Origin of the sequence: Stutzerimonas degradans, from assembly GCF_024448505.1 — a bacterium.
GTDB lineage: Bacteria > Pseudomonadota > Gammaproteobacteria > Pseudomonadales > Pseudomonadaceae > Stutzerimonas > Stutzerimonas degradans.
Window position 1 is genome coordinate 161,032 of record NZ_JAMOHV010000003.1, and the last position, 56,611, is coordinate 217,642.

The window sequence follows — 56,611 nt, forward strand, 5'->3', positions numbered from 1 at the left end:
GCGGCTCGGCCTGGACCGACGGCGCACGGCGGTTATGCGACGATAGCATTGACCGGCGCGTCGGTTCGAGCGCTCTCCGAGGTGCGCGGCGAGGTCTACTCGGTGCGCAACGGCTGCAGTTTGGCGGCCGCCTGCGGGTTCTGGATGACGGGCTGGGCGGTGCTGGCGACCAGATCCAGCGCCAGGCTGCTCGCGGTCGCCAGGATCGAGGCCAGGGCAAGGCCCCAGGCAAGGGGGTGGATGACTTTGTTCATGCGGGCCTCCGTTACTGCAGGAGTGGCGGACACGCCGTCCGCCACGGCATGACTCTTTCTTCAGCGGGCTTCGGCGCCACGAAAGAGAATGTTGTTTTCCAGGTGGATGTGCTGCATCAGATCGCCGCGCAGCTCTTCCAGCCCGCGGTACAGCGCACGCCAGGTGTTGCAGGCGTTGACCGGCGGGGTGATGTCGTTGGTCAGCGCGGACAGTCGCGCCAGTGCGTCGCCATGCTGGTCGTGCTCGTAGCGCATCACCGAGATCGGGCCGTCGGTCTGCGGGGTCTTGATGCCGCGCTGCAGCATCGGGAAGAGGATCTGTTCTTCCTTGAGCATGTGGCTTTCCAGCTCCTGCTGTAGCGTCCACAGCATCTCGGCCAGCCCGTTCGGGCAGTCCGGCTTGGCACCGTGCACGTGTTCGACGCGGCTGGCCAGGCGGATCAGTTCTGGCAGCTGCTCGCGGTGGCGTTCGTGGAAACGCTCGAGAATGTGTTCGATCAGCTCGTTGGTCGGGGCGCTGCGCCAGTCCGGCTCGCCATCGGCCGAGGCGCCGAGCGCCGTCAGTTCGGCTGCGATCTGCGCGGCGTCGAGGCCGCGGCTGGTGGCGGCTTCATGCAGCGGGACGTTGCCGCCGCAGCAGAAGTCCAGGCGGTACTGATGGAACACGCGGGTGGCGCCGGGGATGGAACAGGCCAGATTGCCAAGGGTTTGATCGGTCAACGCAACAGTCATGATCGAATATCCGGTTGGTGGAAAGTTGTCTGCACGGTCGCAAGCGCTGTGCCAGGTCGGAACCGGCGAATTCTCGGGGTTTGGCAATTCGGGCTGGTTAAATCGACCATTCGCCGTTAGGGTTATAAAAACCTTGAGGGTCCGAAAAACCATGATGGAAGAAGCGCTTCTCGCCGACCTGGTCACCGAACTGCCCAACGCGGTGCGTCTGCAACGGCTGGTGCACACGCTGCATCAGCGGTTTCGCTGCGGCGCCGTGGTGTTGCTGCGCCTGGACGACGACAGCCTGCGGCCGATGGCAGCGGTCGGGCTGGTGCAGGAGGCGCTCGGCCGGCGCTTCATCGTCGCCCAGCATCCGCGGCTGGCGGCCATCCTCTCGCAGCGCGAGCCGACCTGGTTCGAGCCGGACAGCCGACTGCCCGATCCCTACGACGGCCTGCTCGACGAGCGCGTCGGCGAACCGCTGCCGGTGCACGACTGCATGGGCGTCAGCCTCTACGTCGAAGGCAAGCTGTGGGGCGCGCTGACGCTCGATGCGCTGCATGCCGGCACCTTCGACGATGACGCGCGCCGCGACCTGCAGCGCTATGCGCTGGTGATCGAGGCGGCGGTGCGCATCACCCGTCTGGAGCACGAGAATCGCGGCCTGCGTCTGGCACGCACGGATACGCTGGAGGCGCGGCTGATTCAGGATGACGGCGAAATCCTCGGCCACAGCGCGGTGATCCGCGATCTGCTGCGCGAGCTGCAGGTAGTCGCCGATTCCGAGCTGCCGGTGCTGCTGCTCGGCGAAACCGGTGTCGGCAAGGAGCTGTTCGCTCGCTGGTTGCACCGCCACTCGCGGCGGCGCAACAAGCCGCTGGTGCACGTCAACTGCGCGGCGCTGCCCGAGTCGCTGGCCGAGAGCGAGCTGTTCGGCCACGTCAAAGGTGCGTTCTCCGGCGCCACCACCGACCGCCCGGGGCGGTTCGACGCGGCCAATGGTGGCACGCTGCTGCTCGACGAGGTCGGCGAGCTGCCACTGACGGTACAGGCCAAGCTGCTGCGTGCGCTGCAGAACGGCGAGATCCAGCGCCTGGGGGCGGATCAGCCGCGGCGGGTGGACGTGCGCATCATCGCCGCGACCAACCGCAACCTGCGCGACAGCGTACGCGACGGGCATTTCCGCGCCGATCTCTACCATCGCCTGTCGGTCTACCCGGCACCGATCCCACCACTGCGCGAGCGCGGCAACGACGTGCTGATCCTTGCCGGGCACTTCCTCGAACTCAATCGCGCTCGCCTGGGGCTGCGCAGTGTGCGCCTGTCGCCGACCGCCGAGCGCGCGCTGCTCGGTTACGACTGGCCGGGTAATGTGCGTGAGTTGGAGCACGTAATCAGCCGCGCCGCGCTGCGTCTGCTCAGTCGCGGCGGCTCGCGCAGCGAGATTCTCACCCTGGAGGCGGACATGCTGGCGCTGGACAGTCGTCCCGAGGGCCCTGCCGCGGTGGTGGTCGAGCCGCTGCAGGTGGGAGAGCGAATCCTGCCGCTGCGCGAGACGGTGGATGCCAGCCAGCGCCTGGCGATCGTCCGGGCGCTCGAGGCCAGCGGCGAAAACTGGGCGCAGGCCGCTCGGCTGCTGGATGTCGATCCGAGCAACCTGCACAAGCTGGCGCGCCGGCTCAAGCTCAAGTAGCGCGACGGTCGTCGGCCGGGCGGAGACGCTGGGGCGACGGCATGGTCTACCCTCATTGCGCACCCGCCGAGGAGACCCGTCATGGCGCTGAACCAGGAAGAATTCGACGGCTTGCTGAGCCAGGCGCTGGCTCATGCCGAGCTGGCCGCCCGCGAAAACGAACCGCTGCACTATCGCGAAGCCTTTGTTGCCACGCTCAAGGCCATGCGTCTGCTGGGCGAAGAGTCCGGCGCCTGGCGGCAGATGGTCGCCCGCGCCACCGAGGAATTCGAGGGCGACGAGGGCGTCTGAGCCGCTGTCCGCCGGGTTTTCGCCAAGCCGCGCGCGGCGCTCGTGGCGCCGGCGGCCCCCGGGTCGATCTTGACGCCCATCAATGCTGGCCCCCGGTCAGCTGCCTAGACTGCCGGCTGTTTTTGCTCCGTTCAGCCCGAACGATCGCTGTACCTCGGGGTGCAGCGCGCATTATCCGAACGTCTAGGAGTTGCCATGCACCTGGTCTGCCCGGCAGGAAGCCTGCCCGCGCTCAAGGCCGCCGTCCAGCAGGGCGCCGATGCCATCTATGTCGGTTTTCGCGACGACACCAACGCCCGTCACTTCGCCGGACTCAACCTCGACGAGAAGCAGCTCGACAAGGGTCTGCAGCTGATCCGCGAGAAGGGCCGCCAGCTGTACGTGGCCGTCAACACCTATGCGCAACCCGAAGGCTGGGAGCGCTGGCAGCGCTCGGTGGATCAGGCCGCCGACCTCGGGGTCGATGCGTTGATTGCCGCCGACCCCGGCGTGCTCGGCTACGCCAGCAAACGTCACCCCCAGCTCAAGCTGCACCTCTCGGTACAGGGCTCGGCGACCAACGCCGCATCGCTGGGGTTCTACCAGGAACGCTACGGCATCAGCCGTGCGGTGCTGCCGCGCGTGCTCTCGCTCAAGCAGGTCAAGCAGGTCGCCGCCAGCAGCCCGGTGCCGATCGAGGTATTCGCCTTCGGCAGCCTGTGCATCATGGCCGAGGGCCGCTGCCACCTGTCGTCCTATCTCACCGGCGAGTCGCCGAACCTTTGCGGCGTCTGCTCGCCGGCCAAGGCTGTGCGCTGGAGCGAGGAGCCCGAAGGGCTGACCTCGCGCCTGAACAACGTGCTCATTGATCGCTACGCCGAGGGCGAATCGGCCGGCTATCCGACGCTGTGCAAGGGCCGCTTCATGGTCAATGGCCAGCGTTTCCACGCGCTCGAAGAGCCGACCAGTCTGAACACCCTCGACCTGATTCCCGAACTGGCCGCCATCGGCGTCACCGCGATGAAGATCGAAGGCCGCCAGCGCAGCCCGGCCTATGTCGAGCAGGTCACCCGCGTCTGGCGCGCCGCGCTGGACAGCTACCTCAAGGCCCCGCAGCGCTACAGCGTGCAGCCGGCCTGGCGCGAGGCGCTCGACGGGCTGTCCGAGGGCTCGCAAACCACCCTGGGTGCCTACCACCGGGCCTGGCAATGAACGAGGACGCCACCATGAAACTTTCCCTGGGCCCTATCCTGTTCTACTGGGACCGTCAGCAGACCCTGGACTTCTACGCCAACATGGCCAGCCAGCCGCTGGACGTGATCTACATGGGCGAGACGGTCTGCTCCAAGCGCCGCGCGATGATGCTCGACGACTGGCTGGGGCTGGCGCGCGATCTGGCCGAGGTCACCTCGGCGCAACTGGTGCTGTCCGGCCTGACGCTGGTCGAGGCGGCCTCCGAACTCTCCAGCCTGCGGCGCCTGTGCGACAACGGCCAGCTGCTGGTCGAGGCCAACGACATGGGCGCGGTGCAGCTGCTGGCCGAGCGCAAGCTGCCGTTCGTCGGCGGTCCGGCGCTGAACCTGTACAACGGCCATGCGCTGGCCGAGCTGGTCAACAGTGGCATGCAGCGCTGGGTGCCGCCGGTGGAAGCCTCCGGCGCGCTGATCAAGAGCGCCCGCGCGCAGCTGCAGGGACTGGGCGTCACGCTGCCGGAGATCGAGATCTTCGCCTACGGCCACCTGCCGCTGGCCTATTCGGCGCGCTGCTTCACCGCCCGCGCCGAGAACCGACCGAAGGATGATTGCCAGTTCTGCTGCCAGAACTATCCCGAGGGCATCCCGCTGCTCAGTCAGGAAGGAGAGGCGCTGTTCACCATCAACGGCATCCAGACCATGTCCGCCTCGGTCAGCAACCTGCTGGCCGACTACGAAGGACTGGTCGACAGCGGTGCCGACCTGCTGCGTCTGAGTCCGCGTGCCGCGGGCATGGAAGAGGTGATCGCCGCGTTCGACGCCGTGCGCAAGGGTGCATTGCCGCCGCTGGCGGTGGACGGTTGCAATGGTTATTGGCATGGCCAGCCGGGCATGCTGCGTGCCGAGGAGGCCGGTTTATGCTGAACCCGCGTGCCCATCTGGTGAACCTCGGCGGGCGTCTGCTGCCGCTGGCGGCCAAGACGCCATTCCTGCTGCAGCGCCTGGCGCTGGAGCGCAGTCTCAATCAGATCTTCGCCGAGGCGCTGGCCGACGGCGCCTTCGAGGTGCTGGAAGGTCACTGGATGAAGCTCGAGGTCATCGACCTCGAACTGGCCTGGTGCCTGACCTGCGAGCGGGAAAAGCTGCGCATCGCCGCGCAGGCGCCGGTGGAGGTGAGCATCCGCGGCAACTGGCGCGAATTTCTCCTGCTGGCCAGCCGTCAGGAAGACCCGGACACGCTGTTCTTCCGTCGTCGGCTGATCATCGAAGGAGATACCGAACTGGGCCTGGCGATCAAGAACCTGATCGACAGCCTCGATCCCGATACGCTGCCGTCTTGGTTGTGGAAGATGCTGCAAGGCGCCGGCGAGGAAGTGGCGCGCGCGGGCAAGGCGCAGCCGGCGTAACAGGTCAGTTGCTCTGAGGGGGGCGACAAGGCGGGGCATGCCCCGCCTTTTTTATGCGTACTTCGCAGCGTCGCTACGCTTGCGCGCAGGCGGAGCGTCGCGCTTCAGCAGACCCGCAGGCGGCGCGGCTGCATGCGGTCGCTGGCGATGATGTCCTTCATGTCCTCGAACAACGCGTCGGCTTCTTCCGCGCTGCAGTCCTCGCGATAGCGCTTGCGCAGGCCGTAGCTGCTGAGGGTGATGTGCACGTCGGGCGTGACGCCATGCTGGGCCAGGCACGCGCGTGCGCAGTGCAGCGGGCAGCCGTCGATGGCAAGGATCGGCCGGCCGGAATGCGCCTTGCGCACCAGCGCCTCGACGCGACCGCCGACGCCGGCAATGCAGGACATTTCCGCCAGCCCGGCGCGATCGAGACGTACGGCGAGGGTATTGGCCATCTGTGCCACGTTGGAGCAGCCCGAGCAGGAATACACCAAAGGTTGAATGCTGGACTTGGTCATGAGCTCCTCCCGCTGCGTGAAACCGAAAGGCAGTATCGCGCCCGACCCCGGGCGCGGCCTTGATGATGATCAAGATGCCTGAGGCGATCCGCCGCAGGCCTACTCGTCGTAGGCGGTCAGCGCGCGGCTGTCGAGAATCTCGATACGGCGGCGTTGCACGGCGATGGTTCCGGACTCGACCAGCCGATGCAGGATGCGCGAAAAGGTTTCCGGCTGGATGCCCAGCTTGGAGGCGATCAGCCGCTTGGGCACGTCGAGTGTGATCACGCCGCTGTCGTCGCTCTGCGCCTGGGCGAGAAAGCGCGCCACGCGGCGGCTGGCGTTGGCCAGCGTGAGGGTGTCGATCTCGCCCATGCGCTGGTGCAGGCGCACGCTAAGCGTGGCGAGGATTTCCAGGCAGATCGCCGGGTGCTCCTCAAGCATGCGGCGGTACTGGGGGCCGTTCAGGCTGGCGACCAGGCTGGTCTTGAGCGCCGTGGCGCTGACCGGATACAGCGGGGTGCCGCGAAACAGCAGCGCCTCGGCAAACGACTCGCCCGGACGCATCACCTCGACCAGTTTCTCCTGACCGTCGCAGATCACCCGGTGCAGCTTGATCTGCCCGCTGAACAGGAAATAGAAGCGGTCGGCCTTGTCGCCCTGATGGAATAGCGAAGCACCTGCGGGCAGGCGCTTGAGGTTGGCCGTGGCGCAGATTTCCTGCATGGCGGCTTCCGGCAGGCGACTGAACAGGTGATGACGGCGCAGCCCGGCGATGAGCGACGGTTCTGTAAGCATGGCTCCTCCCCCGGCACCGGGCCGGGATGGTTCGAGGCTGCATCCTAGAAGGTGGCTGCCCGGATTTTCCTTGACCGCGGACAAGTTGGGGCGTCGTCGCAGGTCGCCCACCACCTCCCGTCGATGTTTTGCCCGACTTGATGATGGTCAATTCGCCATAACCGTTTAGTCCGTAGATTTCCATCATCTTGTGTTTAAGTGCGTATTGAATATCTACATATAGTATTCGGAGGCGAAATGGACGAGCGGGTTGAGGGCGCGGTGTCAAGGATGTTGCGCAAGCGCGATGGACGGCGGGTCGCATTCGAACTGGACAAGATCAGCCGCGCCATCGCTGCGGCGGGTGAGGCCACTGGCGAATTCGGCGATGCGGCGGCGCTGACCCTGGCCGACACCGTGCAGCGGCAGCTTGCCGGGCTGGACGAGGTCGATGTCGAACAGGTGCAGGATCGCGTCGAACATGCGCTGATGCGCGCGGGTTACTTCGACACCGCGCGCGCCTACATCGTCTACCGCGAGCGCCACGGGCGCCTGCGCCGCGACCGCAAGGCCATCGTCGATGTCGCCTCGTCGATGAACGAGTACCTCTCGCGCGAGGACTGGCGCGTGCGTGCCAACGCCAACCAGGGCTATTCGCTGGGCGGGCTGATCCTCAACGTGTCCGGCAAGGTGACCGCCAACTACTGGCTGGACGAGGTCTACAGCCCGGAAATCGGCCGCGCCCACCGCGACGGCGATCTGCACATCCATGACCTGGACATGCTCGCCGGCTACTGCGCCGGCTGGTCGCTGCGCACGCTGCTCAACGAGGGCTTCAACGGCATTCCCGGGCGTGTCGAGGCGGGGCCGCCGAAGCACCTGTCCAGTGCGCTGGGACAGATGGTCAACTTCCTCGGCACGCTGCAGAACGAGTGGGCCGGTGCCCAGGCGTTCAGCAGCTTCGATACCTACCTCGCGCCCTTCGTGCGCAAGGACAATCTCGGTTATGACGAGGTGCGCCAGGCGATTCAGGAGTTCATCTACAACCTCAACGTGCCGTCGCGCTGGGGCACGCAGACGCCGTTCACCAACCTGACCTTCGACTGGGTCTGCCCCGAGGACCTGCGTGAGCAGATTCCCTATATCGGCGGCGAGGAAATGCCCTTCGCCTACGGCGAGCTGCAGGCCGAGATGGAGCTGATCAATCGGGCCTATATCGAGGTGATGCAGGCCGGTGATGGCCTCGGCCGGGTGTTCACCTTCCCGATCCCGACCTACAACATCACCCACGATTTCCCGTGGGACAGCGAGAACGCCGAGCGCCTGTTCGAGATGACCGCACGCTACGGCCTGCCGTACTTCCAGAACTTCCTCAATTCCGATATGCAGCCCAACCAGGTGCGCTCGATGTGCTGCCGCCTGCAGCTGGACGTGCGTGAGCTGCTCAAGCGCGGCGGCGGTCTGTTCGGTTCGGCCGAGCAGACCGGCTCGCTCGGCGTGGTGACCATCAACTGCGCGCGCCTGGGCTATCTGCATGCCGGTGACAAGGCGGCGTTGCTCGAGCATCTGGATGCCCTGCTGGAAATGGCGCGGCAGAGCCTGGAGGTCAAGCGCAAGGTGATCCAGCACCACATGGATGCCGGGCTCTACCCGTACACCAAGCGCTACCTCGGCACGTTGCGCAATCACTTCTCCACCATCGGCGTGAACGGCCTGCACGAGATGGTGCGCAACTTCACCGATGACAGCGAGGGCATGCACACGCCGGCCGGCCGCGCGCTGGCGGTGGAGCTGCTCGACCATGTCCGCGCGCGGCTGGTGCAGTTCCAGGAAGACACCGGCCACCTCTACAACCTCGAAGCGACACCTGCCGAGGGCACCACCTACCGCTTCGCCAAGGAAGACCGCAAGCGTTTCCCGGACATCCTTCAGGCCGGCTCGGCCGAGGCGCCGTACTACACCAACTCCTCGCAGCTGCCGGTGGGCTTCACCGACGATCCCTTCGAGGCGCTGGCGCTGCAGGACGAGCTGCAGACCAAGTACACCGGCGGCACCGTGCTGCACCTGTACATGGCCGAGCAGATTTCCTCCACCGAGGCCTGCAAGAAGCTGGTGCGCAACGCGCTGTCGCGTTTCCGCCTGCCATACCTGACGGTGACGCCGACGTTCTCGATCTGCCCGGTGCACGGCTACCTGGCCGGCGAACACGAGTTCTGCCCCAAGTGCGACGAGGCCCTGCTGCACAAGCAGCGCGCCGAAGCGGCGTTGCCCGCCTGAGCTGCGACCCCATGCCCCGCAGCTCCGCGCGGTGCGGCGCTGCATACTCACACCCCAGCAAGTAAGGAGAAGCACCATGAGCCAAGCCAGCCAACTGCCCCAGGAACAGCGCCAGCGTTGTGAAGTCTGGACCCGCGTGATGGGCTACCACCGCCCGGTTGCGGCGTTCAACCCGGGCAAGCAGTCCGAACACCGCGAGCGCCTGCATTTCACCGAAGCGGCGGCGCGGTGACCGCAGCGCTGCGGGTCGGGGGCCTCGTGCCCCTGACCACTCTGGATTTCCCCGATCACCTGGCCTGCGTGCTGTTCTGCCAGGGTTGCGGCTGGCGCTGCCGTTACTGCCACAACCCGCAGCTGATCCCCGCCTGCGGCAGCGAGGAAAAGTCCTGGGCAGAGATTCTCGATTTCCTCGAGCAGCGCATCGGCCTGCTCGAGGCGGTGGTGTTCAGCGGTGGCGAACCGACGCTGCAGACCGCGCTGCCGGACGCCATCGCGCAGGTGCGGGCGCTGGGTTACAAGGTCGGCCTGCACAGTGCCGGGATCAAGCCGAAGCTGTTCCGTCAGGTGCTGCCGCTGGTGGACTGGGTCGGCTTCGACATCAAGGCGCTGCCCGAGCAGAGCACGCTGATCACCGGCGTCGAGGGCAGCGGCAAGGCCAACTGGAAGAGCCTCGACCATCTGCTGGAAAGTGGCGTCGAGCACGAGTGCCGGACCACCGTGCACTGGAACCTATTCGATGCCGGGCTGCTCTGGGACATGGCCCAGCGCCTGCGCGCCCGCGGTGTCGAGCGCTTCGTGGTGCAGTGCGTGCGCACCGCGCGCATGCTCGACGCCAGCCTGGCCGACAGCACGGCGCCGTATGACCTGCAGCGTCTCTGGGAGCGCCTGGACCGGCTGTTCCCCTCGTTCGTGGTGCGCGGCTGAGCGCACCGACTCAATCCAGCGGCAGCTCCGTGGTGCGCTTCACCTCGCTCATGGCGATGTGCGAGTGCGCCTCCTGCACATGCGGGCGCTGCAGCAGCTGGTCGCGCAGGAAGCGCTCGTAGCTGTCGATGTCCCGGGCCACCACCTTGAGCAGGTAGTCCGATTCGCCGGCCATGGTGTAGCACTCCAGCACCTCGGGATAACCGACCACCGCCTGCTCGAACTCGTCCAGGTTGCTGCGCCCGTGCGCCGAGAGCTTGATGTTGACGAACACCGTCATGTTCAGCCCGAGCTTCTTCGGGTTGAGCAGGGCGACCTTGCGCTCGATCAGCCCTTCCTCCTGCATGCGGTTGATCCGGCGCCAGCAGGGCGATTGCGACAGCTCGACCTTTTCGGCGATTTCCGCAGCGGACAGATCGGCGTTGTGCTGCAGCAGCAGGAGAATCTTGCGGTCGATGGGGCTGAGTGGAGAGGGCTGCATGGTTGTTCCTGTTTTATTGTTGTTCGCGAAATGATCATGCACGGCACGGCCGTTCCAACGCAAAAGTAGAAAGAAAATCTCTGTTCGTCGCGGCCAGACTGTACGCACGTGCAGGCAGGGCGATCCCCTGTCCGAGCAAAAGGCGGGTGGCAACATCGTGACCACCCTGACTCCGATAACAACAAACAGGAGCGCCCCATGTCACTGGCCGAGATCCGTCTGGATGACAAGTACCGGCTCGCAACCGGTCATCTGTACCTCACCGGCACCCAGGCGCTGACCCGCCTGCCGATGTTGCAGCATCAGCGCGACCAGGCCCGTGGCCTGAACACCGGCGGCTTCATCTCCGGCTACCGCGGCTCGCCACTCGGCGGGCTGGACAAGAGCCTGTGGGATGCCCGCGACTATCTCAAGCAACACGCCATCCACTTCCAGCCGGGCGTCAACGAAGAGTTGGCCGCCACCGCCGTGTGGGGCAGCCAGCAGACCAACCTGTTCCCCGGCGCCAAGTACGACGGCGTGTTCGCCATGTGGTACGGCAAGGGCCCGGGTGTCGACCGCGCCGGCGATGTGTTCAAGCACGCCAACGCGGCCGGTGTTTCGCCGCATGGCGGCGTGCTGCTGCTCGCCGGTGACGACCACGGTTGCAAATCCTCGACGCTGCCGCACCAGAGCGAGCACGCCTTCATCGCCGCCTCGATCCCGGTGCTCAACCCGGCGAACGTCCAGGAAATCCTCGACTACGGCATCATCGGCTGGGAGCTGTCGCGCTACTCCGGCTGCTGGGTGGCCCTGAAGACCATCGCCGAGAACGTCGACTCCTCCGCCGTGGTGGAAGTCGACCCGCTGCGCGTGCAGACGCGCATCCCGGAAGACTTCCAGCTGCCCGAAGACGGCGTGCACATCCGCTGGCCGGACCCGCCGCTGGCGCAGGAAAAACGCCTCAACCTTTACAAGATCTACGCCGCGCGCGCCTTCGCCCGCGCCAACAACCTCAACCGGGTGATGCTCGATTCGCCCAACCCGCGCCTCGGCATCATCACGACCGGCAAGTCCTATCTCGACGTGCGCCAGGCGCTGGACGACCTCGGCCTGGACGAAGCGCTGTGCGCCTCGGTCGGCTTGCGCGTGCTCAAGGTCGGCATGAGCTGGCCGCTGGAGCCGGTCTCGGTGCACGAGTTCGCCCAGGGGCTGGACGAGATCCTGGTGGTCGAGGAGAAGCGCAGCATCATCGAGGACCAGCTCACCGGGCAGCTCTACAACTGGCCGGTGGACAAGCGCCCGCGGGTGGTCGGCGAATTCGACGAACAGGGCAATTCGCTGCTGCCGAACCTCTCCGAACTGACTCCGGCGATGATCGCCCGCGTCATCGCCAAGCGCCTCGCGCCGATCTACACCAGCGACAGCATCCAGACCCGCCTGGCCTTCCTCGATGCCAAGGAAAAGGCCCTGGCCGCGCGCAGCTACACCACCGTGCGCACCCCGCACTACTGCTCTGGCTGCCCGCACAACACCTCGACCAAGGTGCCGGAGGGCAGCCGCGCCTCGGCCGGTATCGGCTGTCACTACATGGTGCAGTGGATGGACCGGCGCACCGAAACCTTCACCCAGATGGGCGGCGAGGGCGTCAACTGGATCGGCCAGGCGCCGTTCACCGACACCCCGCACATGTTCCAGAACCTCGGCGACGGCACCTACTTCCACTCCGGTAGCCTGGCGATCCGCGCGGCCGTGGCGGCGGGGGTCAACGTCACCTACAAGGTGCTCTACAACGACGCCGTGGCGATGACCGGCGGACAGCCGATCGACGGCGAACTACGCGTTGACCAGCTCAGCCGGCAGATCGCCGACGAAGGCGTCAAACGCATCGCCCTGGTCAGCGACGAGCCGGACAAGTACCCGAGCCGCGCCGGCTTCGCGCCGATCACCACCTTCCATCACCGCCGCGAACTGGACGCCGTGCAGCGCGAGCTGCGCGAGTTCAAGGGCGTCTCGGTGATCATCTACGACCAGACCTGCGCCACCGAGAAGCGCCGTCGGCGCAAGCGCGGCAAGCTGGAAGACCCGGCCAAGCGCGTGTTCATCAACCCCGCCGTGTGCGAGGGCTGCGGCGACTGCGGCGAGAAATCCAACTGCCTGTCGGTGCTGCCGCTGGAGACCGAGCTGGGACGCAAGCGCGAGATCGACCAGAACGCCTGCAACAAGGACTACTCCTGCGTCGAAGGCTTCTGCCCGAGCTTCGTCACCGTGCACGGCGGCGGGCTGCGCAAGCCCGAAGCGGTCGCTCATGGCCTTGAAGCCTCCGAGTTGCCCGAGCCGCAGCATCCCCCGCTGCAGCGCCCGTGGAACGTGCTGATTCCTGGCGTAGGCGGCAGCGGCGTGACCACCCTCGGCGCGCTGCTGGGCATGGCTGCGCACCTGGAAGGCAAGGGCTGCACGGTGCTCGACCAAGCCGGCCTGGCGCAGAAGTTCGGCCCGGTGACCACCCACGTGCGCATTGCGGCCAAACAGAGCGACATCTACGCCGTGCGCATCGCCGCCGGCGAGGCCGACCTGCTGCTCGGCTGCGATCTGGTGGTGGCGGCCGGCGACGAGTCGCTGACCCGTCTCAACGAGCTGAACAGCAACGCCGTGGTGAACAGCCACGAAGCGGCCACCGCCGAGTTCACCCGCAACCCGGATGCCCAGGTGCCCGGCGCAGCCATGCGCCAGGCGATCAGCGATGCGGTCGGCGCCGACAAGACCCACTTCATCGACGCCACCCGCCTGGCCACGCGGCTGTTGGGCGACAGCATCGCCACCAACCTGTTCCTGCTCGGCTTCGCCTATCAGCAGGGTCTGCTGCCGATCTCCGCCGAGGCCATCGAGAAGGCCATCGAGCTCAACGGTGTGTCGGCCAAGCTCAACCTGCAGGCGTTCCGCTGGGGTCGCCGTGCGGTGCTCGAGCGCGACGCGGTGGAGCAGCTGGCGCGCCCGGCCGAGCTGGCCGAACCGGTGTGCAAGACGCTGGAAGAGATCGTCGACTGGCGCGTGGACTTCCTCACCCAGTACCAGAACGCCGGCCTGGCGCGGCGCTATCGCCAACTGGTGGAGCGCGTACGCGACGCCGACACCGCGGATGATCTGGCGCTGTCCAAGGCAGTCGCGCGTTACTACTTCAAGCTGCTGGCCTACAAGGACGAGTACGAAGTGGCGCGCCTCTACAGCGAGCCGGAGTTCCGCCAGCAACTGGCGGCGCAGTTCGAGGGCGACTACAAGCTGCAGTTCCATCTCGCCCCGGCCTGGCTGGCCAAGCGTGACCCCGTGACCGGCGAGCCGCGCAAACGCGAGTTCGGCCCGTGGATGCTCGATGTGTTCGGTGTGCTGGCCAAGCTGCGCTTCCTGCGTGGCACGCCGCTCGATCCGTTCGGCTATGGCCATGATCGCCGCGTCGAGCGCCAGCTGATCGTCGACTACGAGAAGACCGTGGCCGACCTGCTGGCCCAGCTCAAGCCGACCAACTACCGCACCGCCGTGGCCATCGCCGCGCTGCCGGAACAGATCCGCGGCTACGGCCCGGTGAAGGAGCGTGCCCTGGCCAAGGTCCACCAGCAGGAAAAACTGCTGCGCGAGCAATTGGCCAAAGGCGACGAAGTGCAGAGCGTGCGGCTGTTCCAGCCGGCGGCGTGAGCGGCGCAGCATCCGCCCGGAATGTTTTGCCCAGAGCCCCGCGCCGGCGGGGCCGCAACCTGACAACAACCACGAGGTAACGCCATGTCCGTCTTCGCTCACCCCGACTTCGACCGCCATGAACAGGTGGTCTTCTGCCATGACCAGGCATCGGGTCTGAAAGCCATCATCGCCATTCACAACACCCGCTTGGGCCCAGCGCTGGGCGGTTGCCGGATGTTCCCCTACGCCAACGACGACGACGCCCTGCGCGACGTGCTGCGCCTGTCGCGCGGGATGACGCTGAAATCCTCGCTGGCCGGGCTCAAGCTCGGCGGCGGCAAGGCGGTGATCATCGGCGACCCGCACACTGGCAAGAGCCAGGCGCTGCTGCACGCCATGGGTGATTTCATCGAGAGCCTCGGCGGCCGCTACATCACCGCCGCCGACTCCGGCACCGGCGATGCCGAGATGCAGGCCTTTGCCCAGCGCACCCGCCACGTGATGGGCGCGACGCCGCGCACCCTGCTCGATGGCAGCATCGCCAGCGGCGACCCGTCGCCGTCCACGGCGCTCGGCGTGTTCGTCGGCCTCAAGGCCGCGGTGCGTCATCGCCTCGGTCGCGACGACCTGACCGGGCTGAAGGTGGCGATCCAGGGCGTCGGCCATGTCGGCCTGGGCCTCGGCCGACACCTCAAGGCGGCCGGCGCCGAGCTGTGGGTGGCGGACATCTTCGACGCCAACGTGCAGCAGGCCATGGAGGAACTGGGCGCCAACGTGGTGCGCCCGCAGGACATCTACGGCCTGGACGTCGACGTGTTCGCGCCCTGCGCCATGGGCGGCATCCTCAACGAGCAGACCCTGGAGGTGCTGCGCGCCCCAGTGATCGCCGGGGCCGCCAACAACCAGCTGGCCACGCCGGAAATCGGCGCCGAACTGCAGCGGCGCGAGCAGCTGTACGCGCCTGACTACGCGATCAACGCTGGCGGCATCATCGACGTCTACTACCAGCGCATCGGCGGCAGCGCCGCGCAGAGCGATGCCCACGTGCGCGCCATCGGCGACACCCTGCAGCAGATCTTCACCCGTGCCGCCGCCAGCGGCGAGCCGACCTCGGTGATCGCCGACCGCCTGGCGCTGGAACGCCTGCAGGCCGGTGGCGACGCGCAGCCCGAGGCGCTTCAGCGCCAGGCATCGTGACCCGCGCCGGCCGTTCGGCCGGCATCTCTCGAGCCGCGCCGGTGCCATACGCACCGGCCGCGCGCTCCGTTCGTTCCGACCTGACAAAAACAACAAGCAGGAATCCGCAATGACCGATAAAAGCAGCCTCGCCGCCGGCAGCCTCGCCGGCGCGCTCGCTCGTCCGCAATCCAGCGCCGCCCGCGGCCTCTGGTCCTCGCGCTGGGTGTTCTTCCTCGCCGCCACCGGCTCGGCGGTGGGCCTGGGCAATATCTGGAAATTCCCCTACATCACCGGCGAGAACGGCGGCGGCGCCTTCGTGCTGGTGTACCTAGCCTGCATCCTCACCATCGGCATCCCGCTGTTGATGGCCGAGGTGATGATCGGCCGCGCCGGCCGGCAGAACCCGGCAGGCTCGGTGGCACGGCTGGCCGCCCTGGCCGGCGCCAGTGCGCACTGGCGCAAGGTCGGCTGGCTCGGCGCATTCACCGGTTTTCTGATCCTGAGTTTCTATGTGGTGATCGCCGGCTGGGCGCTGGCCTATGTGCCGGCGACGCTCGGCGGCGCGTTCAGCGGCGCCGATGCCGCGGCCAGCACGGCGCAGTTCGATGCGCTGCTGGCCGATCCGCTGCGGCTGGTGCTGTACGGCTCGGCGGTGTTGGCGGTGACCATGCTGATCGTCGGTCTGGGCGTGCGCGACGGCCTGGAGCGGGCATTGCGTTTCATGATGCCGGGGCTGTTCCTGCTGCTGCTGGGCATGGTCGGCTATGCGGCAATCGCCGGCGACTTCGCCCGCGGCGCCGCGTTTCTCTTCGTACCGGACTTCTCCAAGCTGAGCGCCGAGGGCTTCCTGCTCGCCCTCGGCCATGCGTTCTTCACCCTCAGCCTCGGTTGCGGCGCGATGATGGCCTACGGCTCGTACCTGCCCAAGGGCGTGTCGATCGCCAAGACCTCGCTGCTGGTCGCGCTGGCCGACACCACGGTGGCACTGCTCGCCGGGTTGGCGATCTTCCCGCTGGTGTTCGCCAACGGCCTGGAGCCGGGGGCGGGGCCGGGGCTGATCTTCGTCACGCTGCCGATCGCCTTCGGCCAGATGCCGCTGGGCCAGGTATTCGGCGGGCTGTTCTTCGTGATGCTGGTACTGGCGGCGGTGACCTCGACGATCTCGCTCAGCGAGCCGGGCATCGCCTGGCTCAACGAGCGCTTCGGCGTCAGCCGGACTCGCGCGGTGCTGCTGACCGGCGCGGTGCTGTGGCTGATGAGCCTGGCCAGCGTGTTCTCGTTCAACCACTGGGCCGATTATCAGCTATTCGGTCACACCTTCTTCGACAGCATGGACTACCTCACCGCCAACTGGCTGATGCCGCTGGGTGGCTTGGGCACGGTGCTGTTCACCGGCTGGGTACTGCAGAAGGAAGCGGTGCGCGAGGCTATCGGCATCGCCCAGCCGGGCTGGTTCAACGCCTGGTGGAACCTGCTGCGTTACGGCACGCCGGTGGCGATCACGCTGGTGTTCCTCAACCTGATCGGCGTGCTCTGAACGCGTGGACCAGGCCGCGCGGTGGCGCATCCGAACGCCCGCAGTGCTTTTCCACCGTGCGGCAGCCTGTCGCAGGCGGTTGTCAGCTTTTCGTTACGCCTGGCAAGCCGGGTAGCCGCGCCGGAGCGCGGTTGGCGCGGTGTAAGGAAAAGCTGACAGCGCTGCCGGCATGCGGCTCGCCCAGGCGGCCGCAGCCCGCTTGTTTCGCCGCCTGCGCTGGTTTGTCATGACCTCAGCCATGCGTGCAGGAGTCTGCGGACTTCAGCGAATCGATAACAAGAAACAGGAGGCGCAATGAACGCCGTTAACAAGATCGAGCAACACAATCCCATCGGTACCGACGGCTTCGAGTTCGTCGAATTCACCGCGCCGAATGCCGAAGGTATCGAGCAACTGCGCACGCTGTTCACCCAGATGGGCTTCACCGAAACCGCCAAGCACCGCTCCAAGGAGGTCTGGCTGTTCCAGCAGCACGACATCAACATCGTGCTCAACGGCAGCCCGACCGGGCACGTGCGCGAGTTCGGCGAGAAGCACGGCCCGAGCGCCTGCGCCATGGCCTTCCGGGTGAAGAACGCCGCGCAGGCCGCCGCCTACGTCGAATCCCAGGGCGCCAAGCTGGTCGGCAGCCACGCCAACTTCGGCGAGCTGAACATCCCCTGTGTCGAGGGCATCGGCGGTTCGCTGCTGTATCTGGTCGACCGCTACGGTGACAAGAGCATCTACGACGTCGATTTCGAGTACATCGAAGGGCGCACGCCGAACGACAACGCCGTCGGCCTGATGTGCATCGACCACCTGACCCACAACGTAAAGCGCGGGCAGATGGATGTCTGGTCCGGCTTCTACGAGCGCATCGCCAACTTCCGCGAGATTCGCTACTTCGACATCGAGGGTAAGCTCACCGGGCTGTTCTCCCGCGCCATGACCGCGCCCTGCGGCAAGATCCGCATCCCGATCAACGAGTCGGCCGACGACAAGTCGCAGATCGAGGAATTCATCCGCGAGTACCACGGCGAGGGCATCCAGCACATCGCGCTCTCCACCGACGACATCTACGCCACCGTGCGCCAGCTGCGTGCCAACGGCGTGGATTTCATGACCACCCCGAACACCTACTACGAGAAGGTCGACACCCGCGTCGCCGGCCACGGCGAGCCGCTCGACCAGCTGCGTGAGCTGAATATCCTGATCGATGGTGCACCGGGCGATGACGGCATCCTGCTGCAGATCTTCACCAACACGGTGATCGGCCCGATCTTCTTCGAGATCATCCAGCGCAAGGGCAACCAGGGCTTCGGCGAAGGCAACTTCAAGGCGCTGTTCGAATCCATCGAGGAAGACCAGCTGCGCCGCGGCGTGATCGGCGAGTGAGGCGCAGGGTAGATGGCGGATGCCCATCCACCGTCTCTTCATCGAACCGCACCTCGGAACCGGAGCCCTCATGCTGACCCTCTATTCCTACTGGCGCTCCAGCGCCGCCTACCGTGTGCGCATCGCGCTCAACCTCAAGGGCCTGGCGTATCGCCAGGTGCCGGTGCATCTGGTGCAGGACGGCGGACAGCAGCGCGCCGCCGACTACCGCGCGCTCAATCCGCAGCAGCTGGTGCCGCTGCTGGTGGACGAGGTCAACGGCGGCGCGCGCATCGCGCAGTCGCTGGCGATTCTGGAATACCTCGAGGAGGTGTTTCCGGTGCCGGCGATCCTGCCGGGCGATCCGCTGGAACGGGCGCAGGTGCGCGCGCTGGCGCTGCACATCGCCTGCGAGATCCATCCGCTGAACAACCTGCGCGTGCTGCAGTACCTCAGCGGCGAACTCGGCGTGGACGATGCGGCGAAGGACGCCTGGTATCGCCACTGGGTCGCTACGGGCCTCGCGGCGGTGGAGCAGGGGCTGGACGTGTTCGCCGGGCGCTTCTCGCTCGGCGACCGCCCCGGTTATCTGGAGGCCTGCCTGGTGCCGCAGGTGTATAACGCACGCCGCTTTGCCTGTGATCTCGCACCGTTCCCGCGCATCCGTCAGCTGGCCGAGCGTTGCGAAGCGCTTGAGTCCTTCCGCAGCGCCGCTCCGGAGGTGCAGCCCGACGCCCAATGATCCGTGGTGCCTTGCATGCCGTCGCGCCTCGGTGCGGCGGTCCGAATTCCGTCACGATAAAAACAAACAGGTGACGCATGACCCGTGAAAAACCGAAGAACCTCTGGCTGTCGCGCTGGGGTTTCATCCTCGCTGCAACCGGCTCCGCCGTGGGCCTGGGCAACATCTGGAAATTCCCCTACATCACCGGCGAGTACGGTGGCGGCGCCTTCGTGCTGATGTACCTGGCGTGCATCCTGGCCATCGGCATTCCGGTGATGATGACCGAGATCGCCCTCGGCCGGCGCGGGCGCGGCAGCCCGATCGACGCCATCGGCCGCGTGGTGCGCGAGAACGACGGCAACCCGGCGTGGAAGCTGGTCGGCGGCATGGCGATGCTCGCCGGCTTCCTGATCCTGTGCTTCTACGTGGTGGTGGCCGGCTGGGCGTTTTCCTACACCTGGAAGATGCTCGACGGCTCGCTCGCCGCGCCCAGCGTGGAAGCGCTCGGCCAGGTGTTCGAGGCGCACAACGCCGATCCGTGGGCGCTCGGCGGCTGGAGCCTGCTGGTGGCGCTGCTGACGTTGTGGATCGTCGGCAAGGGCGTGCAGGCCGGCGTCGAGCGGGCGTTCCGCTGGATGATGCCGGGGCTGGCGGTGATGCTCATCGTGCTGGTGGGCTATTCGTTCACCAACGGCAGCTTCGCCGAGGGCTTTGCCTTCCTGTTCAGCTTCGATGCCTCGAAGATCACCGGCGAGGCGCTGCTGGCGGCGCTGGGCCATGCATTCTTCACCCTCAGCCTGGCCTCCGGGGCGATTCTCACCTACGGCTCCTACATCCCGGACGGCCAGTCCATCGCCCGCACCACCGTCATCGTCGCCATCGCCGACACCAGCGTGGCGCTGCTGGCGGGCCTGGCGATCTTCCCGGTGATCTTCGCCAACGGCATGGACCCGAGCGCCGGCCCCGGGCTGATTTTCATGAGCCTGCCGCTGGCCTTCCAGCAGATGCCGTTCGGCACCGCGTTCGGGGTGCTGTTCTTCGCCATGGTCTCGGTGGCGGCGCTGACGTCGGCGATCTCGATGATCGAGGCGGTGGTGGCCTATCTCAACGAGAAGCACGGCATCAGCCGCGCCCGCGCCGCCGCCAGCTCCGGCGCCGTGCTGATCGCGATCAGCCTGCTGGCGATGCTGTCGTTCAACCTCGGCGCCGAGTGGAAACTGTTCGGCATGACGCTGTTCGACGGGCTGGACTACATCACCTCGCGCTGGATGATGCCGCTGGGCGGAATCTGCATGGTGGTGCTGGCCGGCTACTGCTTGCGCTCGGAGATCATGCGCGACGAGTTGGGCCTGTCGCCGGCCGGACATGCGTTGTGGCTGTTCATGGTGCGTTACGTCAGCCCGGTGATGATCCTCATGGTGTTTCTGCATGCCCTCGGCTGGCTGGGCTTCGACCCGCTGGCGCGCTGGTACTGGATCGTCGGCGCCATCGCGCTGCTGAGCCTGCTCGGCGAAGGCCTGCGCCCACGGGTGATGCCGGCCCTGGCCGGACGCTGAGCCGAGCGGTTCGCACGCTGGCGCGGTGCTGGCGTGCGGACCGGGCGGTCACGGGCCTCGCCGCTGCGTTCAAGTTTGCTGACGGACGGCCGAGAAACTGGCTGAGATCAAGGATTTTCACATTCCGCAGGATGCGCCCAGTCAGTCAATCGGACGTCCCTCAAAATGCCCAGTCGCCTCAAGTTCAGCCACAAGATTCTGCTGGCCGCATCGCTGGTGGTGATCGCGACCTTTGCGCTGTTCACCCTCTACAACGACTACCTGCAGCGCAACGCCATCCGCGCCAATCTCGAGAGCTACCTCGATGAGATGGGCAAGATCACCGCGAACAACATCCAGAACTGGCTTTCCGGCCGCATTCTGCTGGTGGAAGGCGCGGCCGAATCGGTCGCCGCCGACAACAGCAGCGAGCGCGTGGCCAGGCTGTTCGAGCAGCGTGCGCTGACCTCGACGTTCGCCTTCACCTACCTCGGTGGCCAGGACGGCAGCTTCCTGCTGCGTCCCTACGATGAAATGCCGGCCGACTTCGATCCGCGCACCCGGCCCTGGTACAAGGACGCCGTGGCTGCCGGCGGCTCGACGCTGACCGAACCCTATGTCGATGCCGCCAGCGGGCAGCTGATCCTGTCCATCGCCACCCCGGCCAAGAGCGGCGCGCAGACCCTTGGCGTGGTCGGTGGCGATCTGGAGCTCAAGGCGCTGGTGGAGATCATCAACGCGCTGGATTTCAACGGCATGGGCTATGCCTTCCTGGTCAGCGGCGATGGCAAGGTGCTGGTCCACCCCAACCAGCAGATGGTGATGAAGACGCTGCGCGACGTTTACCCGCAGAACACGCCGTCGCTCGACAGCCGCTACGTCGAGGCCGAACTCAATGGCTCGCCGCGCGTGCTCGGCTTCAGCCCGGTGAAGGGGCTGCCGTCGGTGAAGTGGTACGTCGGCATCTCGCTGGATCGCGACAAGGCCTACGCCAGCCTCAGCAGTTTCCGCACCACCGCGCTGATCGCGACCGTCGCGGCGGTGGCCTTCATCCTGCTGCTGCTGGGCCTGCTGATCCGTGTGCTGATGCGTCCGCTGACCGACATGGGGCGGGCGATGGCCAACATCGCCGAAGGTGAGGGCGACCTGACCCGCCGCCTCGACGCGCAGTCCAATGATGAGTTCGGTGAGCTGGCCGGCGCCTTCAACCGCTTCGTCGAGCGCATCCATGGCTCGATCCGCGAAGTGTCCTCGGCGACGCAGGCGGTGCATGAAGTGGCGCAGCGCGTGCTCGACGCTTCCAACGCCTCGATGTCCAACTCCGACGAACAATCCAGCCGCACCAACAGCGTCGCCGCGGCAATCAACGAGCTGGGGGCCGCCGCGCAGGAGATCGCCCGCAACGCCGCCGACGCCTCGCAGCACGCCAGCAACGCGCGGCATCAGGCCGATGACGGGCGCCAGGTGGTCGAGCAGAACATCGCCGCGATGCGCCAGCTGTCCGACAAGATCAGCGCCTCCTGCGCGCAGATCGAGACGCTCAACGCCAAGACTGTCGACATCGGCCACATCCTTGAAGTGATCAAGGGCATCTCCGAGCAGACCAACCTGCTGGCGCTGAACGCTGCCATCGAGGCCGCGCGTGCCGGCGATGCCGGGCGCGGATTCGCCGTGGTCGCCGATGAGGTGCGCAACCTGGCGCACCGCACGCAGAGTTCGGCGCAGGAAATCCAGCAGATGATCGAGGAGCTGCAGGTCGGCGCCGGCGCCTCGGTGCAGACCATGACCGAAAGCCAGCGGCAGAGCGAAACCAGCGTGTCGATTGCCGACCGAGCCGGCGAGCGCCTTGGCGAGGTGACCCAGCGCATCGGCGAGATCGACGGCATGAACCAGTCGGTGGCCACCGCCACCGAGGAGCAGACCGCGGTGATCGAGTCGCTGAACATGGACATCACCGAGATCAACACGCTGAATCAGCAGGGCGTGGAGAACCTGCAGTCGACCCTGCAGGCCTGTGGCGATCTGGAGCGGCAGGCCACCCGCCTCAAGCAGCTGGTCGGCAGCTTCCGCATCTGATTCCGGCGGGTTCACCAAGGGCGCTGCGGCGCCCTTTTTCTTGCGTGTGAACGGACAACGGAGCATCGCGCGGCGATTGGCAGTCACAACTGCTCACCCCGCGCATCCTTCAGGAGGCTCCATGAAAGTGCTCATCGTGCTCACATCCCACGACCGGCTGGGCGACACCGGCAAGCCCACCGGCTTCTGGCTCGAGGAATTCGCCGCACCGTACTTCGTGCTGCGCGACGCCGGCGCCGTCATCACGCTGGCCTCGCCCAAAGGCGGGCAGCCGCCGCTGGACCCCAAGAGCGACGAAGCGGAGGCGCAGACCGACGCTACCCGGCGCTTCAAGGCGGATGCCGAGGCGCAGCGCGCGCTGGCCAGCACCGTGCCGCTGGCACAGGTCTCGGCGGCGGATTTCGATGCGCTGTTCTTTCCCGGCGGCCACGGCCCGCTCTGGGACCTGGTGCGTGACCGCCACGCTATCGAACTGATCGAGACCTTTGCACGCAGCGGCAAACCGGTCGCGGCGGTCTGCCATGCGCCGGCGGTGCTGACCGAAGTGCGCGGTGCGGATGGCGAGTTCCTGATCAAGGGACGCGGCGTCACCGGCTTCACCAACGGTGAGGAAGCGGCGGTGGAGCTGACCGAGGTGGTGCCCTTCCTGCTGGAAGACCGGCTCAAGGCGCGCGGCGGCAACTACAGCAAGGGGCCGGACTGGGCGCCCTACGTGGTGGTCGACGGCCAGCTGGTGACCGGGCAGAACCCGGCATCCTCGGAGGCCGCGGCGGCGGCGCTGCTGGAGCTGCTGCGCGCCGGCTGATTCAGCGCGGCAGCTCGGGCCAGGCCAGGCTTTCGGCGCTGGCGCAGGCGCCGAACAGCGGCTTGCTGAACAGGTAGCCCTGCATCAGCTCGATACCCTGGTCGGTCAGGCACAGGCATTCGTCGAGGGTCTCGATGCCCTCGGCGATCAGGCGGATGTCCAGCTCGCGGCAGATCTCCGTCACCCCGCGCACGATGGCCTGCCGCGAGCGGCTGCTGTCGATTCCGCGGATCAGGTCCATGTCCAGCTTGATCAGGTCGGGCTGGAAGTCGGCCAGCAGGTTGAGCCCGGCGAAGCCGGCGCCGAAATCGTCGATGGCGGTCATGAAGCCGATGCGCTGGTATTCGCGCAGCACCTCGGCCAGCCACTTGCCGTCGTCGATCTCCTCGCCTTCCACCGTCTCGAAGATGATCCGCTCGATGGGGAAGCCATACTGCTGCGCCGCCTCCAGCGTGGAGCGGATGCACAGCTCCGGGCGGTAGATGGCGTTGGGCATGAAGTTGATCGACAGCCGTGTCTGCATGTCCAGCGCCGCCGCGGTGCGGATCGCTTCGACCCGGCAGGCCTGATCGAAGCGGTAGCGGTTGTCCTCGGTAACCTTGGCCAGCACGCTCGGCGCTGGCTCGCCGGCCGGGCCGCGGACCAGCGCCTCGTGGGCGAACAGCTGGCGCTCGCGCAGGTTGACGATCGGCTGGTAGGCATAGGCGAAGCTGAAATCCAGCGCCTGGCCGTTGCGGCAGCCTTCGCAGGCGGCCTTGGCGAGCGGGGACTCGCAGTCGGTGGAGCGGCGATACATCGAACGTCCTCGGATTCGCCGCCCGCGGCGGACAGCCGCGAGCACAGGCGCGATGTGCTGCTATCGGTCGCCGCGGGACTTTCTTGACTGCTGCACGTCGGCTCGCCGGGTTGCGCTCACTTCCCGGCCCCGGCCGCCCACTCCAGCGCCTGCACGCTGCTGTAGTGCGCGTTGCTGCCGTGGTTGGCGCCCTGGTTGATGCGCAGCTCGACCTGCATGCCGGGCATCGTACCCAGACGTTCGGCGAAGTCGCGGGCATTGTCGACCATGCGCCGCTCGGCCATGTGGCGCTGGCGCGGGTCGTCCAGCGGGTCGCCGGCGGCCGGCTGTTCGGCGCTGCCGACGGTGATCAGCAGGCGGCTGTGCGCCGGATGCTGCCGCAGTTGGCGCTCGAAGCGGGCCAGGCTGCGCTCGACGTAGCCCTGATACCACCAGATCGACGGACTCGCAGCGACGTAGCGGCTGAACGCCTGCGGCCGGTTCAGCTGCGTGTAGAGGGTGAACAGCCCGCCATAAGAGTGACCGAACAGCGTTTGCTGCTCGGGATCGACTCGATAGCGCGAGGCGATCAGCGGCTTGAGCTCGCTTTCCAGGAAGTCCAGGAATCGCTCGGCGCCGCCGGATGGCGGCGCTTCGCGACCGGGCAGGCGCTGGCGGTCCTCGGCGTGCGGCGTGTAGTCCTCGGCGCGAGCCTTGAAGTCGTAGAGCGCGTCGCCCGGATAACCCACGCCGACCACCAGCACGCTGTTGCGCAGCGTCGGCTCGGGGCGCGCTTCCAGCGCCCGGGCCTGCAGCGCCAGCGCCGGGAACAGCGCATTGCCGTCGAGCACGTAGAGCACTGGAAAGCCACCGGGTGGCGCCGGCTGCGTCGGCCGGGAGAGGAAGATCTGGTAGTCGCGCCCGGTGTGGCGCGAATGCAGCACGCGCTGCTCGGTCTGCGGCAGCGTCACGGGCAGCCAGGCGGACGCCGCTGGCGTAGCCGCCTGGGTCGGCACGCTCAGCAGCGTGAGCGTGGCCAGGGCGAGGCGCTTCATGCGTGAGTCAGCGGCAGCGCGCCGTCCTGCCAGTGCACCTTGAGCGCTTCCTCGCCGGAGAAGCGTTCGAGGTGGTCGGCTATGACCAGACTCAGGCGCTTCTGCGCCTCGCCGGCCTCGGACTGGCAGTCGATCAGCAGACGGTCGGCTTCGGCGAGCATGCGGCAGCTGCCGAAGGGGAACTGCACGCGGGCGCGGGTTTCGTCGAGTTCGACCTCGCCCTTGTGGGCGAAGTGCTTGAACAGCCGGGTCATGTTGCGCGCGGCGCGCGGGGTGAGTACGACGGCATGGAACTGGGGCACGGGTAATCTCCTTGCAGGGTGGGCCGGCCCGCAGGCCGGCAGTGGGGTGGCTCAGAATTCGTAGCGCGCGCCGACGACGAAATTGCGCGACGGGCCGTAGAAGTTGAAGGTGCCGACGCTGCCGACCCGCGAGTAGTACTTGCGGTCGAGCAGGTTGTTGGCGTCGAAGGTGGCGGTCAGCTTGTCGGTGAGCGGGTAGGACAGCTTGGCGTCGACCACCGCGTAACCCGGCGCGCTCAGTCGCGGGCTGCCGGCGCGTTCGATGCTGAAGTCGCTCATGGCGCTGATGCCGGCGCCGAGGCCGAGGCCGCGCAACGGGCCGCCGGGCAGCGTGTACTTGCTCCACAGCGAGGCCTGGTGGCGCGGCATCAGCGCGAACAGCGCGTTCTCGTCGCCGGCCAGGTTCTCGCTCTTCATGTAGGTGTAGCCGGCCAGCAGCTCCCAGTCGGGCGTCAGGTAGCCGCTGACTTCCAGTTCGCCGCCGCGGATGCGGGTCTTGCCGGTGGCTTCGTAGACGCCGTTGAGCGGCACGCCGAAGTCGTCGATAGCGCCGGTGGCGCGGTTCTCGTCGGTGAGCTGGAAGGCGCTCAGGCGCGCATTCAGATCGCCGCCGTAGTAGCTGCCCTTGATGCCGACCTCGTACTGCTCACCTTCGCGTGGCTCGATGATGCGCCCACCGGCGTCGGCCTCGGTCTGCGGCTTGAACACCTGCGAGTAGCTGGCGTACAGCGAGTGCTGCGCATCGAGGTCGAACACCAGCCCACCGTAGGGCGTGACATGGCCGCTTTCGCGCACATCATGCGCGGCCGTGCTGTTTTCGCCGGTGTAGCTGCTGACGCGGGCGCCGCCGATCAGCGCCAGGCGCTCGAACGGACGGAATGTCAGCTTGGCGTACAGCCCGGCCTCGCGCTCGTCGGTTTCGGTGGGCGTGCCGAAGGTGACGCTCGGCCGCGGCTTGTCGCTCGGGTGGTAGCTGTCGACGTCGATCACGCCGAGGTTGCCGCGCGCATCGGCGTAGTCGGTCTCGTAGCGCTTGAAGTCGGTACCGACGACGAATTCGCTGACCTGGCCGAGCAGGGCGAACGGCTGGCTGTAGTTGGCGTCCACCGCGAGGGTGTCCTGCTCTAGGTCGCGCGCGGTGTAGGCCAGGTTGGTCACGCCGGTGCTGGCGTTGCGTCCGGTGAAGGCATACAGGTAGTCGGTGGCGCGCTTGGAGCCGCGCACGGCAATGCGCCCGTAGCCGCCGTTGTCGAAGCGGTGGGTCAGCTCGGCGATGGCATCGGTGCTGCGGCCGTCGAAGTCGCCCCAGTCGGCGCCCAGGTAGGTCGAGCGGCTGAAGTGCTGCAGACTGCCGTCGGTGGCGGCGGGGTAGCCGTTGTGCGGGACGATGTCCTTGGTCTGGTGGATCAACCCGAAGGACATCACCGTGGCGTCGCTGAGGTCGACGTCGAGCGCGCCGTAGAAGCTCTCGCTGGTGTTGGCGTTGTAGTCGACCTCGCCGTTGGTATCGGCGCGCGAGGCGACCAGGCGCCCGCGCACGCGCCCGTCCGCATCGAGCGGGCCGGAAAAGTCAGCTTCCTGGTAGTTCTGGTCCCAGCTGCCGTAGCGGCCGGTGAGGCTGCCCTGGAATTCGCGGGTCGGGCGCTTGCGCACCATGTTGACGATGCCGCCCATCTCGCTGGTGCTGCTGAACAGGCCCGACGGTCCACGCATGATCTCGACCCGGTCGAATGGCGACAGCGAGGGCAGCGTGCCGTTGATGCTGGCCATCGGCGCGGGCAGGCCGTCGATGTTGAATTCGTCGTACTCGTAGCCGCGCGCGTAAATCGACGAGCGCCCGCTGTCGTTGGTCAGAGTGCGCAGGCCGGCGGTGTACTTGGCGAGGTCGTCGAGGTTCACGAACTGGCGGTCGCGGATGTAATCGCTGGTGTAGACGGTGATCGACTGCGGAATGTCGCGCAGCTCGGCGGGCGTCTTGGTGCCCACGGTGGCGGCCGGCACGGTGTAGCCGCCACTCTGCTCGGAGGGCGCCATGTCGTACAGGCGATTGCCCTCGACGGTGATGCTCTCCAGCTCGACTGCCTGCTGCGGGGTGACGCTCTGCGCCAAGGCATTCAGCGGGAACGGTGCGAGCAGCCCGAGCAGCAGCCAGCGGCGGGAAAAAGGGGAACGGCGGGTGGTGCGATCCATGTTGCGGCTCCTGTCGCAAGCGGCGGGGCAGGTTGGCGACTGTCCCACGATTGCACAAATGATAACGATTTGCATCCGAGAATGACGGCGCGTAGTCTGCCACCACGGCCTGGGCCGAACCTTTGCGCGAGCGAACATTTGCTTTGCGATCCGTCTTCCGGGGATTTGCGCCATGCAGCAACCTGATCACCTCATCCGTCGCGGCGAGCTGCCGGCAGCCAGCCAGCCGGGGCTGCGCCTGGCGCGCCCGGAGGACGACCGCCTGTTCTTCGGCAGGGTGGGCTGGGTGCAGCTGCGCGAGGGGCTGTCGCTGCACTGGTCGGATTACCAGGAGCTGCAGGATTTCGTCGCCGAGAATCCGGTGCAGCCGCGCCTGTCGTTCGTGCTGTTCCTCGACGGCCAGAGCGAGGTGAACTACGGCGACCTGGCGCTCACCTTCGGCCAGACAGATCGCCGCCAGCGTCCGCAAGGCGTGGCGCTGGCGATGACCGAGCCGGTGCTGTTCCGTCGCCAGGCCCGGCGCGGTCGGCATATCCGCAAACTGGTGGTGAGTCTGGCGCCGGAATGGTTCGACCACGCCGGCGCCGAGGCCGGCAGCGCGGTGCGGCGCTTTATGCAGAGCCATCTGACGCCGCGTGTGTGGCAGCCATCGGCACGGCTGCTGACGCTGGCCGAACAGATGCTCAGCCCGACGGGCTACGACCCGCTGCTCGAACGGCTGTATCTGGAAAGCCGCGCGCTGGATATCGCATGCGAGGCGCTCGGCAGCCTCGGTGAGGCGGCGCCTGAGGCGGGGCTGCGTCCGCAGGAAGGATTACGCCTGCAGCGGTTGCAGGAGTTGCTCGACAGCGGCGCGGCAGATGCCTGGACGCTCGAGCGCATCGCCCGCGAGATGGGCGTCAACGCAGGCACCCTGCAGCGCCAGTTCCGCAGCTCGCGCGGCATGACGATCTTCGAGTACCAGCGCGCCCGCCGTCTGCTGCAGGCCCGGCAGGCGCTGGAGCGCGAAGGGATCAGCGTGAACGAGGCCGCCTGGCGCGCCGGCTACAACAGCCCGGCGAACTTCGCCACGGCATTCAAGCGCCAGTTCGGCATCAGCCCGCGGCAGGTGCGCGGGCGCCTGTGACGGCCGCGGCCTGACAGGCTGGCTAGTCGACCACGCTGGCGAAGGCGCGGGCCAGCTCATCCAGTCGCTCGGCATCCAGCCCGGCGACGCTGGCGCGGCCGCTTTCGACCAGATACACCGAATGCTCGGCGCGTAGCCGGCGCACCTGGGCAGCGGTCAGGCCGGTGTAGGAGAACATCCCGCGCTGCTCGGCGATATGCGCGAAGCGCTCGGCCAGCCCGTACGGCGTCAGCGCCTCCACCAGACCCTGGCGCAGGCTGGCGATGCGCTGGCGCATGCCTTCCACTTCGTCCTGCCAGATCTGCCGCAGCGCGTCGTCGGCGAGAATAGTCGTCACCACCGCGGCGCCGTGCGCTGGCGGCGTGGACCACAGCCCGCGGGCCAGCGCGGCGAGCTGGCTGCGCACATCCAGCAGTTGCTCGTGACCGGCGGCGATGACGATCAGCGCGCCGGTGCGCTCGCGGTAGAGGCCGAAGTTCTTCGAGCAGGAGCTGGTGATCAGCACTTCCGGCAGCGTTTCGGCGAACAGCCGCACCGCCCAGGCATCTTCCTCCAGCCCTTCGCCGAAGCCCTGGTAGGCGAAGTCGAAGAGCGGCAGCAGTTCGCGGCTGCGGACGATCTCCAGCACACGCAGCCAGTCGTCGTGGCTCAGGTCGAAGCCGCTCGGGTTGTGACAGCAGGCGTGCAGCAGCACGACGTCGCCTGCTGGGATGCGCTCCAGCGCGGCGAACAGGCCGTCGCGATCCAGGCGGTTGTCGGCGCCGACGTAGGGATAGTGCTGCAGCGGCACGCCGGCGGCAGCGAACAGCGTCTGGTGGATCGGCCAGGTCGGGTCGCTCAGCCATAGCGTGCGCCCCGGCAGGCAGCGGGCGATGAATTCGCCAGCCAGGCGCAGCGCGCCGGTGCCGCCGGGTGCCTGGGTGCAACCGGCTCGATCCTCGGCGAGCGCCACGGCGCGCGGGCTGAGCACCAGACGCATCAGCAAGGCGCCGAACTGCGCATCGCCGTGGCCGCCGATGTAGCTCTTGGTCTTCTCGCTGTCGACCAGCCGCTGCTCGGCCAGCTTCACCGCGCGGGGAATGGGCGTCTGTCCGTGCGCGTCCTTGTAGACGCCGACGCCGAGGTCCAGCTTGGCCGGGTTGGCGTCGGCGCGAAACGCATCCAGCAGGCCGAGGATCGGATCGCCGGGGACGCGGGGTATCTGGCCGAAATGCATCACTTGCGCCCCTCGGCAGTGGCGGCGAGCTGGTCGGTGCGCGCGGCCATGATGAAGTCGTTGCGGTGCAGGCCGCGCATCTCGTGGCTCCACCAGGTCACGGTGACCTTGCCCCATTCGGTGAGCAGGGCCGGATGGTGGCCGACTTCCTCGGCAATGGCGCCGACCGCGTTGGTGAACGCCAGGGCGTGACGGAAATTGCGGAACAGGAACACGCGCTCCAGCTCCATGTGGTCGCCGCGCACCTCGATGTTCCAGTCGGGAATTTCGCGGATCAGCTCGGCCAGTTCTTCATCGGATACCTTCGGCGCATCGGCGCGGCAGGCTTCACATTGGGCTTGGGCGAGAGCGGTCATGGTGTCGGTCCCTTCTGTCTGTTGGGTGAAAGTCGTTGGCAAAGCCTAGGTGAATACAAAGCGTAGGGTGGACAACGCTGCGGGCTTGTCCACGCGTTGGGTTCGTCCGCCACTCCGTCGAAAGATCTCGTCGCGGTTGGGAGATAAGCCTTGCGGCGTCATTCAACCAGCGGAGTCGTGACCGAACCGGCGCGTGGAAAACGCTCTGCGGTTTTCCACCCTACGCCGCCTTGGGCGGAAACTTCGGCTGGTGCAGGCCCAGGCGCATGGCCTGGTGAACCAGCGTCATGATGTCCTGGTGGGCCAGCTCGAACAGCCGGTGCAGGTCCGGCAGCACGAAGTACAGCGGCTGCAGGATGTCGATGCGATAAGGCGTGCGCATCGCCTCAAGCGGGTCGAACGGCTGGTGCTCGGGCGCGGCGGACAGGCTGTAGAGCGTTTCCTTCGGCGAGGAAAGAATGCCGCCGCCATAGATGCGCCGGCCTTCGGGCGTGTCCACCAGGCCGAACTCGATGGTCATCCAGTACAGCCGCGCAAGGTAGACGCGCTCCTCCTTGCTCGCCGCCAGGCCCAGCTGGCCATAGGTGTGGGTGAACTCGGCGAACCACGGGTTGGTCAGCAGCGGACAGTGGCCGAAGATTTCGTGGAAGATGTCCGGCTCCTGCAGGTAGTCCAGTTCCTCCGGCGTGCGAATGAAGGTGGCAACCGGGAAGCGCTTGCTCGCCAGCAGCTCGAAGAAGGTCTGGAACGGGATCAGCGCCGGCACGCGAGCGACCTGCCAGCCGGTGGTGGCCTGCAGCACGCGGTTGATTTCGCTGAGCTGCGGAATGCGCTCGCGGGGCAGGTCGAGTTGCTCGATGCCGGCCAGGTATTCCGGGCAGGCGCGCCCGTCGAGCAGCTTCAGCTGGCGTTCGATCAGGGTCTGCCAGACGGCGTGCTCGGCGTCCGGGTAGTGGATGTGGCCGTGCGCGTCCGGTTCGCGGGCGACATAGGGCGTGGTGTTCATCGGACCTCCTGAGCGGGTGGCCGCCTGAGTCTTGTTGTTATGGATGCCTCATCTGAACGTGCCGGCGCGGGCGTTGGGTAGTAGGCGTGCGAAGGCCGAGCGCACTTCGCTTGCGGCTGGATGTAAAGAAAGTCTTACGAATCCGCCCGGCGGCGTGGTGATCGCCTTGTATGCGGCTGCGTTCGTCAAATAATCTTGACGATAATCAAGCCTGGCTTGCGAATAACTCGCCGCATAACAACAAAAGGGCCGCGTATGCGTATCCGAATCCTTTGCCAGAACCGCGTCGGCATCCTGCGCGACATGCTCAACCTGCTCGTCGATTACGGCATCAACGTGGCGCGCGGTGAGGTCGGGGGCGAGCAGGGCAATGCCATCTACCTGCACTGCCCGAACCTGATGAACCTGCAGTTGCAGGCCCTGCGGCCGAAGATCGAGGCGTTGCCCGGCGTGTTCGAGCTGCGCAAGGTCAGCCTGATGCCCAGCGAGCGGCATTCGCTGGAACTCAACGCGCTGCTCGGCGCACTGGACTTTCCGGTGCTCTCGGTCGACATGAGCGGCGCCATCGTCGCGGCGAATCGCTGCGCGGCGCAGCTGCTCGGCGTGCGGGTGGACGAGGTGCCGGGGCTGAGCCTGTCGCGCTATGCCGAGGATTTCGATCTGCCCGAGTTGGTGCGGGCGAACAAGGCGCGCATCAATGGCCTGCGGGTACAGGTCAAGGGACAGGTGTTCCTCGCCGACATCGCGCCGCTGCAGTCGCAGCACGACGACAGCGAGGCACTGGCCGGCGCGGTGCTGACGCTGCACCGCGCCGATCAGGTCGGCGAGCGCATCTACAACGTGCGCAAGCAGGAGCTGCGCGGCTTCGACAGCATCTTCCAGAGCTCGAAGATGATGGCCGCGGTGGTGCGCGAGGCCCGGCGCATGGCGCCGCTGGACGCACCGCTGCTGATCGAGGGCGAAACCGGCACCGGCAAGGAGCTGCTGGCGCGCGCCTGTCACCTGTCCAGCCCGCGGGGGCAGGCGCCGTTCATGGCGCTCAATTGCGCCGGCTTGCCGGAGTCGATGGCCGAGACCGAGCTGTTCGGCTACGGCCCTGGCGCCTTCGAGGGCGCGCGCCCGGAAGGCAAGCTGGGGCTGCTGGAACTTACCGCCGGCGGCACGCTGTTTCTCGACGGCGTCGGCGAGATGAGTGCGCGCTTGCAGGCCAAGTTGCTGCGCTTTCTGCAGGACGGCGGCTTTCGCCGGGTCGGCAGCGACGAGGAGGTCTATCTGGATGTGCGGGTGATCTGCGCAACGCAGGTCGATCTGTCCGAGCTGTGCGCCAAGGGTGAGTTTCGCCAGGACCTGTACCACCGGCTCAACGTGCTGTCGCTGCACATTCCGCCGCTGCGCGAGTGTCTCGACGGCCTGGAGCCGCTGGCGCTGCACTTCATCGACCAGGCCAGCCGGCAGATCGGCTGTCGGTTGCCGACACTGTCGGCCGCCGCGCTGGCGCGCCTGGGCGGCTATCACTGGCCGGGCAACGTGCGCCAACTGGAGAACACGCTGTTTCAGGCGGTCTCCCTCTGCGACGACGAGCGCATCGAGCCCGAACACATCCGCCTGCCGGCCTACGGTGCAGCGCAGCCGCTGGGCGACTTCGCCCTGGACGGCGATCTGGCAAGCATCGTCGGGCGCTTCGAGAAGGCGGTGCTGGAAAGCCTCTATCAGCAGCATCCCAGCAGCCGGCTGCTGGGCAAGCGGCTGGGCGTATCGCACACCACCATTGCCAACAAGCTGCGCGAGTACGGCATTGGTCGAGAGGACTGAGGCCCGCGCGGGGCAAACGCCGCGCTGGGGATTGCTGCAGCGTTAGCAATTCAAGTGCGCAGGATGCGTCTGGGCGCTTGTCTCATCGCGTGCCCGTAAAGTGACTGACTGGTCAATTTTCTTTCGCTGCCTTTCTGTGTGCAATGGCGTGACCGGGTTCGCGAAACCGGCGCCGACCAAGTCGCTTGCGCTTGTCTGCCGCAGCCGCTTGCCGAAGACTCGCCGCGGCCTGCGCCGCGACTGGTTGTCGTGGCGCAGGCAGTACCACACGCCAATAAAGACCGGTCGGCAGCCCTGGTTGCCACGAACCGGCCATTCGCCCGAATGGATCGCGCCGCCTGGCCGCGCCATTGCACTTATCCGATCAACGACGCGACCGGCGCTCACGAGGCACCGTCGTCGCGCAGCCGTTTCTGGGAGCTTTCGATGTTCAAGTCTTGTGTCACCGCGCTGGTCGCGACGCTGTCTCTGCTGGGGCTGTCGGCCGCCAGCGCCGCGGAGCCGATCGTCATCAAGTTCGCCCACGTGGTGGCGGACGATACGCCCAAGGGCAAGGGAGCGCTGCTGTTCAAGCAGCTGGTCGAGCAACGTCTGGCCGGTCAGGTGAAGGTCGAGGTCTACGCCAATTCCAGTCTCGTGGGCGATGCCGACGAGATGCAGGCACTGCTGGACAACCGGGTGCAGCTGCTGGCGCCCTCGCTGTCGAAGTTCGAGAAATACACACGCAAGCTGCAGGTGTTCGATCTGCCGTTCCTGTTCGATGACGAGGCAGCGGTCAAGCGTTTCCAGAGCCGCGAAAAGAGCCGCGAGCTGCTGCGCTCGATGGCCGGCAGCGGTATCTATGGGCTGGCCTACTGGAACAACGGTCTCAAGCAGCTTTCCGCCACCCAGGCGTTGCGCCTGCCGAGCGACGCCAGCGGCCTGGCGTTCCGCGTGCAGCCGTCGGCGGTACTGGAGGCGCAGTTCGCCGCCGTGGGCGCCAAGTCGGTGCGCCTGCCGTTCGCCGACGTGTTCAAGTCGCTGCAGAGCGGCGTGGTGCAGGGGGCGGAGAATCCCTGGTCGAACATCGCCAGTCAGAACATGCACAGCGTGCAGCCATACATCACCGAAACCAATCACGGTGTGCTCGCCTACATGCTGGTCACCAATGCCGAGTTCTGGCGCAGCATTCCGTTCGCGACGCGCTCGGAGCTGGAGAACATCATCGTCGAGGTGACCGCGGTGGTGAACGAGGAAGCGGAAGCGCTGAACCGCCGCGATCGCGAGCGCGTTCTCGCCAGCGGCAGCAGCAAGCTGATCAGCCTGTCGCCGGAGCAGCGCCAGGCCTGGCGCGAGAAGATGCAGCCGGTGTGGCAGGCCTACGAGGCAGACATCGGTGCCGACGTGATCCGTGCGGCGCTGACCGTCAACCGGCGCTGAGCGCGTTTCATTCCAACGGCTTGCCGGCGTAACAGGTCGGCGAGCTGGGATCGGCGCGGCGTTCCAGTTCCTCTTCCAGCCATTCGGCGAGCACCCGCGCGTTGTTCTCGCGTTCGTCCCGCGCGGCGTAAACCAGTGTGAGCGTGCCACCCGCGGCACGCTCCAACAGCGGCCACCAATGCTCGGGATGCGCCGCGAGTTCCTGCCGGTAGCGCTGGCGGAACGTGGCGAAATCCAGCAGCCCTCCTTTGAACTCGCGTCGCAGCGCCGTGGTGGGCGCCAGCTGCGGCAGCCAGCCATCGAGTGGCAAATCTTCCTTGCGGCAGTTACGCGGCCAGAGTCGATCGACCAGCACGCGCTGACCATCCTCGTCGGCCGCTGGCAGATAGGCGCGTTTGCACTGGATCATCGGCAGACTCCTTCTTTTCGGCATCGGGTGGTAAAGACCGAGCGTCTTACTGGGTATTAAGTACCTCGATGAATTGTTATTTAGACCCTGATGTCGCAGGTAATATTCACCACCTAAAATGTTAAGTCTTTGATTTTATAAGGCTATAAAAGCGGCACGCTTCGTGAAGTGTTCTTGGGGTGCGACATCTCACAAACGTCAAAGGAGCATCCCCATGAAAAAGTTGATCGTAGCAGCAGCCAGCGCCGCCATTCTGATCTCGGCAACCGTTCACGCCGACGAGATTCTGGAAGTCCATCCCGATCACGCGGTCGGTGGTGGTTTCGGTGGGCTCAGTGGCTTCATGGTCGGCGCGGTAGGCGGGCCGATAGGCGCGCTGGTTGGTGGCGGGCTGGGCTGGCTACTGGGTAGCGGTGTGCAGGACGCCGCCGGGCTGGAGCAGACGCTGTACGTGGTGCGCAAGGACGATGGCAGCATCGACCGTATCCGCAGCTCCGACGGCAGTTTTCTGGAGGGCCAGCATATCCGCCGCGACGGCGCCGAGATCACCGCGATGCGCCCTTGAGCGGTAGTGCGACGGGACTGTCGTCAGCCGGTCGATATGCCCGCAGCGCTTGGCCTCCCGGGTAACGCTGAGGGATGATCGTGCGCCTGTCTTGTCCGAGGAGCCTGCGATGACCTATTCCGTGCTGCATGTTGTGCACCTGCTGGCAGCGATCTTTTTCATCGGCACGCTGTTCGTCGAAGTGGCGATTCTTGCCAGGATTCGTCCGCAGCTCGGCGAGTCGGTCGCGCAGCAGCTGGATAGAGCGGTCGGCGCGCGCTCGCGGGTGGTGCTGCACTGGGTCGTGTTGTTCGTCTACGGCGCCGGCATCGGCCTGGCCTGGTTTCACCGCCAGGCGCTGGCCGAGCCGTTTGCCGGCAGCTTCGGGATGCTGCTGAGCCTGAAGATCCTGCTGGCCGTCGGCGTGTTCTTCACCTTCGGCCTGGTGGCGATCCTGCTGCGCAGCGGGCGGATGACGCCGGCGCGCTACAGCGCCATCCATTGGGCGATCTTCCTGCAGATGGTCGGCATCGTGGTGCTGGCCAAGGCGATGTTCTACGTCCACTGGTAGTCGCGTCGGTGTGCGGGCCTAGCAGGTTCGCCGCCGCTGATGATGATTTCCGTCAAGACCGATGCCGCTTGTCGCGACGCTGATTGCGCCCGATTCAGCCGCTGCAGGCTCATTGCGTTCGTCGTTGCCCCGGCTAAGGTGGCTGCATCGCACTCGATCAGCAGGGGTACCGCATGAACTTCGCCTACAGCCCGCGCGTGGAGGCGCTGCGTCAGCAGCTCCGCGCCTTCATGGATCAGTACATCGTGCCGCGCATCGGTGCCTGGCATGCCGAAGTGGCGGCGGGTCGGTATCCGGTATCGTTCATGGACGATCTCAAGGCGCTGGCGCGTGCCGAAGGGCTATGGAACCTGTTCCTGCCGTCACTGCACGAAGACGAACCGGGCACTGCGCTGAGCAACCTGGAGTACGCACCGCTGGCTGAGATCATGGGGCGCGTGCACTGGGCCTCCGAGGTGTTCAACTGCAACGCGCCGGACACCGGCAACATGGAACTGCTGCACCTGTTTGCCACGCCCGAGCAGCGTGAACGCTGGCTTCTGCCGCTACTCGAGGGGCAGATCCGCTCGGCCTTCGCCATGACCGAGCCGGACGTACCGTCGTCCGACGCCACCAATATCCAGACGCTGATCCGCCGTGACGGCGACGATTACGTGATCAATGGTCGCAAGTGGTTCATCACCAACGCCTCGCACCCGGACTGCCGGTTGCTGATCGTGATGGGCAAGACCGATCCCGCCGCCGAGCCCCACCACCAGCAGAGCATGATCCTCGTGCCGTTCGACACCCCCGGCGTGGAGCTGGTGCGCAACATTCCGGTGATGAACCACATCGCCCCGGAAGGCCATAGCGAGCTGCTGCTGAGGAATGTGCGAGTGCCGGCAAGCAATCTGCTCGGGCGCGAGGGCGACGGTTTCATGATGGCTCAGGCCCGCCTCGGACCGGGACGCATCCATCACTGCATGCGCTCGATCGGCCAGGCGGAGCTGGCGCTGGAGCTGATGGTCGAGCGTTGCCAGGAGCGCAAGGCGTTCGGCAAGTATCTGCAGCAGTATTCCAATGTCGCCGACTGGATCGCCGAGTCGCGCATCGAGATCGAGCAGGCGCGTCTGCTGGTGCTCAAGACGGCGTGGATGATCGATGAAGTCGGCGCGAAGGCGGCACGCCGGGAAATCGCGATGATCAAGGCGCTGGTGCCGCGCATGCATACCCGCGTGGTGGATCGCGCGATCCAGGTCTACGGTGCGATGGGGCTGACGCCGGATACGCCGCTGGCCGATATGTGGACGGGTGGCCGCGCGCTGCGCTTCGCCGATGGCCCAGATCAGGTACATCTGCGCAGTGTGGCGAAGATGGAGCTCAAGGCCAGCGAGGCCAATCGTGGTGCCACGGCCGCGTACCTCACCCCGGGGCGGCATCACTGAGCGGAGCCGGACATACGGCCTTCCGGCGGTTAACCCGTCCGTCACGCGAGCGGATTAATCTGCACGACCATCACCCGGTAGCACTTAGAGCGATAAGGCGTACCCTGAAATTCATCCGGATGGTCAGATGTCCGCCTGTCGAGGCACTTGTTGACATGGCTCAATGGAATCCGTGATGGCCTGCCCAGGCTTGATTGCAATCAAGGGGCGGAGATGCTTGACTCCCCTACTATGCGCGGCACATCCCGCCGTGGAAGTAAGGTAACTCTATGAAACCCCATTGCTTTTCTTTTCGCAGCCTGCTGCGCTCATGGGGGAACGGCCTCGTAGTGCTCCTTGCCGTGGCTCTCTGTGCCGTTCAGGCGCAGGCCAAGGACTACGCCGTTGAGCAACAGCGAATCGAGCAGTTTTTCCCGAAAGCTACCCACATCTCCGAGCCTGAAGGCGAGTATCAGGTGCGAACGCTCGCCGACGGTGTGGGCACCGTCTATGGCTACGCCTACCAGAGCATCAACGTCACCCAGATCCCTGCCTACTCCGGCAAGCCAATCAACATGCAGGTGCTGCTCGATCCGCAGGGCGTGATCGTCGACGCCTACGTGCTCGAGCACCACGAGCCGATCCTGCTGATCGGTATTCCCGAGCAGAAACTGCACGACTTCGACCTGAAGTACGCCGGCATCAAGGCCGACCAGCGCGTGGTAGTGGGGCGTTCCAGCGATAAGAACGCGGTGACGGTCGACGCGGTGACCGGCGCTACGGTGACCGTGATGGTGGTCAACGAGATCATCATGGGCTCGGCCCACAAGGTTGCCGCGTCGCTCGGTCTGGTCAAAGACAACCTCGAGGCGCGGCAGAAGCCTGCGCTGGTGCGCGCGGATGTCTATAAGCCGGCCAGTTGGGCTGAGCTGACCGGCAACGGCGCCATCCGTCGGCTGCACCTGACCAATGGCCAGATCAACGAGGCCTTCAAGGGCACCGCAGCCGAAGGCATCGACGAGGCGCCGGCCGAGGAGCTCGACGAGACGTTCATCGATCTCTACGCCGCGCCTCTGAATCCGCCGACCATCGGTCGCAATCTGCTGGGCGACAACCAGTACCGCTTCCTCATGGAAGAACTCAAGCCGGGCGAGCACGCGATTGCCGTGCTCGGCAGCGGCGAATACTCGTTCAAGGGCTCGGGCTACGTGCGCGGCGGCATCTTCGATCGGGTGCAGGTGCGCCAGTTCGGCAACATCATCAGCTTCCGCGATCTGGACTTCCAGCGGCTCAACGACGTGTACGCCGAAGGCATTCCAGAGTTCAAGGAGATGGCGATCTTCATCATCCGCGAGAAGACCGGCTTCGATCCGGGTACGCCGTGGACGCTGGAGCTGCTGGTGCGGCGTCAGACCGGCCCGGTCGACGGCATCTTCACCAGCTTCGAGCTGCCGTATCAGATTCCCGAGGAATACATCGAGCGTCCGCAACCGACCGCCGAAGAACTCGCCATTATCGAAGAAGCCAATCGGCCGATGTGGGTCAACATCTGGTACCAGAAAAGCTTCCAGATCGGCGTGATCCTCGTCGCGCTGGGCCTGCTGACGGTGATCCTGTTCCTGCAGGACAAGCTGACCAAGCACCCGACCTTCCTCAAGCGGCTGCGTCACGGCTACCTGGTGTTCACCGTGGTGTTCATCGGCTGGTACGCGCTGGGACAGCTGTCGGTGGTCAACGTGCTGACCTTCGTCCATGCGCTGGTCCAGGACTTCCGCTGGGAACTGTTCCTTACCGACCCGGTGATCTTCATCCTCTGGGTGTTCACCGCGGCGAGCATCCTGCTCTGGGGGCGCGGCGTGTTCTGTGGCTGGCTGTGCCCGTTCGGCGCCCTGCAGGAGCTGATCAACGAGGCTGCGCGCAAGCTGAAGATTCCGCAGTACGACGTGCCCTTCGCGGTGCACGAGCGGCTCTGGGCGATCAAGTACATCGTCCTGCTGGTGCTGTTCGGTATCTCGCTCGAGTCGATGATGATGGCGGAGAAGGCCGCCGAGGTGGAGCCGTTCAAGACCGCTATCACGCTCAAGTTCGACCGCCAGTGGTGGTTCGTGCTCTACGCAGTGGTGCTGCTGGTGGTGAACATCTTCACCCGCAAGGTCTACTGCCGCTACATCTGCCCGCTGGGCGCGGGTCTGGCGATCACCGGTCGCTTCCGCCTGTTCGACTGGCTCAAGCGGCGCAAGGAATGCGGCAACCCCTGCCAGATCTGCGCCAATGAATGCGAAGTGCAGGCGATTCATCCGGATGGGCACATCAACCACAACGAGTGCCACTACTGTCTGGACTGCCAGATGACCTACCACAACGAGAACAAGTGTCCTCCGTTGGTGAATAAGAACAAGCGCAAGAAGCGTGACAAGAAGGCCCCGGTCGGGCCTGAAATGATCCCTGTAGTTGAAGTGGTGGAACCCTGAGCGTCGTCTGCGGGCGAGCCGTTCGGAACTGATCGTCTGATCTGTGTTAAGCGATAAGGAGCAACACCCCCATGAGTGACAAGAGCAAGAACAATCCCGAAACGCTGGAGAAGGGTGGTCTGAGCCGCCGTGGCTTCCTCGGCGCAACCGCCATGACCGGTGCGGCTGTTGCCGCCACCGCTCTGGGTACTTCCGTCATGACCCGCGAGTCCTTCGCGGCGGCAGTCAAGGACGCCCAGTCCAAGATCCACGTCGGACCGGGCGAGCTGGACGAGTACTATGGCTTCTGGAGCGGCGGCCACCAGGGCGAAGTGCGCGTACTGGGCGTGCCGTCGATGCGCGAGCTGATGCGCATCCCGGTATTCAACGTCGACTCGGCTACCGGCTGGGGCCTGACCAATGAGAGTAAGGCGGTGCTGGGTGACAGCGCCAAGTTCCTCAACGGCGACTGCCACCACCCGCACATCTCGATGACCGACGGCAAGTACGACGGTAAGTACCTGTTCATCAACGACAAGGCCAACACCCGCGTCGCGCGTATCCGTCTGGATATCATGAAGTGCGACAAGATCCTGACCGTGCCGAACTGCCAGGCCATTCACGGCCTGCGCCTGCAGAAGGTGCCGCACACCAAGTACGTCTTCGCCAATGCCGAGTTCGTCATTCCGCACCCGAACGATGGCAAGGTGTTCGATCTGCAGGACGAAAACAGTTACACCATGTACAACGTGATCGACGCCGAGAAGATGGAAATGGCGTTCCAGATCATCGTCGACGGCAACCTCGATAACACCGACGCTGACTACACCGGCCGCTTCGCCGCCTCCACCTGCTACAACTCGGAGAAGGCCTTCGATCTGGGCGGCATGATGCGCAACGAGCGCGACTGGGTCGTGGTGTTCGACATCCACGCGGCTGAGAAAGCCGTCAAGGCTGGCAAGTTCATCACTCTCGGCGACTCCAAGGTGCCGGTCCTCGACGGCCGCAAGAAGGGCGAAAAGGACAGCGAGTTCACCCGCTACATTCCGGTGCCGAAGAACCCGCACGGCTGCAACACCTCGCCGGACGGCAAGTACTTCATCGCCAACGGCAAGCTGTCGCCGACCTGCTCGATGATCGCCATCGACATGCTGCCTGACCTGTTCGCCGGCAAGCTCAAGGACCCGCGTGACGTTGTTGTCGGCGAGCCGGAGCTGGGCCTTGGCCCGCTGCACACCACCTTCGACGGCCGCGGCAACGCCTACACCACGCTGTTCATCGACAGCCAGCTGGTCAAGTGGAACATGGAGGAAGCCCGTCGCGCCTACAAGGGCGAGAAGGTCAACTACATCAAGCAGAAGCTCGACGTGCACTATCAGCCGGGCCACAACCACGCCTCGCTGTGCGAAACGCGCGACGCGGACGGCAAGTGGGTCGTCGTGCTGTCGAAGTTCTCCAAGGACCGCTTCCTGCCAACCGGCCCGCTGCACCCGGAGAACGATCAGCTGATCGACATCTCCGGCGACGAGATGAAGCTGATGCACGACGGCCCGACCTTCGCCGAACCGCACGACTGCATCATGGCTCGCCGCGACCAGATCAAGACCAAGAAGATCTGGGACCGCAACGATCCGTTCTTCGCTGAAACCGTGAAGCGCGCCGAGAAGGACGGCATCAACCTGACCGCCGACAACAAGGTCATCCGCGACGGCAACAAGGTACGCGTGTACATGACCTCGATGGCGCCGGCGTATGGCATCAACGAGTTCACCGTCAAGCAGGGCGATGAAGTCACCGTGACCATCACCAACATCGACCAGATCGAGGACGTGTCCCACGGCTTCGTCATGGTCAACCACGGTGTGAGCATGGAGATCAGCCCGCAGCAGACCTCTTCCATTACCTTTGTGGCCGACAAGCCCGGTCTGCACTGGTACTACTGCAGCTGGTTCTGCCACGCGCTGCACATGGAGATGGTCGGCCGCATGATGGTCGAGCCGGCGTAAGCCGAACTTCCTGCCCGACCCCTTCGGTCGGGCAGGAATTCCTGCAATAACCTTTCCTTAGATTTGTTCCGGCACCCTTGCCGGCACTGAGAAACACCCGCAATCTGCCTGGACGCTGAATAAGGTAACTGTCGTGCTCAGATCTCAGGCTGTCGATGTGCTCTCTCCGTGGGCACTCTGCATTTTTCTCCTATTCGGTGGCGTGGCTCAGGCGGCGCCGCAACCCATCACCGCTCTGCCGTTGCAGGCGGAGGGTGAAAACCTCTGGCGGCTGCCGGCCGGCGAATACGCCGGGCAGTTCCGCATAGACCAGCCGATGCACCTGCGCTGCGAACCTGGAGCGGTGATTCGGGCGCAGGGCGAAGGCAATGCGCTGAACATCAGGGCGTCCGACGTCACGGTCGAAGGCTGCACGCTTCTCGATTGGGGGCGCGACCTCACCGCGATGAACTCGGCCGTGTTCATCGAGCGCAACGCGCGTGGCGCGCAGATCAAGGACAACCGTCTCGAAGGCGCCGGTTTCGGCATCTGGGCCGACGGGACGCAGGATGTGAGAATCGTCGGTAACCGCATCGTCGGTGACCCCAGCGTGCGTTCCCAGGATCGCGGCAACGGTATCCATCTGTATGCGGTGCATGGCGCAGAGGTTGTCGGCAATCACGTCCGCGACACACGCGACGGTATCTATATCGATACGTCCAATGGCAACCATCTGGAGGGCAATGTTCTCGAGGACCTGCGTTACGGCGTGCACTACATGTTCGCCAACGACAACAGCGTGATCGGCAACATAACGCGGCGCACCCGTACCGGCTATGCGCTGATGCAGAGCCGCAAGCTGGTAGTGACTGGCAACCGCTCCGAACAGGATCAGAACTACGGCATCCTGATGAACTACATCACCTACTCGACGCTGAAGGACAACTTCGTCAGCGACGTGCAGCGTGGCGATACCGGTGGCGACAGCATGATCAGCGGCGGCGAAGGCAAGGCGCTGTTCATCTACAACTCGCTGTTCAACACCATCGAGAACAACCACTTCGAGCACAGCAATCTGGGGATTCACCTGACCGCGGGCTCGGAGGACAACAAGATCAGCACCAATGCCTTCGTCGGCAACGAGCAACAGGTCAAGTACGTCGCCACCCGTACCCAGGAATGGTCGGTGGACGGGCGTGGCAACTACTGGAGCGACTACCTGGGCTGGGATCGCAACGAGGATGGCCTGGGCGACGTGCCCTACGAGCCCAACGACAACGTCGACCGCCTGCTGTGGATGTATCCGCAGGTGCGGCTGCTGATGAACAGCCCCAGCATCGAGGTGCTGCGCTGGGTGCAGCGCGCCTTCCCGGTGGTCAAGTCGCCGGGGGTGCAGGACAGCCATCCGTTGATGCATCTGCCGACCAAGAAACTGATGAACACCACGCAGGAGCCGTCCTCATGAATGCGGTAGAGATCCAGGGCGTCAGCCAGCGTTACGGCAGCATGACGGTGTTGCACGATTTGAACCTGACCCTCGGTGAAGGCGAGGTGCTGGGCCTGTTCGGCCACAACGGCGCCGGCAAGACCACCAGCATGAAGCTGATCCTCGGCCTGCTGCAGGCCAGCGAAGGGCAGGTGCGGGTGCTCGGCCGCGATCCGCGCACCACCGACGTGCGTCGCCAGATGGGTTATCTGCCGGAGAACGTGACCTTCTACCCGCAGTTGACCGGCCGCGAAACGCTGCGCCATTTCGCCCGGCTGAAGAGCACGCCGCTGGGTCAGGTCGACGATCTGCTCGAGCAGGTCGGCCTCGCCCATGCTGCAGATCGGCGGGTGAAAACCTATTCCAAAGGCATGCGCCAGCGTCTCGGCCTGGCCCAGGCAGTGCTCGGCCAGCCGCGCCTGCTGCTGCTCGACGAGCCGACGGTCGGCCTCGACCCGATCGCCACGCAGGAGCTGTATCTGCTGATCGACCGCCTGCGTCAGGGCGGCACCAGCGTCATCCTCTGCTCCCACGTACTGCCGGGTGTGGAATCGCACATCAACCGTGCGGCGATCCTCGCCAAGGGCCGCTTGCAGGCGGTCGGCAGCCTGGGCCAGCTGCGCGCCGAAGCCGGCCTGCCGGTGCGTATCCGTGCCAGCGGCATCGGCAGCAGCGAGCACTGGCGGCAGCGCTGGAGCGATGCGGGCCACAGCGCCCGCGCGCTGAGCGAGACCAGCATCGAAGTAGTCGCGGTCAACGGCCACAAGTTGGTGCTGCTGCGCGAACTGCTCGGCGAAGGCGAGCCGGAGGACATCGAGATCCACCAGCCCTCGCTGGAAGACCTGTACCGCTACTACATGGAACGCGCCGGCGATGTACGCACCCAGGAGGGCCGAGCATGAACCAGATCTGGAATATCGCCCGCAAGGAACTCAGCGACGGCCTGCGCAACCGCTGGTTGCTCGCCATCAGCCTGCTGTTCGCTGTACTCGCGGTGGGCATCGCCTGGCTCGGTGCCGCGGCGTCCGGGCAGCTGGGGTTCACCTCGATCCCGGCAACCATTGCCAGCCTGGCCAGTCTGGCCACCTTCCTGATGCCACTGATCGCGCTGCTGCTGGCCTATGACGCGATCGTCGGTGAGGACGAAGGCGGCACGCTGATGCTGCTGCTGACCTATCCGCTCGGCCGTGGGCAGATCCTGCTCGGCAAGTTCGTCGGCCACGGGCTGATCCTCGCCCTGGCGGTGCTGATCGGCTTCGGCTGCGCGGCACTGGCGATTGCCCTGCTGGTCGAGGACATCGAACTGGGCCTGCTGCTCTGGGCGTTCGGCCGCTTCATGATCTCCTCGACGCTGCTCGGCTGGGTGTTCCTCGCCCTGGCCTACGTGCTCAGCAGCAAGGTCAGCGAGAAGTCCAGCGCGGCCGGGCTGGCGCTGGGCGTCTGGTTCCTCTTCGTGCTGGTCTTCGACCTCGTGCTGCTGGCGCTGCTGGTGCTCAGCGAGGGCAAGTTCAGCCCTGAACTGCTGCCCTGGCTGCTGCTGCTCAACCCCACGGACATCTATCGCCTGATCAACCTGTCGGGCTTCGAGGGTGCCGGCAGCGCGATGGGCGTGCTGTCGCTGGGCAGCGATCTGCCGGTTCCCGGCGCGGTGCTCTGGCTGTGCCTGCTGGCATGGGTCGGCGCCTCGCTGCTGCTGGCCTATGGCATGTTCCGTCGGCGTCTGACCTGATCCCAACTTACAAGGAGTCTCTATGAATCGGCTTTATCATCACGGTATTCGCGCGCTGTTGCTGCTGGCCCTAGGCCTGGGGCTGGCCGCCTGCGGTGAAAAGGAAGAGGTCAAGCAGACGCTCGATCCGGTGGCCTTCCACGAGAATGACGAATGCCACGTATGCGGCATGGTCATCAGCGATTTCCCCGGGCCGAAAGGCCAGGCGGTGGAGAAGGGCGGCGTGAAGAAATTCTGTTCCACCGCCGAGATGCTCGGCTGGTGGCTGCAGCCCGAGAACAAGCTGCTCGATGCCAAGCTGTACGTGCACGACATGGGCAAGAGCCAGTGGGAGCACCCGGACGACGCCTACCTGATCGACGCGACCAGCGCCTATTACGTGATCGGTACTTCGCTCAAGGGCGCGATGGGCGCGTCGCTGGCGACCTTCTCCGACGAGGCGGCTGCGCAGAAACTTGCGGCCGAGCATGGCGGTCGCGTGCTGCGCTTCGAGCAGATCGACCAGGCCCTGCTGCAGGAGGCCGCGAGCATGCAGCACGGGGCGATGCACGATGAGCACGCGCCAGCGCAACACGACAACGCACACGCCGGTCACTGACCGCGACAATCCAACGAGGTGAGCTAATTATGGGTATCAGCATCTGGCAACTCCTGATCATCCTCCTGATCGTCGTCATGCTGTTTGGCACCAAGCGCCTGCGCGGCCTGGGCGCCGATCTGGGCAGTGCGATCAGCGGGTTCCGCAAGTCGATCAACGACACCGATAGCGCCTCGTCGACCGAGGCGATTAAGCAGGACGCCAATCGGGTCTGAGACCAGCGCGTCTGGACCCGTCATCGCCTGGCCTGTTTCGGGCCAGGCGATTCCTCCCGTTCCCCCGCAGCACCTGCGGGCATCTTCGCTGCGCCGCGCAACGCCTCGCGGTGATCCGCGTGCGGGATTAGCCGCCGCGACACGATTCCTCTTCGATCTGCTCCCGTTCCGCCTACAGCGTCGCCGTCTCAGTCACCGGCGCGGTGGGGGATTTCCGACCGTCCGGAAAAAAGCTGATTGCAATCAAGTCTGTCGAGGGCTTCTAACCTGTAGAAAGTAACCCTGGCTCCCGATGTCGTGGGAGCGCACATGGTTCCGGTCAGCTTGCACCATCCAGGCGCATCTGCCGGGCATGAGAACGATCTGGAGGCCTTCCGTGCAAGTTATCGATCGGCGAAAAGCCCTGAGTATCCCGCCCATCTGGAGGCTCGCGTTTCGCCCGTTCTTTCTCGCCGGCAGCGTCTACGCGCTGCTGGCAGTTCCGCTCTGGGTCGCCGCCTGGACCGGCTTATGGCCGGGCCTGCAACCCACCGGCGGCTGGCTCGCCTGGCATCGCCACGAAATGCTGTTCGGCTTTGCGATGGCCATCGTGGCCGGTTTTCTGCTCACCGCGGTACAGACATGGACCGGCCAGGTCGCGCCTTCCGGCAACCGGTTGATGGCGTTGGCGCTGGTCTGGCTGGCGGCGCGTCTGGGCTGGCTGTTCGGTTTGCCGCTGGCGTTGCTGGTGCCGCTGGAACTGCTGTTTCCGCTCGCCGTCGCGCTGCTGATGGCGCAGATGCTTTGGGCGGTGCGGCAGAAGCGCAATTACCCGATCGTGGCGGTGCTGTCGCTGATGATCGCAGCCGACGTGCTGGTGCTGGTGGGGCTGCTGCAGGGCGATGATGGTCTGCAACGCCAGGGCGTGTGGGCCGGGCTGTGGCTGGTGGCCGCGCTGATGGCGCTGATCGGCGGACGGGTGATCCCGTTCTTCACCCAGCGTGGTCTGGGCTGGGTCGAGGCGATCAAGCCGTGGGTCTGGCTGGATATCGCCTTGCTGGTCGGCACAGCGCTGATCGCGATTCTCTACGCGATGGGACTGGGGCTGCAGGCGCATCCGCTGCTGGGGCTGCTGTTCGCCCTGGTCGGTGCCGGGCACCTGCTGCGTCTGGCGCGCTGGTACGACAAAGGGATCTGGGGCGTCGCGCTGCTGTGGTCGTTGCATCTGGCGATGCTCTGGCTGGTGGTGGCGGCGTTCGGTCTGGCGCTCTGGCATTTCGGCCTGCTGGTCAATGCCAGCCCGGCGCTGCACGCGCTGAGCGTCGGCTCCATGAGCGGCCTGATCCTGGCGATGATCGCGCGGGTCACCCTGGGGCATACCGGCCGGCCGCTGCAGCCGCCGGCGGGAGTCGTCGCCGCCTTCGTACTGTTCAATCTGGGCACGCTGGCGCGGGTGTTTCTCGCGGCGGTCTGGCCGGTCGCCGGACTCTGGCTCGCGGCGCTGTGCTGGACGCTGGCCTTCCTCATCTACGCTTGGCGCTACGCACCGATGCTGGTGAGGGCGCGGGTCGATGGCCATCCGGGCTGATTTTCACCGACGTCGGCGAATTCGCCGGCGCCACGGAGGACGGGCTGAGCGAGCGATGGCCGTCTTTCCTTCTGAGGCACCAATCCGCTGTCGGCCGCCGTGCCGGCAGCCGTGGGCTCGGCCGCGCCGGGCAATGGAGTAAACGATGAAAAGCGAATTCCTCGATCGTCTGGCGGTGATCACCGGTGCCAGTTCCGGTATCGGTCTGGCGCTGTGCGCCGCGTTGCTGCAGCGCGGTGCGCGGGTACTGGCGATGTCGCGCACGCTGGGTGGGCTCGAGCCGCTGCTGCAGTCCTACCCCGATCAGCTGGTCTGGCTGCAGGGTGACGTGACCCGTGCCGACGACCTGCAGGCATTGTGCCGGCGGGCCGCGGAAATGGGGCCGGTCAGCTATCTGGTGCCCAACGCCGGCATTGCCGAGCTGGCCTGCGGACTGGACATGCCAGCGTTCGACCGCCAGTGGGCGGTCAACGGTGCCGGTGCGCTGAATACCCTGAATGCTCTGCGCGGCGAGCTGGCCAAGCCGGCCTCGGTGGTCTTCATCGGTACCTTCCTCACCCGTTCGGCCTTCCCGGGGCTGGCGGCCTACATCGCCAGCAAGGCGGCGCTGGGCGCGCAGGCACGGACCCTGGCGGTGGAATTCGCGCCGCTGGATGTGCGCATCAACATGGTCTCGCCCGGGCCGACCGCGACCGCAATCTGGGGTAGCCTCGGGCTGACCGACGAGCAGCTCGACGAGGTCGCCGAAAGCGTCACCAAGCGCCTGCTGCCGGGGCATTTCCTTGAGTCCTCGGCGGTTGCCAACGTGATCCTGTTCCAGCTCTCGCAGGGCGCGCGGGGCGTTTATGGTCAGGATTGGGTGGTCGACAACGGCTACACCGTCAGCTGAAGGGGTGATCCCATGTGGTTCAAGAACAAGGCGGCGCTGCGGCTGCAGCAGGAGCTGGACGCACTGCGCGCCAGCCATGCCGAGCAGGCCACGCGCATTGCCGGGCTGGAGCAGCAGCTGCAGCAGGCCGAAACCGCCAGCCGGGGCCGCCAGCGCCAGCTCGATTATTACCGCGGCGTGTCCGCCAGCCTGACACGCTTCAGTGTGTCGGTTGCGAACCTGAGCGAATCCTTCGAGTTCCTCACCGGTCAGTTGGGCGAGAACAAAGGGCGCGCCGGTGAAGTTGCGGCGGCCGCGCTGAGCAACCAGAAGCACTTCGGTGAGCTGCAGAGCCGTGCCGCGGAGATGGAAAGCGGTCTGGACCTGGCGTCGCGCAAGGTCGATACCCTGGCCGAGCGCTCGCAGGAGATCAACGGCATCGTTGACCTGATCAGCGGCATCGCCAGTCAGACCAACCTGCTGGCGCTCAACGCGGCCATCGAGGCGGCGCGTGCCGGCGAGGCAGGCCGTGGCTTTGCGGTGGTCGCCGGGGAAATCCGCAGTCTGGCGGAAAAGACCGCGCTGGCGACCGACGACATCGTGCGCAAGATCGGCGAGGTGCAGGCCGAGATTCGCAACGTGCACGACTACATTCAGCTGCAGGGCGCCCACGCGCAGGGCTTCAGCCGTACCACCGAGGAGGCGGTCGGCGCGATGCGCACCCTGCACCAGCTGGCCGGCGCGATGCGCGAGAGCAGTTCGGCGGCTTCGCTGCGCGCCGGGGTCGAGCTGGCCAACCTCGACGAGTTGTCGCTGAAGTTCGTCGTCTACAACCACCTGCTCGGCGAGCGCTCGCAGCAGGCGCCACAACTACCCGGCGAGCGCGATTGCCGCTTCGGGCGCTGGTACTACGGCGAGGGCAATCGGGACATCCAGGCGCTGGATTGTTTCGCCCAGATCGAGCGGCCCCATACCGCGGTGCACGCGCAGGGACAGGCGGCGATCGACGCATTCGGACAGGACTCGCTGGAGAACGCGCTGCGCCATCTGGAGCGGATGGAGGAGGCCAACCTGGAGGTGATGCGCATCGTCAACGCCGTGATCGAGCAATACGAGCGAAGCGTAACGCGGGCTGCCTGAGCCAGCGAGGCGTTGCGAAGCACGATTGGTCGGTCGTAAAAATGACCAAACGCATGTTTGTGCAATTTTATTGCACTCTACCTGCAATACTATTCGTTAGAGATTATTCAACCGTCCGCTGACAATGCGCAGGCATTCCGTCTGCGCGACTCACCGTCGCGTCCGAACATGAACCGGTCCCTGGAGGAGCGGCGAGTGAGTGCGGTGTGCCGGTCCGTCGACCATTGGAAGTGTTGCGCCTGCAGATTTCTATGCTCGTTCACCCGGTGCCCGTGCTGGCCCGCCCAGCGAGCATGAGCGAACAGCACAACCCTGAAGCGATCGCCTACAACTACCACGTGGTGCGGCAGTTCACCCTGATGACCCTGGTCTGGGGCGTAATCGGCATGGGGCTCGGGGTGTTCATCGCGGCGCAATTGGTGTGGCCCCAGCTGAACTTCGATTTGCCGTGGACCAGTTTCGGGCGGCTGCGGCCCATCCATACCAATCTGGTGATCTTCGCCTTCGGCGGCGGCGCGCTGTTCGCTGCGTCGTTCTACGTCGTGCAGCGCACCAGTCACGCCCGGCTGATTTCCGATCGCCTGGCCAGCGTGGTGTTCTGGGGCTGGCAGGCCGCCTGCGTGGCGATGCCGGTCACCTATGCGCTGGGCTACACGACATCCAAGGAATACGCCGAGATGGAGTGGCCGATCGCGCTGTGGGTCACGCTGATCTGGGTGCTCTACGCCTACCTGTTCTTCGGCACCATCGCACGCCGCCGGATCGGCCACATCTATGTCGGCAACTGGTTCTTCGGCGCGTTCATCATCGTCACCGGCATGGTGCACATCGTGAATCACGCGCTGATCCCAGTGAGCCTGCTCAAGTCCTATTCGCTGTACTCCGGCGCGACCGACGCGATGGTGCAGTGGTGGTACGGCCACAGCGTGGTGGGCTTCATCCTCTCGGTGGGCTTTCTCGGCATGATGTATTACTTCGTGCCGAAGCAGGCGGGGCGCCCGATCTATTCCTACCGGCTGTCGATCGTGCACTTCTGGGCGATCATCTCCATCTACATCTGGGCCGGCCCGCACCATCTGCACTACACCGCTCTGCCGGACTGGGCGCAGAGCCTGGGCATGGCGATGTCCATCATCCTGCTCGCACCGAGCTGGGGCGGCATGATCAACGGCATGATGACCCTGTCGGGCGCCTGGCATAAGTTGCGCACCGATCCGATCCTGCGCTTTCTGGTGGTGTCGCTGGCCTTCTACGGCATGTCCACCTTCGAGGGCCCGATGATGGCGATCAAGACCGTCAACGCCCTGTCGCACTACACCGACTGGACCATCGGCCACGTACACGCGGGTGCTCTCGGCTGGGTGGCGATGATCTCCATCGGTTCGCTGTATCACCTGATTCCGCGGCTCTGGGGTCGTGAGCAGATGTACAGCGTCGGCCTGATCAACGCGCACTTCTGGTTGGCGACCATCGGCACTGTGCTCTACATCGCCTCGATGTGGGTCAACGGCATCACCCAGGGCCTGATGTGGCGCGCGGTCAACGAGGACGGCACGCTGACCTACTCCTTCGTCGAGGCGCTGGAAGCCAGTCATCCCGGCTACCTGGTACGCATGACCGGCGGCGCGATCTTCGCCACTGGCATGTTGCTGATGGCGTTCAATACCTGGCTGACCGTGCGCACTGCGCGCGAAGAGCCACTGACCGGCGTGCCGCCGCTGACCGTGGCCGGCTGACCGTCTCACCGTTTTCCTCACCTGTCCAAGGACGGACTTTTTTATTCGCGCGCCCTCGCGGCGCCCCCCCGATCGATCCGCCAAGCAGTAAACATGCACGACTCCCTCAGCCTGTGGTTCCGCTCGTTCATCCCCGCTCCCCTGAATGCTTCACCGAAGGAATGGCTGCGCGCCGCCTTCGGCATCGCCCTGGTCATGCCGCTGGTGTTCTGCGCCGGCTACTGGACCGTCGGCACGCCGCTGACCCTGCAGATCATGGGGCCGGCCGGGGCGTCGGCGGTGCTGGTGTTCGTCGCCTCGTCCAGCCCGTTCGCCCAGCCGTGGGCACTGATGGCTGGCAATGTGGTCGCCGCGCTGATCGGTATCGGGCTGGGCATGAGCGGCCTGCCGAGTGTGCTTTCGCTGGCGCTGGCGGCCTGTCTGTCGCTGATCTGCCTGTTTTCCCTGCGCTGTCTGCATCCGCCGAGCATCGCGCTGTCGCTGGTGGCGGCGGTCGGCGGCGCGGAGGTGCATCAGCTGGGGTTCGCGCTGATCGGCCCCGTGCTGTTCTATTCATTGCTGCTGGTGGCGGTTGCGCTGGTCTACAACAACCTCACCGGGCATCCCTATCCGAAGCCGCGGCTGAGTCGCGAGAACGTCCATCACACCCATGACCTGTCGCCCGGTGAGCGCATGAGCTTCACCCATGATGACGTCGACCAGGCGTTGCGGGAGTTCGGCGAATACGTCGACGTCACCCGCGACGACCTCGAGCGCTTGATCAAGCAGACCGAGAAGCACGCGCTGCGCCGCAGCATGGGGGAGATCACCGCGGCGCACGTGATGTCGCGCGATCTGCGCTGGCACACCCCGGATACCTTCATCGAGCAGGCCTGGCAGACGCTGCAGGCACATCGGCTGCGCTCGCTGCCGGTGGTGGAGGGCGACGATCATCGACTGGTCGGCATCGTGACGCAGGTGGATCTGCTCAAGCACTTCCACCCGCAGCCGGGGCGGCTCAGCTTCGGCCAGTTGAACTTCCTGCGCGGCACCAAGCTGCGTGCCATCATGACGTCGCCCGTGGTGTCGGTGACGGCCGATACGCACATGGTCGAGCTGGTCTATCTGCTCTCCGACCGCGGCTTGCACTGCCTGCCGGTGATCGATGCGCAGCAGCGGCTGATCGGCATGATCACCCAGACTGACCTGATCGCCGCGCTGTACCGTAACTGGCTCAAGCATCTGCCGGACTGAGCCGGCGCGCCAATCAGATCTCGTAGTACCAGCGCGACCAGTCGAAGTCGTCGCGGGCCACTTCGCGCAGCAGCTCGATGGCCTTGGCCAGCGCCGGCGACTCGCTGGCGCGGGCGTGGACCAGGTAGATCGGGTAGGAAAACTCCGGCGCCTGCTCCACCCGCTTGAGAACGCCGCTCTCCAGATAGCGCTGGACCACGCGGGTGCGGAAGTAGCCGCGCCCGCCGCACTGCACCAGATACTGCAGCGCCAGCGGGCCGAGGCCGAACGACAGCGCGGCGCGGGTGTACTCGGGCAACGCCTGGTTGTGCTGCTTGCGGAACGCCGGGCCCCAGTCGACATACAGGTAGGGTGTGGGGTTTTCTGCCTGCACCACCTGGATCAGCTTTTCCTCCAGCAGTTGTTCGATCTGCAGGCCCGGCCAGTATTCCGGCTGGTGCACCAGTGCGGCATCGAGCACGCCGAGGTCGAGCTTCTTCTGCAGCTCCTCGCCGCTACCGACCTCCAGCCGTACCGCATGGCTCGGCAGGCTCTGACGCAGGCGCTGGACCCACGCCAGCATCAGCGGATTGCACAGGCTCACTTCGGAACCGAGGGTCAGCAGCTTGCCGCCGCCCTGCGACAGCGGCAGATCGCGCCGTGCGGCTTCCCAGGTCTGCACCAGTTGGTTGGCGTAGGCGACGAAGCGCTCGCCGTCGTCGGTCAGCCGCGCGCCGGCACGGTTGCGCACGAACAGGCGGCAGCCCAGCTGGCTTTCGAGGTTGTGCACCCGCGCGGTCACCGCCGTCTGGGTGATATGCATGCGTTCGGCGGCACCGATGAAGCTGCCGCTGCGGATGATCTCAAGAAAGGTACGGGCAAGATCGATATCCACTAACGCGCCTTCAGTGCAAGAAAAATGATTCGACTGAAGATTGTATAGCGGTCGTGGTGAATTGTGGTTGCTACGTTAGGCTATCAGCCCAAAGTGCCGCTCCGCGTGGGGAGCGGCAGAGCGGGGTTAGTGCGAGGTGCCTTCGGCGAATTCGATCTTGTTGCCGACGTTGTACTTGCCGGAGGGCTTGTTCATCGGCAGGCGCTTGATCTCTTCCAGCGTGTTGGCGTCGTAGACGATCAGGGCGCCGTCCTTGTCCCAGACACTGAGCAGGGCGTAGCGACCGTCGTTGGTGAATTCCACGTGGGCGGCGATCTTGCCGGGCATCGGCCGCAGCGTGTGGGCGACTTCCAGGCGCTGCTTGTCGATCAGGTGCACGACATCGTTGTTCGGACCGAAGAACACGTCGGTCCAGGCATAGGGCGAGTTCTGCTGGCTGCGCATGAAGAAGCCCGGACCCTGGGTGGGGATTTCCTTGATCAGCTTCCAGGTTTCCAGATCGAGCACCGAGATCAGCCCCTTGCTGATGTTCGGCGTGGCGAATACCCACTTGCCGTCGCGCTTCCAGTAAATGCCCGAGCCCAGGTGCGGCATGCCCGGCAGCGGGATGTCGGTGACCACCCGGCCGCTGTCCAGTTCGATCACCTGACCGCCGTGGGCCTGACGCGAGGTGGCCAGCAGATGGCTGTAGTCAGGGGTGAAGGAGAAGTCGTCGAGGAAGTCTTTCGCCTTGATCCGCCGCGGCTCGAAGGTCGGCTCGCCGGCATAGGACAGCTCCCAGGCTTCCTTCACGTCCTTCAGGGCGACCACGAAGCTGTTGCGCGGCGGCGCGGTGTAGACGGCGCTGACCCGCGACGGGGTGCCGTCCTCGGCGACTGCCGGGATGTGCTTGACCAGCGACAGGTCGCGGGCGTCGAGCAGCACCAGATTGCCCGGCAGGTAGTTGCCCACCAGTACCCAGCGGCCGTCGTTGCTGACTGCCAGGTTGCGGGTGTTCAGTCCGGCGCGCACCTCGGCGATCTTGGTCAGGTTGTGCAGGTCGTACTTGCTGATCCAGCCATCACGCGAGGCGAAGTAGACGAAGCGGCCGTCCGGCGAGAACTTCGGCCCGCCATGCAGGGCGAAATGCGACTGGAAGCGTGTCAGCGGCTCGAAGCGGTCGCCGTCGAGGATGGTCACGTGGTGGTCGCCGGCTTCCACCACGACGAACAGGTTCAGCGGATCGGCGCCGTGCTGCGGGGTGGTGGGCAGCTTGGCCAGGTCGGCAAGCATGCGATGGCTGGCGCGGATGTCGGCGTCGCTCCAGCTCGGCGGGGTGGCCGGCGGCTGGTACAGATAGGTCACCAGACTGGCGATCTGCGTTTCGTCCAGCACGCTGGAAAACGCCGCCATCTGGCTGGCCGGGCGCCCGTCGCGGATCACCTTGTGCGCTTCGGTCGGCTTGATCCGTCCGAGGCTTTCGGGCAGCAGGGCCGGGCCGGCGCCGCCCAGGCGGTTGACGCCGTGGCAGCTCTGGCAATGTTGTTCGTACAGCGCCTGGGCCGTATCCGCGGCTTCGGCGGCGGCCGCTCGCGGCACGGCCAGATCGAGTGCGACGAAGGTGGCAGCCGGCAGCGCGGCTGCCAGCAGCAGGGCAGGAATCAGCCGCATACGGCCTCCGATTCGCGAGAAGTTTGACTGCGCAGGCGCGCCGGGTATTCGACCTGCTGGCCGTCGAACAGCCCGACCACCTGACCGATGACCGTCAGGGTCGGCGGCGTCAGGTGTTTTTCATCGGCCATGCTCGGCAGCTGCTTGAGCGTGCAGCGCACCACCTGCTGATCCTGGCGGGTGCCGTTGCCGATCAGCGCGGCGGGGGTGTCCAGCGGCAGGCCGGCGGCAATCAGGTTGCGCGAGATTTCGCCAAGGCTGGCCAGGCCCATGTAGAACACCAGGGTCTGCTTGCCTTCGGCCAGGGCGCTCCAGGGCAGGCGCAGTTCGCCGTTTTCCTGCAGGTGACCGGTGATGAACTGACACGAATGGGCGACATCGCGGTGAGTCAGTGGGATGCCGGCATAGGCGCTGCAGCCGGCGGCGGCGGTGATGCCGGGCACCACCTGGCAGTCGATGCCGCGCTCGAGCAGGTATTCCAGCTCCTCGGCGCCACGGCCGAAGATGAACGGATCGCCACCCTTCAGGCGCACCACGCGCTTGTTCTGCAGCGCCAGCTCGGCCAGCAGTGCGTTGATTTCCGGCTGCGGCAGGCTGTGGTAGCCGCTGGTCTTGCCGACGTAGTGACGGCTGCAGGCGGCGGGCAGCAGGGCCAGCAGGCCGTCGCTGACCAGACGGTCATAGACCACGGCGTCGGCCTGTTGCAGCAGACTCCAGGCGCGCAGGGTGAGCAGGCCGGGATCGCCCGGGCCGGCACCGACCAGGGCGACTTCGCCGGGGGCGAACGCGGCGCTCAGCGAGGCGGGTAGCGTGATTGGCTGGTCCATGGGCTCTCCTGAAAAATTCTCATCGGGCTGCGGTGTGGCGCTACGCGGCACTTGCCGGCCGCTGTAGTCGATCAAATGGCGATGCTGGGAATGCGCTGCGGCGTCGGTAGGCCGATCTCTTCATCGGTCAGGTAGCAGCCGGGGTCTTCGGCCCACAGGTTGCCCTCGGCCCAGGCGCGGGTGCGGGTGTTGCCGTTGCAGATCGACAGCCAGCGGCAATCGGCGCAGCGACCTTCGACGGCGCGCGGATGCTGGCGCAGCTGCTGCAGCAGCGGTTGCGGGTTGTCCAGCCAGATCTCGCGGAAGCTCTGCTTGCGTACGTTGCCGACGGTGTGCTGCCACCAGTAAGTGTCCGGGTGCACGTCGCCGATGTTGTCGATGTTGGCGATGCCGCTGCCGGAAGCGTTGCCGCCCCAGGCGCGCAGCATGCCTTCGAGACGCGCGGCGTGCTGCGGCAGGTTGGCTTCGACCCACTGCAGCAGCAGGATGGCGTCGGCGTCGTTGTTGCCGCTGACGAAGTCGGTCTCGCGGCCGTTCTGCACATCGTCCCAGGCCTGCTCGAACAGCTGGCGCATGGCGCCGCGGGTCATCTGATGATGGGCGTCGGCCTTGCGGCTGCGCTTGCCGCGGCCGCTGTAGTTGAGGTGCGAGAGGTAGAACTTCTGCACGTCATGCTCGCGCATCAGCTCGAGGATGGCCGGCAGTTGCGGGTAGTTGTTCTGCGTCAGGGTAGTGCGCAGG

The 56,611-nt window shown here is 65.9% G+C and carries 51 protein-coding genes (1 of these 51 cut by a window edge); 34 read left to right on the forward strand and 17 right to left on the reverse strand.

Going from position 1 to position 56,611, the window contains the following annotated elements:
- Positions 1-95 precede the first annotated feature (95 nt).
- On the reverse strand, positions 96-254 hold the full coding sequence (locus NAV27_RS05915; protein WP_180981392.1) for a hypothetical protein: 159 nt from the start codon (positions 252-254) through the stop codon (positions 96-98).
- 60 nt (positions 255-314) lie between these two features.
- Positions 315-986, reverse strand: coding sequence for an iron-sulfur cluster repair protein YtfE (gene ytfE / locus NAV27_RS05920; protein ID WP_102827632.1), 672 nt, complete (start codon positions 984-986; stop codon positions 315-317).
- 151 nt (positions 987-1,137) lie between these two features.
- On the opposite strand from ytfE, the gene norR reads away from it, so the two are divergent.
- From norR to ubiT, 5 genes are all read left to right on the forward strand, one after another.
- Complete coding sequence (gene norR / locus NAV27_RS05925) at positions 1,138-2,661, forward strand: nitric oxide reductase transcriptional regulator NorR (protein ID WP_008567386.1); 1,524 nt, start codon at positions 1,138-1,140, stop codon at positions 2,659-2,661.
- Between the two features lie 81 nt (positions 2,662-2,742).
- Positions 2,743-2,952, forward strand: coding sequence for a hypothetical protein (locus NAV27_RS05930; RefSeq protein ID WP_003287976.1), 210 nt, complete (start codon positions 2,743-2,745; stop codon positions 2,950-2,952).
- Between the two features lie 195 nt (positions 2,953-3,147).
- Positions 3,148-4,143, forward strand: coding sequence for a ubiquinone anaerobic biosynthesis protein UbiU (ubiU, locus tag NAV27_RS05935; RefSeq protein WP_102827631.1), 996 nt, complete (start codon positions 3,148-3,150; stop codon positions 4,141-4,143).
- A 14-nt stretch (positions 4,144-4,157) separates the two neighbouring features.
- Positions 4,158-5,048, forward strand: coding sequence for a U32 family peptidase (locus tag NAV27_RS05940; protein WP_003287974.1), 891 nt, complete (start codon positions 4,158-4,160; stop codon positions 5,046-5,048).
- Positions 5,042-5,530 (forward strand): ubiquinone anaerobic biosynthesis accessory factor UbiT, encoded by a 489-nt coding sequence (ubiT, locus tag NAV27_RS05945; RefSeq protein WP_102827630.1) that lies wholly within the window; start codon positions 5,042-5,044, stop codon positions 5,528-5,530. Before NAV27_RS05940 ends, ubiT begins: the two co-directional genes overlap by 7 nt.
- A 104-nt stretch (positions 5,531-5,634) precedes the next feature.
- Here the strand turns inward: ubiT and NAV27_RS05950 are convergent, their stop codons facing one another.
- Together NAV27_RS05950 and NAV27_RS05955 are read right to left on the reverse strand one after the other, a co-directional pair.
- Complete coding sequence (locus NAV27_RS05950; RefSeq protein ID WP_003287972.1) at positions 5,635-6,030, reverse strand: putative zinc-binding protein; 396 nt, start codon at positions 6,028-6,030, stop codon at positions 5,635-5,637.
- A gap of 99 nt (positions 6,031-6,129) precedes the next feature.
- Positions 6,130-6,807 (reverse strand): Crp/Fnr family transcriptional regulator, encoded by a 678-nt coding sequence (locus NAV27_RS05955; RefSeq protein ID WP_003287970.1) that lies wholly within the window; start codon positions 6,805-6,807, stop codon positions 6,130-6,132.
- A 237-nt stretch (positions 6,808-7,044) separates the two neighbouring features.
- On the opposite strand from NAV27_RS05955, the gene NAV27_RS05960 reads away from it, so the two are divergent.
- From NAV27_RS05960 to NAV27_RS05970, 3 genes are all read left to right on the forward strand, one after another.
- Complete coding sequence (locus NAV27_RS05960; protein ID WP_180981391.1) at positions 7,045-9,063, forward strand: ribonucleoside triphosphate reductase; 2,019 nt, start codon at positions 7,045-7,047, stop codon at positions 9,061-9,063.
- Between the two features lie 76 nt (positions 9,064-9,139).
- A complete protein-coding gene (gene nrdD, locus NAV27_RS05965) occupies positions 9,140-9,295 on the forward strand; it encodes an anaerobic ribonucleoside-triphosphate reductase (RefSeq protein ID WP_043297960.1) in 156 nt (51 codons plus the stop codon).
- Positions 9,292-9,987 (forward strand): anaerobic ribonucleoside-triphosphate reductase activating protein, encoded by a 696-nt coding sequence (locus NAV27_RS05970; protein ID WP_043297959.1) that lies wholly within the window; start codon positions 9,292-9,294, stop codon positions 9,985-9,987. The genes nrdD and NAV27_RS05970 overlap by 4 nt, the downstream gene beginning before the upstream one ends.
- Positions 9,988-9,997: 10 nt before the next feature.
- On the opposite strand, the gene NAV27_RS05975 is transcribed toward NAV27_RS05970, so the two are convergent.
- Positions 9,998-10,468, reverse strand: coding sequence for an Lrp/AsnC family transcriptional regulator (locus NAV27_RS05975; protein WP_008567373.1), 471 nt, complete (start codon positions 10,466-10,468; stop codon positions 9,998-10,000).
- A gap of 198 nt (positions 10,469-10,666) precedes the next feature.
- Between NAV27_RS05975 and NAV27_RS05980 the strand changes: the two genes are divergently transcribed.
- From NAV27_RS05980 to NAV27_RS06015, 8 genes are all read left to right on the forward strand, one after another.
- A complete protein-coding gene (locus NAV27_RS05980) occupies positions 10,667-14,137 on the forward strand; it encodes an indolepyruvate ferredoxin oxidoreductase family protein (protein WP_102827628.1) in 3,471 nt (1,156 codons plus the stop codon).
- An 84-nt stretch (positions 14,138-14,221) separates the two neighbouring features.
- Positions 14,222-15,316 (forward strand): Glu/Leu/Phe/Val dehydrogenase dimerization domain-containing protein, encoded by a 1,095-nt coding sequence (locus tag NAV27_RS05985; protein ID WP_054093525.1) that lies wholly within the window; start codon positions 14,222-14,224, stop codon positions 15,314-15,316.
- Between the two features lie 109 nt (positions 15,317-15,425).
- A complete protein-coding gene (locus NAV27_RS05990) occupies positions 15,426-16,835 on the forward strand; it encodes a sodium-dependent transporter (RefSeq protein ID WP_102827627.1) in 1,410 nt (469 codons plus the stop codon).
- Positions 16,836-17,129: 294 nt separating this feature from the next.
- Complete coding sequence (gene hppD / locus NAV27_RS05995; RefSeq protein WP_102827626.1) at positions 17,130-18,209, forward strand: 4-hydroxyphenylpyruvate dioxygenase; 1,080 nt, start codon at positions 17,130-17,132, stop codon at positions 18,207-18,209.
- 70 nt (positions 18,210-18,279) lie between these two features.
- Positions 18,280-18,930 carry a maleylacetoacetate isomerase gene (maiA, locus tag NAV27_RS06000; RefSeq protein WP_102827625.1) on the forward strand — a complete coding sequence of 217 codons (651 nt, stop codon included), beginning with the start codon at positions 18,280-18,282 and terminating at the stop codon, positions 18,928-18,930.
- A gap of 77 nt (positions 18,931-19,007) precedes the next feature.
- The gene (locus tag NAV27_RS06005; RefSeq protein WP_102827624.1) at positions 19,008-20,468 is read left to right on the forward strand and encodes a sodium-dependent transporter; all 1,461 of its coding nucleotides are present in this window, start codon (positions 19,008-19,010) and stop codon (positions 20,466-20,468) included.
- A gap of 165 nt (positions 20,469-20,633) precedes the next feature.
- On the forward strand, positions 20,634-22,523 hold the full coding sequence (locus tag NAV27_RS06010; protein WP_102827623.1) for a methyl-accepting chemotaxis protein: 1,890 nt from the start codon (positions 20,634-20,636) through the stop codon (positions 22,521-22,523).
- 121 nt (positions 22,524-22,644) lie between these two features.
- Positions 22,645-23,328: a type 1 glutamine amidotransferase domain-containing protein gene (locus tag NAV27_RS06015; RefSeq protein ID WP_102827622.1), complete on the forward strand. Its 684-nt coding sequence runs from the start codon at positions 22,645-22,647 to the stop codon at positions 23,326-23,328.
- A gap of 1 nt (position 23,329) precedes the next feature.
- Here NAV27_RS06015 and rimA read toward each other — a convergent pair whose 3' ends face one another.
- The 4 genes from rimA to NAV27_RS06035 form a co-directional block, all read right to left on the reverse strand.
- Complete coding sequence (gene rimA / locus NAV27_RS06020; RefSeq protein WP_102827621.1) at positions 23,330-24,124, reverse strand: S6 modification regulatory phosphodiesterase RimA; 795 nt, start codon at positions 24,122-24,124, stop codon at positions 23,330-23,332.
- Positions 24,125-24,240: 116 nt separating this feature from the next.
- Positions 24,241-25,158 (reverse strand): alpha/beta hydrolase, encoded by a 918-nt coding sequence (locus NAV27_RS06025; RefSeq protein ID WP_102827620.1) that lies wholly within the window; start codon positions 25,156-25,158, stop codon positions 24,241-24,243.
- Positions 25,155-25,460 carry a DUF2218 domain-containing protein gene (locus NAV27_RS06030; protein ID WP_102827619.1) on the reverse strand — a complete coding sequence of 102 codons (306 nt, stop codon included), beginning with the start codon at positions 25,458-25,460 and terminating at the stop codon, positions 25,155-25,157. The genes NAV27_RS06025 and NAV27_RS06030 overlap by 4 nt, the downstream gene beginning before the upstream one ends.
- A gap of 51 nt (positions 25,461-25,511) precedes the next feature.
- A complete protein-coding gene (locus NAV27_RS06035; RefSeq protein ID WP_102827618.1) occupies positions 25,512-27,650 on the reverse strand; it encodes a TonB-dependent siderophore receptor in 2,139 nt (712 codons plus the stop codon).
- Between the two features lie 172 nt (positions 27,651-27,822).
- Between NAV27_RS06035 and NAV27_RS06040 the strand changes: the two genes are divergently transcribed.
- Complete coding sequence (locus tag NAV27_RS06040; protein WP_102827617.1) at positions 27,823-28,776, forward strand: helix-turn-helix transcriptional regulator; 954 nt, start codon at positions 27,823-27,825, stop codon at positions 28,774-28,776.
- Positions 28,777-28,798: 22 nt separating this feature from the next.
- On the opposite strand, the gene NAV27_RS06045 is transcribed toward NAV27_RS06040, so the two are convergent.
- From NAV27_RS06045 to phhA, 3 genes are all read right to left on the reverse strand, one after another.
- Positions 28,799-29,992 carry an amino acid aminotransferase gene (locus NAV27_RS06045; RefSeq protein ID WP_102827616.1) on the reverse strand — a complete coding sequence of 398 codons (1,194 nt, stop codon included), beginning with the start codon at positions 29,990-29,992 and terminating at the stop codon, positions 28,799-28,801.
- Positions 29,992-30,348 (reverse strand): 4a-hydroxytetrahydrobiopterin dehydratase, encoded by a 357-nt coding sequence (locus tag NAV27_RS06050; RefSeq protein ID WP_008567023.1) that lies wholly within the window; start codon positions 30,346-30,348, stop codon positions 29,992-29,994. Before NAV27_RS06050 ends, NAV27_RS06045 begins: the two co-directional genes overlap by 1 nt.
- Before the next feature lie 220 nt (positions 30,349-30,568).
- The gene (phhA, locus tag NAV27_RS06055) at positions 30,569-31,354 is read right to left on the reverse strand and encodes a phenylalanine 4-monooxygenase (protein ID WP_102827615.1); all 786 of its coding nucleotides are present in this window, start codon (positions 31,352-31,354) and stop codon (positions 30,569-30,571) included.
- Positions 31,355-31,609: 255 nt separating this feature from the next.
- On the opposite strand from phhA, the gene NAV27_RS06060 reads away from it, so the two are divergent.
- Positions 31,610-33,166 (forward strand): sigma-54-dependent phenylalanine hydroxylase transcriptional regulator PhhR, encoded by a 1,557-nt coding sequence (locus tag NAV27_RS06060; RefSeq protein ID WP_008567020.1) that lies wholly within the window; start codon positions 31,610-31,612, stop codon positions 33,164-33,166.
- A gap of 426 nt (positions 33,167-33,592) precedes the next feature.
- Entirely contained in the window at positions 33,593-34,585 is a 993-nt protein-coding gene (locus NAV27_RS06065; protein ID WP_008567019.1) for a TRAP transporter substrate-binding protein, read from the forward strand.
- Positions 34,586-34,592: 7 nt separating this feature from the next.
- On the opposite strand, the gene NAV27_RS06070 is transcribed toward NAV27_RS06065, so the two are convergent.
- Positions 34,593-34,994 carry a DUF488 domain-containing protein gene (locus NAV27_RS06070; RefSeq protein WP_008567018.1) on the reverse strand — a complete coding sequence of 134 codons (402 nt, stop codon included), beginning with the start codon at positions 34,992-34,994 and terminating at the stop codon, positions 34,593-34,595.
- Positions 34,995-35,208: 214 nt separating this feature from the next.
- On the opposite strand from NAV27_RS06070, the gene NAV27_RS06075 reads away from it, so the two are divergent.
- The 15 genes from NAV27_RS06075 (at position 35,209) to NAV27_RS06145 (ending at position 52,519) form a co-directional block, all read left to right on the forward strand.
- Positions 35,209-35,559, forward strand: coding sequence for a hypothetical protein (locus tag NAV27_RS06075; RefSeq protein WP_008567017.1), 351 nt, complete (start codon positions 35,209-35,211; stop codon positions 35,557-35,559).
- A 109-nt stretch (positions 35,560-35,668) separates the two neighbouring features.
- Positions 35,669-36,109 (forward strand): CopD family copper resistance protein, encoded by a 441-nt coding sequence (locus NAV27_RS06080; RefSeq protein ID WP_008567016.1) that lies wholly within the window; start codon positions 35,669-35,671, stop codon positions 36,107-36,109.
- Between the two features lie 173 nt (positions 36,110-36,282).
- On the forward strand, positions 36,283-37,533 hold the full coding sequence (locus NAV27_RS06085; protein ID WP_008567015.1) for an acyl-CoA dehydrogenase family protein: 1,251 nt from the start codon (positions 36,283-36,285) through the stop codon (positions 37,531-37,533).
- 269 nt (positions 37,534-37,802) lie between these two features.
- Entirely contained in the window at positions 37,803-39,983 is a 2,181-nt protein-coding gene (gene nosR / locus NAV27_RS06090; protein WP_102827614.1) for a transcriptional regulator NosR, read from the forward strand.
- A gap of 71 nt (positions 39,984-40,054) precedes the next feature.
- A complete protein-coding gene (gene nosZ, locus NAV27_RS06095) occupies positions 40,055-41,968 on the forward strand; it encodes a TAT-dependent nitrous-oxide reductase (protein WP_008567013.1) in 1,914 nt (637 codons plus the stop codon).
- 133 nt (positions 41,969-42,101) lie between these two features.
- On the forward strand, positions 42,102-43,412 hold the full coding sequence (locus NAV27_RS06100) for a nitrous oxide reductase family maturation protein NosD (RefSeq protein WP_037019317.1): 1,311 nt from the start codon (positions 42,102-42,104) through the stop codon (positions 43,410-43,412).
- The gene (locus NAV27_RS06105) at positions 43,409-44,335 is read left to right on the forward strand and encodes an ABC transporter ATP-binding protein (RefSeq protein ID WP_043299534.1); all 927 of its coding nucleotides are present in this window, start codon (positions 43,409-43,411) and stop codon (positions 44,333-44,335) included. The genes NAV27_RS06100 and NAV27_RS06105 overlap by 4 nt, the downstream gene beginning before the upstream one ends.
- Entirely contained in the window at positions 44,332-45,162 is an 831-nt protein-coding gene (locus tag NAV27_RS06110) for an ABC transporter permease (RefSeq protein ID WP_008567009.1), read from the forward strand. Before NAV27_RS06105 ends, NAV27_RS06110 begins: the two co-directional genes overlap by 4 nt.
- Before the next feature lie 22 nt (positions 45,163-45,184).
- Positions 45,185-45,760, forward strand: coding sequence for a nitrous oxide reductase accessory protein NosL (locus NAV27_RS06115; RefSeq protein WP_008567007.1), 576 nt, complete (start codon positions 45,185-45,187; stop codon positions 45,758-45,760).
- A gap of 26 nt (positions 45,761-45,786) precedes the next feature.
- Positions 45,787-45,975: a twin-arginine translocase TatA/TatE family subunit gene (gene tatA / locus NAV27_RS06120; protein WP_177313783.1), complete on the forward strand. Its 189-nt coding sequence runs from the start codon at positions 45,787-45,789 to the stop codon at positions 45,973-45,975.
- Positions 45,976-46,351: 376 nt separating this feature from the next.
- The gene (locus tag NAV27_RS06125; RefSeq protein ID WP_102827613.1) at positions 46,352-47,542 is read left to right on the forward strand and encodes an NnrS family protein; all 1,191 of its coding nucleotides are present in this window, start codon (positions 46,352-46,354) and stop codon (positions 47,540-47,542) included.
- A gap of 145 nt (positions 47,543-47,687) precedes the next feature.
- Positions 47,688-48,431, forward strand: a complete 744-nt coding sequence (locus tag NAV27_RS06130) for an SDR family NAD(P)-dependent oxidoreductase (protein WP_008567005.1) — start codon at positions 47,688-47,690, stop codon at positions 48,429-48,431.
- Between the two features lie 12 nt (positions 48,432-48,443).
- Positions 48,444-49,550 carry a methyl-accepting chemotaxis protein gene (locus NAV27_RS06135; RefSeq protein WP_077683705.1) on the forward strand — a complete coding sequence of 369 codons (1,107 nt, stop codon included), beginning with the start codon at positions 48,444-48,446 and terminating at the stop codon, positions 49,548-49,550.
- Positions 49,551-49,843: 293 nt separating this feature from the next.
- A complete protein-coding gene (gene ccoN, locus NAV27_RS06140) occupies positions 49,844-51,286 on the forward strand; it encodes a cytochrome-c oxidase, cbb3-type subunit I (RefSeq protein WP_102827745.1) in 1,443 nt (480 codons plus the stop codon).
- Between the two features lie 93 nt (positions 51,287-51,379).
- The gene (locus tag NAV27_RS06145) at positions 51,380-52,519 is read left to right on the forward strand and encodes an HPP family protein (RefSeq protein ID WP_102827612.1); all 1,140 of its coding nucleotides are present in this window, start codon (positions 51,380-51,382) and stop codon (positions 52,517-52,519) included.
- A gap of 13 nt (positions 52,520-52,532) precedes the next feature.
- On the opposite strand, the gene NAV27_RS06150 is transcribed toward NAV27_RS06145, so the two are convergent.
- The 4 genes from NAV27_RS06150 to nirJ all read right to left on the reverse strand — a co-directional run.
- Positions 52,533-53,393: a LysR family transcriptional regulator gene (locus NAV27_RS06150; RefSeq protein WP_102827611.1), complete on the reverse strand. Its 861-nt coding sequence runs from the start codon at positions 53,391-53,393 to the stop codon at positions 52,533-52,535.
- Between the two features lie 126 nt (positions 53,394-53,519).
- Positions 53,520-55,043, reverse strand: coding sequence for a nitrite reductase (locus tag NAV27_RS06155; RefSeq protein WP_008567000.1), 1,524 nt, complete (start codon positions 55,041-55,043; stop codon positions 53,520-53,522).
- Positions 55,034-55,870 (reverse strand): uroporphyrinogen-III C-methyltransferase, encoded by an 837-nt coding sequence (gene cobA / locus NAV27_RS06160; RefSeq protein ID WP_008566999.1) that lies wholly within the window; start codon positions 55,868-55,870, stop codon positions 55,034-55,036. Before cobA ends, NAV27_RS06155 begins: the two co-directional genes overlap by 10 nt.
- 71 nt (positions 55,871-55,941) lie before the next feature.
- Positions 55,942-56,611, reverse strand: the 3' portion of a protein-coding gene (gene nirJ, locus NAV27_RS06165) for a heme d1 biosynthesis radical SAM protein NirJ (protein ID WP_102827610.1). Its footprint extends 512 nt past the window's final position; only the last 670 of its 1,182 coding nucleotides appear in the window; its start codon lies off the right edge, out of view — the gene reads right to left on this strand; its stop codon occupies positions 55,942-55,944.

Coding starts and splice junctions, on each gene's coding strand:
- NAV27_RS05915 (WP_180981392.1), bottom strand. CDS start 254: ATGAACAAAGTCATCCACCCCCTTGCCTGGGGCCTTGCCCTGGCCTCG.
- ytfE (WP_102827632.1), bottom strand. CDS start 986: ATGACTGTTGCGTTGACCGATCAAACCCTTGGCAATCTGGCCTGTTCC.
- norR (WP_008567386.1), top strand. CDS start 1,138: ATGATGGAAGAAGCGCTTCTCGCCGACCTGGTCACCGAACTGCCCAAC.
- NAV27_RS05930 (WP_003287976.1), top strand. CDS start 2,743: ATGGCGCTGAACCAGGAAGAATTCGACGGCTTGCTGAGCCAGGCGCTG.
- ubiU (WP_102827631.1), top strand. CDS start 3,148: ATGCACCTGGTCTGCCCGGCAGGAAGCCTGCCCGCGCTCAAGGCCGCC.
- NAV27_RS05940 (WP_003287974.1), top strand. CDS start 4,158: ATGAAACTTTCCCTGGGCCCTATCCTGTTCTACTGGGACCGTCAGCAG.
- ubiT (WP_102827630.1), top strand. CDS start 5,042: ATGCTGAACCCGCGTGCCCATCTGGTGAACCTCGGCGGGCGTCTGCTG.
- NAV27_RS05950 (WP_003287972.1), bottom strand. CDS start 6,030: ATGACCAAGTCCAGCATTCAACCTTTGGTGTATTCCTGCTCGGGCTGC.
- NAV27_RS05955 (WP_003287970.1), bottom strand. CDS start 6,807: ATGCTTACAGAACCGTCGCTCATCGCCGGGCTGCGCCGTCATCACCTG.
- NAV27_RS05960 (WP_180981391.1), top strand. CDS start 7,045: ATGGACGAGCGGGTTGAGGGCGCGGTGTCAAGGATGTTGCGCAAGCGC.
- nrdD (WP_043297960.1), top strand. CDS start 9,140: ATGAGCCAAGCCAGCCAACTGCCCCAGGAACAGCGCCAGCGTTGTGAA.
- NAV27_RS05975 (WP_008567373.1), bottom strand. CDS start 10,468: ATGCAGCCCTCTCCACTCAGCCCCATCGACCGCAAGATTCTCCTGCTG.
- NAV27_RS05980 (WP_102827628.1), top strand. CDS start 10,667: ATGTCACTGGCCGAGATCCGTCTGGATGACAAGTACCGGCTCGCAACC.
- NAV27_RS05985 (WP_054093525.1), top strand. CDS start 14,222: ATGTCCGTCTTCGCTCACCCCGACTTCGACCGCCATGAACAGGTGGTC.
- NAV27_RS05990 (WP_102827627.1), top strand. CDS start 15,426: ATGACCGATAAAAGCAGCCTCGCCGCCGGCAGCCTCGCCGGCGCGCTC.
- hppD (WP_102827626.1), top strand. CDS start 17,130: ATGAACGCCGTTAACAAGATCGAGCAACACAATCCCATCGGTACCGAC.
- maiA (WP_102827625.1), top strand. CDS start 18,280: ATGCTGACCCTCTATTCCTACTGGCGCTCCAGCGCCGCCTACCGTGTG.
- NAV27_RS06005 (WP_102827624.1), top strand. CDS start 19,008: ATGACCCGTGAAAAACCGAAGAACCTCTGGCTGTCGCGCTGGGGTTTC.
- NAV27_RS06010 (WP_102827623.1), top strand. CDS start 20,634: ATGCCCAGTCGCCTCAAGTTCAGCCACAAGATTCTGCTGGCCGCATCG.
- NAV27_RS06015 (WP_102827622.1), top strand. CDS start 22,645: ATGAAAGTGCTCATCGTGCTCACATCCCACGACCGGCTGGGCGACACC.
- rimA (WP_102827621.1), bottom strand. CDS start 24,124: ATGTATCGCCGCTCCACCGACTGCGAGTCCCCGCTCGCCAAGGCCGCC.
- NAV27_RS06025 (WP_102827620.1), bottom strand. CDS start 25,158: ATGAAGCGCCTCGCCCTGGCCACGCTCACGCTGCTGAGCGTGCCGACC.
- NAV27_RS06035 (WP_102827618.1), bottom strand. CDS start 27,650: ATGGATCGCACCACCCGCCGTTCCCCTTTTTCCCGCCGCTGGCTGCTG.
- NAV27_RS06040 (WP_102827617.1), top strand. CDS start 27,823: ATGCAGCAACCTGATCACCTCATCCGTCGCGGCGAGCTGCCGGCAGCC.
- NAV27_RS06045 (WP_102827616.1), bottom strand. CDS start 29,992: ATGCATTTCGGCCAGATACCCCGCGTCCCCGGCGATCCGATCCTCGGC.
- NAV27_RS06050 (WP_008567023.1), bottom strand. CDS start 30,348: ATGACCGCTCTCGCCCAAGCCCAATGTGAAGCCTGCCGCGCCGATGCG.
- phhA (WP_102827615.1), bottom strand. CDS start 31,354: ATGAACACCACGCCCTATGTCGCCCGCGAACCGGACGCGCACGGCCAC.
- NAV27_RS06060 (WP_008567020.1), top strand. CDS start 31,610: ATGCGTATCCGAATCCTTTGCCAGAACCGCGTCGGCATCCTGCGCGAC.
- NAV27_RS06065 (WP_008567019.1), top strand. CDS start 33,593: ATGTTCAAGTCTTGTGTCACCGCGCTGGTCGCGACGCTGTCTCTGCTG.
- NAV27_RS06070 (WP_008567018.1), bottom strand. CDS start 34,994: ATGATCCAGTGCAAACGCGCCTATCTGCCAGCGGCCGACGAGGATGGT.
- NAV27_RS06075 (WP_008567017.1), top strand. CDS start 35,209: ATGAAAAAGTTGATCGTAGCAGCAGCCAGCGCCGCCATTCTGATCTCG.
- NAV27_RS06080 (WP_008567016.1), top strand. CDS start 35,669: ATGACCTATTCCGTGCTGCATGTTGTGCACCTGCTGGCAGCGATCTTT.
- NAV27_RS06085 (WP_008567015.1), top strand. CDS start 36,283: ATGAACTTCGCCTACAGCCCGCGCGTGGAGGCGCTGCGTCAGCAGCTC.
- nosR (WP_102827614.1), top strand. CDS start 37,803: ATGAAACCCCATTGCTTTTCTTTTCGCAGCCTGCTGCGCTCATGGGGG.
- nosZ (WP_008567013.1), top strand. CDS start 40,055: ATGAGTGACAAGAGCAAGAACAATCCCGAAACGCTGGAGAAGGGTGGT.
- NAV27_RS06105 (WP_043299534.1), top strand. CDS start 43,409: ATGAATGCGGTAGAGATCCAGGGCGTCAGCCAGCGTTACGGCAGCATG.
- NAV27_RS06110 (WP_008567009.1), top strand. CDS start 44,332: ATGAACCAGATCTGGAATATCGCCCGCAAGGAACTCAGCGACGGCCTG.
- NAV27_RS06115 (WP_008567007.1), top strand. CDS start 45,185: ATGAATCGGCTTTATCATCACGGTATTCGCGCGCTGTTGCTGCTGGCC.
- NAV27_RS06130 (WP_008567005.1), top strand. CDS start 47,688: ATGAAAAGCGAATTCCTCGATCGTCTGGCGGTGATCACCGGTGCCAGT.
- NAV27_RS06135 (WP_077683705.1), top strand. CDS start 48,444: ATGTGGTTCAAGAACAAGGCGGCGCTGCGGCTGCAGCAGGAGCTGGAC.
- ccoN (WP_102827745.1), top strand. CDS start 49,844: ATGAGCGAACAGCACAACCCTGAAGCGATCGCCTACAACTACCACGTG.
- NAV27_RS06145 (WP_102827612.1), top strand. CDS start 51,380: ATGCACGACTCCCTCAGCCTGTGGTTCCGCTCGTTCATCCCCGCTCCC.
- NAV27_RS06155 (WP_008567000.1), bottom strand. CDS start 55,043: ATGCGGCTGATTCCTGCCCTGCTGCTGGCAGCCGCGCTGCCGGCTGCC.
- cobA (WP_008566999.1), bottom strand. CDS start 55,870: ATGGACCAGCCAATCACGCTACCCGCCTCGCTGAGCGCCGCGTTCGCC.